This is a genomic window from Mycoplasma nasistruthionis (genome assembly GCF_006228185.1).
GTDB classification, from domain to species: domain Bacteria; phylum Bacillota_I; class Bacilli_A; order Mycoplasmatales; family Metamycoplasmataceae; genus Mycoplasmopsis; species Mycoplasmopsis nasistruthionis.
This window is the reverse complement of the sequence record NZ_CP040825.1, coordinates 403,699-461,369: the sequence shown is the minus strand read 5'-3', so window position 1 is coordinate 461,369 and position 57,671 is coordinate 403,699. Positions and strand designations below refer to the sequence as shown.

General features: G+C 29.0%; 44 protein-coding genes, 5 tRNA genes and 1 pseudogene (2 of these 50 only partly in view). 46 read left to right on the top strand and 4 right to left on the bottom strand.

All coding sequences use genetic code 4. The annotated features are described in order from the left end of the window. From FG904_RS01835 to mip, 20 genes are all read left to right on the top strand, one after another. A protein-coding gene (locus FG904_RS01835) for a putative immunoglobulin-blocking virulence protein (RefSeq protein ID WP_139592228.1) crosses the window boundary here: on the top strand, positions 1-3,229 show its 3' portion. 344 nt of this gene lie to the left of the window's left edge; only the last 3,229 of its 3,573 coding nucleotides appear in the window; its start codon lies off the left edge, out of view; the stop codon is at positions 3,227-3,229. Positions 3,230-3,247: 18 nt separating this feature from the next. Then, entirely contained in the window at positions 3,248-4,693 is a 1,446-nt protein-coding gene (locus tag FG904_RS01830; RefSeq protein ID WP_139592227.1) for an MSC_0624 family F1-like ATPase-associated membrane protein, read from the top strand. After that, entirely contained in the window at positions 4,672-5,244 is a 573-nt protein-coding gene (locus tag FG904_RS01825) for an MSC_0623 family F1-like ATPase-associated protein (RefSeq protein WP_139592226.1), read from the top strand. The genes FG904_RS01830 and FG904_RS01825 overlap by 22 nt, the downstream gene beginning before the upstream one ends. Further along, positions 5,225-6,136 carry an MSC_0622 family F1-like ATPase gamma subunit gene (locus FG904_RS01820; protein WP_139592225.1) on the top strand — a complete coding sequence of 304 codons (912 nt, stop codon included), beginning with the start codon at positions 5,225-5,227 and terminating at the stop codon, positions 6,134-6,136. The genes FG904_RS01825 and FG904_RS01820 overlap by 20 nt, the downstream gene beginning before the upstream one ends. A gap of 1 nt (position 6,137) precedes the next feature. Beyond that, entirely contained in the window at positions 6,138-6,617 is a 480-nt protein-coding gene (locus FG904_RS01815) for an MSC_0621 family F1-like ATPase epsilon subunit (protein WP_139592224.1), read from the top strand. Then, a complete protein-coding gene (locus tag FG904_RS01810) occupies positions 6,608-8,932 on the top strand; it encodes an MSC_0620 family F1-like ATPase-associated subunit (RefSeq protein WP_139592223.1) in 2,325 nt (774 codons plus the stop codon). The genes FG904_RS01815 and FG904_RS01810 overlap by 10 nt, the downstream gene beginning before the upstream one ends. Then, a complete protein-coding gene (locus FG904_RS01805) occupies positions 8,932-10,473 on the top strand; it encodes an MSC_0619 family F1-like ATPase alpha subunit (RefSeq protein ID WP_139592212.1) in 1,542 nt (513 codons plus the stop codon). Before FG904_RS01810 ends, FG904_RS01805 begins: the two co-directional genes overlap by 1 nt. Further along, the gene (locus tag FG904_RS01800) at positions 10,473-11,834 is read left to right on the top strand and encodes an MSC_0618 family F1-like ATPase beta subunit (RefSeq protein ID WP_139592222.1); all 1,362 of its coding nucleotides are present in this window, start codon (positions 10,473-10,475) and stop codon (positions 11,832-11,834) included. Before FG904_RS01805 ends, FG904_RS01800 begins: the two co-directional genes overlap by 1 nt. Positions 11,835-11,845: 11 nt before the next feature. Continuing rightward, positions 11,846-13,474 (top strand): MIP family Ig-specific serine endopeptidase, encoded by a 1,629-nt coding sequence (locus FG904_RS03425; protein ID WP_139592221.1) that lies wholly within the window; start codon positions 11,846-11,848, stop codon positions 13,472-13,474. Then, entirely contained in the window at positions 13,471-14,061 is a 591-nt protein-coding gene (locus tag FG904_RS03420; protein ID WP_139592220.1) for an MIP family Ig-specific serine endopeptidase, read from the top strand. Before FG904_RS03425 ends, FG904_RS03420 begins: the two co-directional genes overlap by 4 nt. Before the next feature lie 509 nt (positions 14,062-14,570). After that, positions 14,571-18,434, top strand: a complete 3,864-nt coding sequence (locus FG904_RS01785) for a putative immunoglobulin-blocking virulence protein (protein WP_139592219.1) — start codon at positions 14,571-14,573, stop codon at positions 18,432-18,434. A gap of 14 nt (positions 18,435-18,448) precedes the next feature. Further along, complete coding sequence (locus tag FG904_RS01780; RefSeq protein WP_139592218.1) at positions 18,449-19,927, top strand: MSC_0624 family F1-like ATPase-associated membrane protein; 1,479 nt, start codon at positions 18,449-18,451, stop codon at positions 19,925-19,927. After that, positions 19,914-20,480: an MSC_0623 family F1-like ATPase-associated protein gene (locus tag FG904_RS01775; RefSeq protein ID WP_139592217.1), complete on the top strand. Its 567-nt coding sequence runs from the start codon at positions 19,914-19,916 to the stop codon at positions 20,478-20,480. The genes FG904_RS01780 and FG904_RS01775 overlap by 14 nt, the downstream gene beginning before the upstream one ends. Continuing rightward, positions 20,461-21,099: an MSC_0622 family F1-like ATPase gamma subunit gene (locus FG904_RS01770; RefSeq protein ID WP_139592216.1), complete on the top strand. Its 639-nt coding sequence runs from the start codon at positions 20,461-20,463 to the stop codon at positions 21,097-21,099. Before FG904_RS01775 ends, FG904_RS01770 begins: the two co-directional genes overlap by 20 nt. A 59-nt stretch (positions 21,100-21,158) precedes the next feature. Beyond that, on the top strand, positions 21,159-21,371 hold the full coding sequence (locus tag FG904_RS01765) for a hypothetical protein (protein WP_139592215.1): 213 nt from the start codon (positions 21,159-21,161) through the stop codon (positions 21,369-21,371). A gap of 1 nt (position 21,372) precedes the next feature. Next, the gene (locus FG904_RS01760; protein WP_139592214.1) at positions 21,373-21,852 is read left to right on the top strand and encodes an MSC_0621 family F1-like ATPase epsilon subunit; all 480 of its coding nucleotides are present in this window, start codon (positions 21,373-21,375) and stop codon (positions 21,850-21,852) included. Further along, positions 21,843-24,020, top strand: coding sequence for an MSC_0620 family F1-like ATPase-associated subunit (locus FG904_RS01755; RefSeq protein ID WP_139592213.1), 2,178 nt, complete (start codon positions 21,843-21,845; stop codon positions 24,018-24,020). Before FG904_RS01760 ends, FG904_RS01755 begins: the two co-directional genes overlap by 10 nt. After that, positions 24,020-25,561, top strand: a complete 1,542-nt coding sequence (locus FG904_RS01750; protein ID WP_139592212.1) for an MSC_0619 family F1-like ATPase alpha subunit — start codon at positions 24,020-24,022, stop codon at positions 25,559-25,561. Before FG904_RS01755 ends, FG904_RS01750 begins: the two co-directional genes overlap by 1 nt. Next, positions 25,561-26,922, top strand: coding sequence for an MSC_0618 family F1-like ATPase beta subunit (locus FG904_RS01745; protein WP_139592211.1), 1,362 nt, complete (start codon positions 25,561-25,563; stop codon positions 26,920-26,922). Before FG904_RS01750 ends, FG904_RS01745 begins: the two co-directional genes overlap by 1 nt. An 11-nt stretch (positions 26,923-26,933) precedes the next feature. Further along, the gene (mip, locus tag FG904_RS01740; protein WP_139592210.1) at positions 26,934-29,213 is read left to right on the top strand and encodes an Ig-specific serine endopeptidase MIP; all 2,280 of its coding nucleotides are present in this window, start codon (positions 26,934-26,936) and stop codon (positions 29,211-29,213) included. Positions 29,214-29,256: 43 nt separating this feature from the next. Here the strand turns inward: mip and FG904_RS01735 are convergent, their stop codons facing one another. Next, a complete protein-coding gene (locus FG904_RS01735; RefSeq protein WP_139592209.1) occupies positions 29,257-31,281 on the bottom strand; it encodes a coiled-coil domain-containing protein in 2,025 nt (674 codons plus the stop codon). A 102-nt stretch (positions 31,282-31,383) separates the two neighbouring features. On the opposite strand from FG904_RS01735, the gene FG904_RS01730 reads away from it, so the two are divergent. The 3 genes from FG904_RS01730 (at position 31,384) to FG904_RS01720 (ending at position 35,502) form a co-directional block, all read left to right on the top strand. Beyond that, positions 31,384-33,483, top strand: coding sequence for an MIP family Ig-specific serine endopeptidase (locus FG904_RS01730; protein WP_139592208.1), 2,100 nt, complete (start codon positions 31,384-31,386; stop codon positions 33,481-33,483). A gap of 74 nt (positions 33,484-33,557) precedes the next feature. Further along, the gene (locus FG904_RS01725) at positions 33,558-34,310 is read left to right on the top strand and encodes a phosphotransferase (RefSeq protein ID WP_139592207.1); all 753 of its coding nucleotides are present in this window, start codon (positions 33,558-33,560) and stop codon (positions 34,308-34,310) included. A 127-nt stretch (positions 34,311-34,437) separates the two neighbouring features. Further along, entirely contained in the window at positions 34,438-35,502 is a 1,065-nt protein-coding gene (locus FG904_RS01720) for a hypothetical protein (RefSeq protein ID WP_139592206.1), read from the top strand. A gap of 35 nt (positions 35,503-35,537) precedes the next feature. Here the strand turns inward: FG904_RS01720 and FG904_RS01715 are convergent, their stop codons facing one another. Continuing rightward, positions 35,538-37,259, bottom strand: coding sequence for a hypothetical protein (locus FG904_RS01715; protein ID WP_139592205.1), 1,722 nt, complete (start codon positions 37,257-37,259; stop codon positions 35,538-35,540). 26 nt (positions 37,260-37,285) lie between these two features. Between FG904_RS01715 and FG904_RS01710 the strand changes: the two genes are divergently transcribed. Beyond that, the gene (locus FG904_RS01710; RefSeq protein ID WP_139592204.1) at positions 37,286-37,957 is read left to right on the top strand and encodes a hypothetical protein; all 672 of its coding nucleotides are present in this window, start codon (positions 37,286-37,288) and stop codon (positions 37,955-37,957) included. 37 nt (positions 37,958-37,994) lie between these two features. Here the strand turns inward: FG904_RS01710 and tyrS are convergent, their stop codons facing one another. Next, a complete protein-coding gene (gene tyrS / locus FG904_RS01705; protein WP_338044347.1) occupies positions 37,995-39,188 on the bottom strand; it encodes a tyrosine--tRNA ligase in 1,194 nt (397 codons plus the stop codon). 49 nt (positions 39,189-39,237) lie between these two features. Next, entirely contained in the window at positions 39,238-39,846 is a 609-nt protein-coding gene (tapR, locus tag FG904_RS01700) for a TyrS-associated PheT N-terminal domain-related protein TapR (RefSeq protein ID WP_139592202.1), read from the bottom strand. A gap of 25 nt (positions 39,847-39,871) precedes the next feature. On the opposite strand from tapR, the gene FG904_RS01695 reads away from it, so the two are divergent. From FG904_RS01695 to FG904_RS01595, 22 genes and pseudogenes are all read left to right on the top strand, one after another. Continuing rightward, the gene (locus tag FG904_RS01695) at positions 39,872-40,738 is read left to right on the top strand and encodes a DegV family protein (protein ID WP_139592201.1); all 867 of its coding nucleotides are present in this window, start codon (positions 39,872-39,874) and stop codon (positions 40,736-40,738) included. Beyond that, entirely contained in the window at positions 40,732-41,118 is a 387-nt protein-coding gene (tsaE, locus tag FG904_RS01690; protein WP_139592200.1) for a tRNA (adenosine(37)-N6)-threonylcarbamoyltransferase complex ATPase subunit type 1 TsaE, read from the top strand. Before FG904_RS01695 ends, tsaE begins: the two co-directional genes overlap by 7 nt. 9 nt (positions 41,119-41,127) lie before the next feature. Beyond that, positions 41,128-41,688 (top strand): tRNA (adenosine(37)-N6)-threonylcarbamoyltransferase complex dimerization subunit type 1 TsaB, encoded by a 561-nt coding sequence (gene tsaB, locus FG904_RS01685; RefSeq protein WP_139592199.1) that lies wholly within the window; start codon positions 41,128-41,130, stop codon positions 41,686-41,688. Then, positions 41,688-42,617 carry a tRNA (adenosine(37)-N6)-threonylcarbamoyltransferase complex transferase subunit TsaD gene (gene tsaD, locus FG904_RS01680; RefSeq protein ID WP_139592198.1) on the top strand — a complete coding sequence of 310 codons (930 nt, stop codon included), beginning with the start codon at positions 41,688-41,690 and terminating at the stop codon, positions 42,615-42,617. Before tsaB ends, tsaD begins: the two co-directional genes overlap by 1 nt. A gap of 238 nt (positions 42,618-42,855) precedes the next feature. Further along, positions 42,856-43,308: pseudogene (locus tag FG904_RS03415) on the top strand (restriction endonuclease subunit S); the annotation flags it as partial. A 75-nt stretch (positions 43,309-43,383) separates the two neighbouring features. Continuing rightward, positions 43,384-44,067, top strand: coding sequence for a restriction endonuclease subunit S (locus FG904_RS03410; RefSeq protein WP_276331005.1), 684 nt, complete (start codon positions 43,384-43,386; stop codon positions 44,065-44,067). After that, on the top strand, positions 44,015-44,722 hold the full coding sequence (locus FG904_RS01670) for a restriction endonuclease subunit S (protein WP_139592196.1): 708 nt from the start codon (positions 44,015-44,017) through the stop codon (positions 44,720-44,722). Before FG904_RS03410 ends, FG904_RS01670 begins: the two co-directional genes overlap by 53 nt. Positions 44,723-44,916: 194 nt before the next feature. Beyond that, the gene (locus FG904_RS01665) at positions 44,917-46,791 is read left to right on the top strand and encodes a DNA methyltransferase (RefSeq protein WP_139592195.1); all 1,875 of its coding nucleotides are present in this window, start codon (positions 44,917-44,919) and stop codon (positions 46,789-46,791) included. Between the two features lies 1 nt (position 46,792). Further along, positions 46,793-49,435, top strand: coding sequence for a DEAD/DEAH box helicase family protein (locus FG904_RS01660; RefSeq protein WP_139592194.1), 2,643 nt, complete (start codon positions 46,793-46,795; stop codon positions 49,433-49,435). Between the two features lie 268 nt (positions 49,436-49,703). Continuing rightward, positions 49,704-50,678 carry a LacI family DNA-binding transcriptional regulator gene (locus tag FG904_RS01655; RefSeq protein ID WP_139592193.1) on the top strand — a complete coding sequence of 325 codons (975 nt, stop codon included), beginning with the start codon at positions 49,704-49,706 and terminating at the stop codon, positions 50,676-50,678. A 64-nt stretch (positions 50,679-50,742) separates the two neighbouring features. Continuing rightward, positions 50,743-51,858, top strand: a complete 1,116-nt coding sequence (locus FG904_RS01650; protein ID WP_139592192.1) for a potassium channel family protein — start codon at positions 50,743-50,745, stop codon at positions 51,856-51,858. Further along, positions 51,851-52,678 carry a deoxyribonuclease IV gene (locus tag FG904_RS01645; RefSeq protein WP_139592191.1) on the top strand — a complete coding sequence of 276 codons (828 nt, stop codon included), beginning with the start codon at positions 51,851-51,853 and terminating at the stop codon, positions 52,676-52,678. The genes FG904_RS01650 and FG904_RS01645 overlap by 8 nt, the downstream gene beginning before the upstream one ends. An 82-nt stretch (positions 52,679-52,760) precedes the next feature. Continuing rightward, positions 52,761-52,913: a 50S ribosomal protein L33 gene (gene rpmG, locus FG904_RS01640; RefSeq protein WP_139592190.1), complete on the top strand. Its 153-nt coding sequence runs from the start codon at positions 52,761-52,763 to the stop codon at positions 52,911-52,913. Between the two features lie 60 nt (positions 52,914-52,973). After that, on the top strand, positions 52,974-54,035 hold the full coding sequence (locus tag FG904_RS01635; RefSeq protein ID WP_139592189.1) for a M24 family metallopeptidase: 1,062 nt from the start codon (positions 52,974-52,976) through the stop codon (positions 54,033-54,035). After that, positions 54,019-54,969 (top strand): prolyl aminopeptidase, encoded by a 951-nt coding sequence (gene pip, locus FG904_RS01630; protein WP_139592188.1) that lies wholly within the window; start codon positions 54,019-54,021, stop codon positions 54,967-54,969. Before FG904_RS01635 ends, pip begins: the two co-directional genes overlap by 17 nt. 185 nt (positions 54,970-55,154) lie before the next feature. Continuing rightward, positions 55,155-55,229: transfer RNA gene (locus FG904_RS01625), tRNA-Asn, on the top strand. Between the two features lie 6 nt (positions 55,230-55,235). Continuing rightward, positions 55,236-55,311, top strand: a tRNA-Glu gene (locus FG904_RS01620). 5 nt (positions 55,312-55,316) lie between these two features. Beyond that, positions 55,317-55,392 (top strand) — tRNA-Val (locus tag FG904_RS01615). A gap of 1 nt (position 55,393) precedes the next feature. Beyond that, positions 55,394-55,469 (top strand) — tRNA-Thr (locus FG904_RS01610). Positions 55,470-55,504: 35 nt separating this feature from the next. Then, positions 55,505-55,588, top strand: a tRNA-Leu gene (locus FG904_RS01605). A 234-nt stretch (positions 55,589-55,822) separates the two neighbouring features. Continuing rightward, positions 55,823-56,824 carry an ECF transporter S component gene (locus FG904_RS01600; RefSeq protein WP_139592187.1) on the top strand — a complete coding sequence of 334 codons (1,002 nt, stop codon included), beginning with the start codon at positions 55,823-55,825 and terminating at the stop codon, positions 56,822-56,824. 16 nt (positions 56,825-56,840) lie between these two features. Continuing rightward, a protein-coding gene (locus FG904_RS01595) for an MAG1360 family OppF-related protein (RefSeq protein ID WP_139592186.1) crosses the window boundary here: on the top strand, positions 56,841-57,671 show its beginning. 1,632 nt of this gene lie beyond the right edge of the window; 831 of the gene's 2,463 nt are visible here — the first part of the coding sequence; its start codon is at positions 56,841-56,843; its stop codon lies off the right edge, out of view.

Genomic DNA, 57,671 nt, shown 5'->3' with positions numbered 1-57,671 from the left:
AGGATATAGACTAGTTAATAACTCTCAAACTTCTTATGTAATAGGTGGAACAAATAGATATAATGTTGAGAAAATTGCCGTTCCAGTTACATTAACACTGAAATTTGTTAAGGGAGAACAACAAATTGGTGATTTAAAAGAAGTTAAAACAGAAGAAGGTAAGAAAGTTAATGTTTTACCTTATTTACCAGAGAATTATAAATTAGCACAAAACCAAGAAGCTGAAGTAGTAGCACAAAATGGAACTGTTGAAGTTAACGTTGTTGAAGTTGAAGTAAAAGTCAGAACAGTTTTAAATTTCTTAAAAAGAGTTTCTGATAATGGTTCAGTTTTAGTTAAATCACAAATTGTTATTTCTGAACAAAATCAACCAATCAATCTTGCAGATTATATTCCTGATAATTATGAACTTGCTAACCCGGATAATGAACCACAAATCCAACTGGGTCAGACAAACGAAATTTTCATTAAAGAAATTAAGAAAAAAATCACAACCATTATTAATATTAATAATGAAGCAGGAGAACCAGTTACAAGTGCTGTAACTGTTGAATCTTATGAAGGTGATGAAATTAAGTATGATCCTAAATGAATTCCACAAGGATACAAACTTAAAAATTCTACACAAACACCTTTAATTACTCCTGGACAACCGAACACTATTATAGTTGTACCTTTAGTAAATAAAGTACAAACACAAATTGTCTTTAAATGAAATGGAAGAGCAGTAGCTAATCCTACAACAATTACAGGTGAACAAGGTACTACAGTAGATATTAGAACTTACATACCTGATGGTTTTGAACTTGACAAGGCTAGAAACCAAAACACAGCAATTCAATTAGAAAATAAAACTTATGAATTTGATGTAGTCAGACTTTCAATTATTACTACATTTAAATTTGTTTTAGATAACGGACAACAAGTAGGACAAACAAAAACTATTAAAACAACAGCTGACGAAACGACAATCACAGCTGAAAGAGTAATAGCTTTAATTCCTACAGGATATGAATTAAAAGATAAAACAGGTTCAATTGCGATAAGACCTGGACAAGAAAATCAAATTGTTGTATCAAAAATACTTGAATTAGAAAAAACTACTATTGTTTTTGATTACAATGGAGCAACAATTAAAACTTATGAATATAGTGCTCCATTAGGTGATCCGGCGCCAGTTCCATGACAAAACGAAATGCCGCAAGGATACCATGTTGTAACACAGCCTACAATTGTTAGAGGTAGAAGTAATACAATTTCTATTGCTCCAAATAGACAAAGTTATACATTCACATTAATATTCAAATTTAATAATAATGAAGTTAAAAGAATTTCAGGAACTTATTATTCAGATGAAGAGAAAAATGTTAATGAATATGTGCCACAAGGTTATAAATTAGCAAACCCTTCTCAAGCAACAGAATTCCCAAGAAATGCGACAAAGGAATATCAAGTTGTTAAAGTAGTAAATTCAAATAATAATCCTGAAGTGACACCACCAAACAGAAGAAATGATGAACCAGTTGATGTAAATAAGGCACTATCAAAAGAAGGTCAAAGAGTTGATTTAAACAACTTAAATATACCAACTAAACCAGGATTGCCACAACCTAAAAAAACAGTTCTTACAGCGGCTGAGAAACAAAAAATTAGAGATCAAGTAAATGGTTTTGTAAGGCTACTTGATTCTAATGTGGAATTAACAGTTGAGAACTTAAGAGAATTTTTCCCTCATGATACTGAAGAGGATGAAATCAGACTTGAATCATATGTAAGATGAATAAATGGAAAAAGTACTTTACAAACATATGGTAGAAAACTAACTAAAGAAGAAATTAGACGTGACTTAAGAATTGGTTGAACTGATGCTTTAAACTATCTAGAAACAGCAGCAGCTACTGGACAAATTCTACATACAAACATAATGGCTAGCGAATGAGGATATAATACTCAACCTATTTGAGGTCCTCGTAGTGATGCAGAAAATGCTGTTGTGCAATGAGAAATCAAACAAAATGAATCTCTAACTTTAGGTAACTCATCTAAATGACAAAGAGATCCTCAAAAAATTATTGAAGGTCGTTTTGACGGATGAGGAAAATATGATGAAACTGAATCATATATAAATCAAGGTTTAACAGGTGCTAGAGTTACAGGATATGAGTATGTAGGTGGTAAAAGAGTACGTAAGAATGACGGTTTAAGAGTATTCACATATAAACCTGATCCAAATAATGCGATCGGTGTTAAAAAAGGGAATATGAAACTTCTTGAAGTTGATGCATCAAGTCCAAAAGGTTATGATAAATGATTAAACTTCTTGAAAAACAACACAGATATTAAAATGCTTAGAATTAAAAGCATTGGTGAAGCTGACAAAAACGAATCACTAAGAAGTCTATTAGAACAACTACCTTCACACGTAACATCTGTTGAATTATTCTTTGCTACAAAAGATACTAGTGCAATGTCAGGGTTAAAAAACAAAGTTCTTGACAACGTTGGACTATATACAACAATTCCTAATATTGACGAAGAAGATGATAGAACTGACTGAGGAATTGACCCAATTGCGCTATTAAATACAAAATTCGTTCCAGCAACTGGTAGAACATTAAGAAGCTTTACGCCTCAAGCAGCAGGTGATAGAGCTGAAAGTATTCAATTTAATACAATTAGACCTTCAAAAACTGATAGTTTTGAAGATGTCAGAAGAGGTTTTGAAATTGCTTTAAAAACCAAAGAAGATTGAAGAATCTTTAATGGTCGTTTTGGTTCAGGTTCATGACCTTCATATATCGATTTAAGTTTAAACCCACAATTAAGATCATTGAAAGGATTGCCTTTAAATCAAAGGGTATTCCAAAAATTAACACTTCACAATCAAGGTGAAATATATGAACTTCCATTTGGCGATTTAGCAGTAAGTCAATTTGGTTCATTAGTTGTAAGTGGCCCTGACAGACCAAGATTACAATTTAACGATGCTTCAACTCACATTTTATACATCTCAGGAAATCCTAATGATTTACAAGATGGTTGAGGTAAACAATTATACGGACTATTAGAAGCAGGTACATCAGCCGATGGCAGAAAACAATTGCCAAAAGCTTTTGATACATTATATGTTGATTCAGAAGATGCAGCGAGAGTTATTAGAAGCTCACAAGCTTGAGGTCTTTTTGGATCAAAATTTGAAAACGGCATAAAAGTTAAACCAGCACAATAGAATAGAAAGGAAATTATAGTGACTAATAAAAAAATCGTTTTATGAAAATCAGATGTTAAACAGATTTTAAACGTAATAACTTTAACTTTAGCGTTTGCTATAGGATTATTTAGTTTATTAAACATTAATAACATAATTAATCAAGATTTTTTAAGTTTTTCAAACTTGTTTAAAATTACTGATTCTCAATCTCAAAGCAGGAACTTTGTAGTAATTTATAATTTTGTTATTTTACTTTTTACAGCATTAGGTTCGTTGTTGTGAAATTATCGAAATATATCAAAACTACAAATCAAATTATCTAAATATTTAGCCTTTTACATAAGTTACGTAGGAATTTCAGCAGTATCTTTTGTTTTATTAAACTTCTTTCCATACACCGCTGAAAAAACACCTGTCAACTTGTTAATTGCATCAGCTCCATTTTTAGTTTTAATGCTTGTTAACACAATAGCAGAGTCTATAGCAACAAATATTTATAAAAAGGCTTATCCAAATTACAAACTTTATTTAACTAACTTTGTTTTAGCAACAGTGTTTAAATGAGTTTTAGTCGGAACATTATCATTTGCGCTATTTGCATTTATAAGCATAAATGATACAGATCTTCTATTTAGCAACCAAAATCCTTTCTATGTTTGAATGAAACAAAATGTTTTAACACATTCTCAAAGTTCTGTATTAATCACCGTTGCTTTTTCGTTTGTGCTAGTTGCATATGTCTTTACAAGTGCTGGTCAATTGCTAATTAGTAAACAAAGAAACAAATTATTAAATTTCAGTAAAAGCATTTTATCTTACATGCTAGTAGTATTAGCGTCATTTAGTGCATGAATGATTATTAACGCTTTTACAATGAATCAAAATGATGGAATTTTAGTAAATAGAGTTCCGGCTCATCTATTTTGAATGTTGGCTTTATTAATTGATGTTTTAGTTTTAGGTGCTTATACTTATGTAAGTACTTCTAAAATAATTCATTCATTTAATCAAACAACAAAAGGTTTTGTACTGGTGTTTACACTAGTGCTGACAACTTCGATTTTATTAACGTTTAAAATGTTTGACCGTGATAAGTTTAACAACTTTATTTTAGTGTTATTAGCTGCGCTTTCAGCACTATATACATTAGTTATTTGACAATTATTTGTTAAGCAAAATTCATCGGTTTCAAACATTATTGCTTATTTAATTTTAACCTGCTTAGCATTTGCTTCTGTTCTTGAAGGGTTAAATGCTAAACTATTAACTTCAGACCCACAAAATGACGTGTTAAACAATGGTTCGTTATTATTTAAAGTAGCTGATTTATTCATTATTTCAGCAGTATCATTTGGTACTTTAAGTCTACTACACAGGGCTTTATGTTGAACAAAAGCGATTGTGAGAATTTTTATCTACAAACGCAGAGAAAAAAAAACACCTAAAAGAAAGAGGGCAAAATGATTAAAATTCCTTTTCTAAGCAAACAATTACAAGAATTTAAAAAATTAGATCAAGAAGCAAAAAGAGTTTCAGATTATTCAGAATTAATTTTTAAAAGTTTTAATCAACAAAAAGAAGCTAATAACTTTATTTCATACTCAGTATTTATTAATCAATTTTTATTAAATAATAATTATGGAAAAAGCGCACTTCGTTGACAACAAGTAATTGAAAATCGTGATAAACACTTTGCTACACACAGTCAAATTAAATTTAGAAAATTTACTGTTACTTGAGTTAATGACCCTCGTTTCTCATTAAATAGTCCAGTACCAACTGTAACTACTAAGCAACCAGAAGCAATTTTAAATCCAGTTAATCATTTAATTTATGACTTTTCAGCATCATTAGATGAAAAATATAACGTATTATTTACAAAGTTTAACGAATTGCTAGAAACTAAACTAAAAGAAGGTTATGCAGTTGAAGTCATGCCTAATGTGATTGTTATCTTAAATCAAAACAAAAAAGATTTAACTTTATTATTTGGACCAGAAACACTAAAACAAAATGAATATCAAGAAAATTAAGTCTAGGTCAGAAAGTTTAGACAAAATTTTAAAAATTGTTGAATCAAAGAAAAACATTACTTTAATCAACATTTTAAAACTATCAAAACAAATTGCATTCTACAACGAAAGAGCTAATCAATCTTCACAATTAGTTCAAGATTTAGCTAAAGAATATGCAATTGATAATTCATTAATCCATGGTACAAATATAATTTCAACCAATAAATTTTTAAATTTATTTAAACAATCAAAACATAAAGCAGATAAAACAATTTGAGTTTATGTTACTGAAACTGAAGAGTATGACACTAACTCATATTCAAAACATGAAAAAAACATTTTAGCTAATGCTAACAAAACCGACTTATTTATTGCTATTGGTTCAAGCGCAATAAACTTTTGTAAACAAAACGAATTTGAAATCATTTTTGAAAAAGATCAAAATGATATTGAAGTTTTATCAAAACTTTTACCAAACTTCATTGAAAAATATTTATCAATTCATGGTTATTTCAATGTTAAATTCGTAATTAACTCATCAAAAATTAAAGATGCTTATATCAATGTTATTCCAATGAATAACCTTAATTTAAACTTAAATCTGAAAAAAGACAAAGAAGAAACAAAAATCAATCTAAAAGATTTCAAAATCTATCCAGATGTTGAATCATTCATCGAACCTGAAATTAGTTCTTATTTAACTTACATCACTTTAACTTTATTAAGTGAATCAGGACTAATTTACCAAAAGTACAAATTAGTATCAGAAAACCAAAAAATTCATGATTTAGAGAAAAAACAAAGACGTTTAACTTTAGAAGTTATTCGTGCTAAACGTGAATTAGAAGTTGAACAAATTTCAATTTTATCTAAGAAAAAAGTTCTATTACACTCACAAAAGGAAAAATAACATGAGCAACTCTATCACTCTCCGTTTAGTTTCTCAAAATTTGCACAAAGTTAAATTTCAAATCGAGAAATTAGAACTTAATGACCATCTTAAAGATAATTGAATCAACTTCAAACCAGGTTCATTAGCTAGTTTTAAAATAGCTTTTTTCAGAATTACAGATAGTGATAATAAACAAACTTACTTTATCTTAAGAAATGCTTTTTTCATCTATGAAAATGACTCAGATGATATTACTATAAGATACAACGACACTTTACAACCTTTATACCAAAAAGAAGAAATAACACCGTTTTTACAAGATAAAGAACAACAACTTGCAAAATTAGTTGAAGAACAAAAATATTTAACGGCTTTAGATGATCTAAATATTTCAACAATTAACAAAGTTAAAATTCAAGAATTAGAAGATCAAATTTGAGTATTAAAAGCTTATACATTATTTGCTTTAGATCCAACAGAGGAGGCACAATGAAACTAAAAAAACCTTTCTTATTACTTTCATCAGTTTCAGCTATTCCGGCAGTTGTTTTAACAGTATCTGCTGAAACTGAAACTAGTGCTTCAGCTAATAATGGCTCAGGTGGAGCTGATAGTACAACAAACAATACTACTTCTAACTCAAACAATAATATCCCTACAGAGGGAACTGGTGCAAACAGTGGTGAAAACACACCAGAAACAGAAAATGGTCCAAAAGAACTTTCTCCTGACTTTGATAAATTTGCAGCTTCTGCAGAAAAAATTCAAAAAGATGCATTAAAAGAAATAATCGAAACAAACATTAAAACCTTTCATGACCAAGCTAATGCATTATTATCAAACAGTTCAGCAAACCCTGAAGGTAGAGACGTTATTAAAGGTCTTTACTTAAAGAAATTAGCAATCTATTTAGAAGATAACAAAGACAAAATCTTAGCAAACCCAGAAGCAAATGGGTTTACCATTATTTATCCAAAAATTTTAGCAAACAGTAAAAGCTTAAAACCAATTCAACTTAACTACAATGGAAAAAACTATAAAGAAGTTTTAGTTAATGGAGCTAATGCTACAAACTTATATGAAAAAGTTCCTAACTTCTTGGAAGATGTTCCAATTGACATCGAACCAGAAGATAAAGAAACTGTAAAAAATTCATATCCGTTAGATAAGTTTAATGAAGTTGTATCAGGATACTTCGCTAAATTGACAACAGAATTTGACACTGTTTTTGCAAATCCAGATGACATTCCAAGCATTGGTTCAAATGGAAATACTGAAATTGTATACGGAAGTAACAGAGATGAGTTTGATTTAAAAGTTCCATTAGGATATGAAAGTTGACAAGAATATATCTTAAAAAGAACTTCTACTAGATTCTTAACTTTCGACTTAGATCAAAACTCGAAAGAAGAAAAAAAGGAAAAAGAAAAACCAAACCCACCTGTAACACCTACAGCAAAGCCTAAAATAGTTGACTTAGCAGTTAAAAATGACCAAATTACTTTCATTGATAACTTACTACCAGTTATTACATCAAATAAATTTGATGATTACCAAAATGCTTTAAAATCTGATGATTTAAAAAGCAGTTTTGTTCAAGCTTTTAATGGAGAAGTTGCACAAAATGCACCTACATCTAGTCCAGACACACAAAATTCACAACCAAGTGTATCAGAACAATATTTCTTCTTTAACAACTCAATTAATACACGTTATGAATACAGTGTTACAAGCTTAAAACTAAGTGAAGACAAAAAAATTATAGCTTCAGTTAAAATCCAAGACCGTGTTAAATCTGAGCTTTCAAGAACATATGAAAAAGAAGTTTCTGTTCATTCTTCAAAACAAGAAACAAAAGGTTATGAAGCTGCCAACATCACTCTTAGAGATTTATTTGTAAAACTATATGATGCTATTGGTATTGGTTCAGATTTAAATTATGAATTAGCTTTAAGCCAGTTTGTAGTTGATGAAATCTTTAACATGGTTTCAAGTGCTGTTAATGTTTTAAATTTCAGCAAACCTGAGTTTAAATCAGCTTATGACAGAATTGTTAAAGCAAATCAAAATCAAATAACTTCATTAAAATCTGAAGATGTATTTAAAACATCTTTAGCTAAAAAAATTGCTGATTTAGCAATTTATACATTAAGAAATACACAAGTTGGAAATATTTATTTCTTTACTTCTCTAGCAACAGGATACAGTAAATACTTTAATAACTTTAAAGAAAATGTTGCTATACCTTCAAAAGAAACCATTGCTAGAAACTTTGATTTAATTAATCAGACTTTACCAAGTTCTAAATTAAGTCTTTCAGGATTTGATAAATCATTAACTAATTTAAGTGCGGATATTTCATACTTAACAACATTATCAAACGTAAGTTCTACTTCAGCTACTTCACAATATGACACTTATGTTAATGTTGTAAAAATTATTTCAAATGCTTTCAAAAATGCCACAACAATAGCAACAGAAACAGATTTAACACCTGCAAATTCTAATTCAGAACAACCTGCAGAACCTAATGAGCAACAAAAAGCAAAAATGCAAGAGATTGTAAAAGCTTATAATCAATTGCCACAAAGTGCTTATGGACAAGTAGGATCTAACAAGAAATTATTAACTATTTTTGGTGCTATATTTTTAGTGCTAACAGTTCTATTAGGAGCAATTTCAGGATTCTTCTTATACATGAGAAACAAACTTCAAACTACTTCATCAAAAACAAAAGTTTTATCAACAGCGATTATGGCATCTGGTATGTTTATAATTGCCCTAATACTATTTATCGTTGGAGGAACATTATAATGACTAAATACCCTAAAATAACAGCTATATTCGATTATGTTGTTGAAATTACCGGTGCTTATGATTACTACCAAAATCAGTTGTTTAAAATTGAAGCAAAACAACCAGGACAGCAAGATTTACACTTAATTTTAATTTCAGCATCAGAAAACAAAGCATACTGCTTAACTGATGGTGGAATTGGTGAATTCTTAGTAGGTTCAGAAGTTAAACCACTAGATGCAACTGAAGAAATAAAAACTTCAACAAGCTATTTTGGAAAAATTATTGATATTAATGGAAAAGTTTTATTCCCATTACATCAACCAAGCGTTTTAAACTTCTTACCTCAAAAATCATATGCATTTAATAAACCAAACACTTTACTAGAATATCAACCTTTAAAAGAACAATTAACAACAGGTTATATTTCAATTGACTTACTAGTTCCAATCGGAAAAGGTCAACGTGAATTAATTATTGGTGACAGAAAAACAGGAAAAACACATATTGCCTTAAATACAATCATTAACCAAAAAGGTAAAAACGTTAAATGTATTTATGTAGCAATTGGACAACAACATTCACAAGTTTCAAACGTTTATGAAACTTTAAAACAAAATGATGCATTAGATTACACAATGATTGTTAATGCATCATCATCTAAACCATTTGACCAATTCTTAGCACCTTATGTAGCAATGGCACACGCTGAAAACTTATGTCATACAGACGATGTTTTAATCGTATTTGATGACTTATCAGCACATGCTAATATCTACCGTGAAGTAGCGCTTTTAACAAATAAACCAGTTGGTAAAGAAGCTTTCCCTGGAGATATGTTCTTTGCTCACGCTAGATTATTAGAACGTTCAGGAAAATTTGTAGGACGTAAATCAATTACAGCACTACCTATTTTACAAACAATTGAAAACGACATTACTTCATTAGTTTCATCAAACGTTATTTCTATTACTGATGGTCAAATTGTTACAAACTCAGACTTATTTGCATCAGGTAAATTACCAGCTGTAGATATTGACTTATCAGTTAGCCGTATTTCACGTGAAATTCAAAAACCATACATTGCTAAAGTTGGTTCAGAAATTGCAAAAATTTATAAAGCTTACAAACGTCAAATGAGACTAACATCATTAAAATACGACTTAAATGATGCTACAAACAAATTAATTACAGAAGGTATGATTGTTGAAAACATGTTTATTCAAAAAGGTATTTCAGTTTATACTGAAAATGCAATGTTTTTAACATCAAAACTAATTGCTTGAGGTATTTTAAAAGGAATTGATAACATCGCATTAGCACTAAGATACATTGACGTTTTAGTAGCACATAATCAAAATGCTAAAGATACATTCCAACGTTTAATTGAACAAACTCAAGCTGATGATAATTTAGCAAAACAATTCTTTGCATTTGCTTTAGATCAATATGCAAAATACAGTAATTTAGATTGAAAAATTGCTTATGAAGGTCAATTCTTACCATTTGATCAAGCTCAATTACAAAACTTAGATTATCTAGTTAAAGGAGAAAAATAATGAACGGAAAAATAACAAAAATCTGAACAGACGTTGTTGAAATTACATTTGAAAACAAAGTTTTACCAAAAATGAACAACGTTTTATATTCTGAAACAGAACAATCTAAGTTTTTAGTTAAGAAAATTGTTGACGAAAAAACAATTTACGCAATCATTATTGCTTCAACTGAAAAAATCGGAATTAATCAAAGAGTTTTTGATAGAGGACACTCATTCATGGTACCAGTTGGACCTGGTGCTAAAAACCATATTTTTGACGTTATGGGTGGTCAATTAGATAACAACCCAGCAGCTTCATATCACAAAGTTGAAATGGACTCAACTATTACTAAAAATATGGACTATGCAGTAAAACAAGAATTAATGGAAACAGGAATTAAAGCCATTGACTTCTTTATTCCAATCTTAAAAGGTTCAAAAATTGGTATCTTTGGTGGAGCCGGAGTTGGTAAAACAGTTTTAATGAAAGAAATGATTTTCAACCTTTCAACTAACCAAGAAAAAACTTCATCAATCTTCGTTGGTGCTGGAGAACGTTCACGTGAAGGAGTTGAGTTATATAATGACTTAACTTCATCAAACTTGATGAAAAACTCAATCATGTATATTTCAAAAATGAACGAATCTGCAGGAGCTAGAATGAGTATTGTTCCTGTTGGAATTACAGCGGCTGAATATCTAAGAGATAAAGAAAAAGAAAATGTTTTATTATTCATTGATAACATTTTCCGTTTCTTACAAGCTGGAAACGAAATTTCAGCTTCATTAGATAAAAAACCTTCACTTGGAGGATATCAAGCTACTTTAAACACTGAAATTTCAGCAGTTGAAAACAGATTATTCTCAAATGAAAATGGTTCAATTACTTCATTCCAAACAGTTTTCTTACCAATGGATGATTTATCTGACCCATCAGCAGTTGCTGTGTTTAACCACTTAAATGGTTCATTAGTTTTATCACGTGATGTTACAGCTAAAGGTATTTACCCAGCATTTGATCCGCTAGCTTCATCTTCATCAACAGTTGATCCTAAAGTTATTGGCGAAAAACACTACAATGCTATTTTAAATGCTAAAAAAATCTTACAAAGATACAAAGAACTTGAAGATGTTATTTTAATTTTAGGAATTGATGAATTAGATGACGAATCTAAAGCAACAGTTAAAAAAGCACTACAACTTCAAAACTTCTTCTCACAAAACTTTAGAACAACAGAAAACTTTACACAACGTAAAGGGGTATTTGTTTCACTAAAAGACACTGTTGAATCAGTAGAAAGAATTATTAGTGGTGAATTTTTAGAAGTTTCACCAGCAAACTTCTTATATATTGGTTCAATCGATGAACTGCAAAAATAAAGGGGTAACCCATGAAACTAAATAAATTATTATTGCTATCGCTTTTATCTTCTCCAATGGCTTTAGCAGCTTCGTGTCAGTTTGGACACTCGGAAAATATTTCAATTAAACCATCAGAAAGGCCTAGAGATACTGGTGGTTCTGATAAGAAAAAATCTGATCCAAGTGATCCATCAAGCAGAGAAGGTGAAAAAGTTGACACAGATGCACCACAAAAAGATCCGATTCAAAAACATGGTTTAGAACCAAGCAATGCAAATTCACCAGAATACATCAATGGTTCAATTCTTGATAAATATAATGCAGATGAAAGTGCTTATATTCAAGGTCTTTATAGATACATGTTTGGTGGTAATGAAGCCGAATATCAAAAAGATTTAAATAAGGCAGTTAATCCATCAGCTAATGTTCAAGAATTTAATAATTTAGCTAATCAAATTAATCAACCTGAATACAAAGATGCATTCTTAAAGAATTTCTCTGTAATCAACGGCGATAAGAAACTAGTGCTAAATCCTGTTGGATTTACACTAAGACAACAACATTGAGCAGATCCAACAGGTGATACTGGTACTGCTAGATATGTGCCAAATGAAATTTATAAAAAGGCACTTTTACAATCATTTTCAATCAAAATAACAACAGAAAATAAAAACCTAAAAGATTCAAAATATGCCGAAGGTAGATTGGACCAAGGTACAGCTTGAATTTTAGACTATGCTATTAAAGATGGCGAACAATACCCAACTAAATGATACATAGCCACAAACTTACACGTTATAGAAAAATTCACAAAACTACCAGAACAAGCTGCAAAAGATAATGCTGTTTATTCAAATATTATTACACAAGAAGAGATGAAAAAACGTGCTGATGAAGTATTTAAAACAGGTGAAGCATTAGACGCTGAATATCAGCCTACATTTGACTTAAATACAAAAGCAAGAGAAATCGCAGCTAAATATGGTGAAAAAAGTCCTGAATTCCAAGAAGCTTTACAAAAAGCAGAAGCTCAAGGTCAAAAATGAGAAAAAGCTAAAAAAGCACATGATCAAGCTTTAGAAGATATTACAGGATTAACAAAAGATATTCAATTAATTCACTACAATGGTGAAACTCAAGTAGGGGCTGAATTAGATGAAACAGATAAGGTTAAATCAGCAGATATTTTTAGGTTTGACCCTTCACAAGTGAAAATAGTTTACGCCGGAGTAAACTTCTTAAATTCATCACCTAAAGATTATTTAGCTTCAGATTCTCCGTATAAAGAATTAGAGGAAATGGCTGATATTGCTATTTTAGAGTTTGATTTTTCAAACTCTACAAACAAGTATGTTTATGAAAGACCAAACACAACAACAAATGGTGTTATAAGAGAAACTATTGATAATGTTTATGATTACGCAAGATATGCTACAGCAGATTTTGCAAATCCAGAAAGCGGTTTAACTTCAAAACCTGCACCATATGATTTATATAGCAAATTTGATGAGTTAAATTCACAAACATTATTAGCAGACGGTAAAAAAGTTCCTCTAATGAGATATAACTTCATTGCTGTTGGTTTCCCAGTTGCTTACACAGATAATTTCTTAAGAGAAAGTAAATATCAATATGATGAAGGTAAAAAGAAGCTTTAAAAATAACTTCATCATTATGAGTAAACAAACCTTCAAAACTTAGAAAAGACAAAACAAACAGCTCTTGATTAGGTGGTGGATTATCACCTAACGTGGCTGTTAGAACCTTTACAGATAAACCAGGTCTAACTGACTTACTAATTTCAAATCCGATTATTAATGATGAATTAAAACAAGGGTTTGAAGTTAGATACTTAAAAGAAAAAGATAGTACATACGAAAATAACAGATATATTACATATGGTCTAGGGTATGTGACCCAAGCATATCAACCAGGTCGTGGTGCATCAGGAACTGCGCTTCGTGATGTTAATGGAAACATATTTGGTGCAATGTTTTTATCAGGTGATGCAAAAAACGTCAGCTTAATATCAATCGTTCAAGGTCTGAGAAGTCCTGGTGTAGATTACCAAGGATTATATGGAAATTACAACCTAGAACAATATGATTTAATCTACGGTGGTGGCAAAAACCAAAGAACTTCATACCGTGAAGCAATGATTAAATTATATGGAAACGAATACAAAACTAAACTATTTCCAAATGGTTTAGCTACTGTTCCTGATGAATATAAATTCAAATCATAACAATAAATTAATCTGGCTAAATGCCGGATTTTTTAATTATTTTTGCTGAATATTAATGCCAGCATCAGTAACAAAACAGTTATAAAATCCAAAATAAACATCTAAAAACAAAATATTTAATCAGAAAAATATAAGAATGGTTAAATATTTAAAATAAAACAGCAAACAATCAACAAAGTACTAAAAATTAAAATTTTTGAAATAAAAACAATTATTTTTTTAATCAAATATGAATTATGATTGTTTTACAACTTTTATGCCTACACCATAGGGTTAAAAGTTTTCAACAATAATTTTGTTTTATGGTTTAATATGGTATTATATTAGTATATTTAAAATATACTAATATAAAAATATTTTTGCTTTTTAAAAAATAGTTTAAAAATAGTTCATTTATATAATATAATTATATAAATGAAAGTAATAAAGAAAATGTAAGATTTCAGTACTTAAATAAATATAATTTTTATAGATGTTTTAAATTTCAAAAACGTTTAAAAATTATTGAAATGAAAGGAAGTACTGATTTTATGATTAAAGCAAAAAAGAAAAAGTATGTTAAAAATGCTGTAATCGGATCTGGTGTTACAATATCAGCTTTAGCAGTGGCTGGTGTTGTTTATGCAAATACTGATCCACTAGGTACTGGAAAGAACGTTGAAAACAATGTAACATCAAGAGCTAATCTAGCAAAGGTTGAATTAAAAATAATTCCAAAAAACGCTTTCCTATCAAACACTGATACAAACATCAATAAGGAAAATCAAAAATCTGAAGATGAAAGAAAGAAAACAATTTTAGTATTTGTTAACAATAGCAAGACAAGCAAGAAAGAAATTGTTAAAAAAGTTGAGTTTTATTCTTCATCTGATGAAGAGCTTCAAATTCAAATTCAAAATTTAATCCCTAATGGATTTATTATTGATGAAGAAGCTTATCCAGCTAATCAACCAATTTTGGCAAAGTTAGGTGGTACTGAAGAAGATGAAGAAAACAGAATTAAAGTTGTGCCAGAAAGACAAAATGCAGTAGATACAACATTTATCTTTTACACAACTGGAGAAAAAGAAAGCGAACAAAATGAAGTTGGTAAATCTGTTGTAGCCAATGAAAAAGTTAAAAATAATTTTGACTTAGTATCCATTGTTCCTGAAGGATTTAAACTAGTTGATGCTCAGGACTTAAGTTTTTCTATTGGAGTAACCAACAGATTTAATGTTGTTAAAAAAGTAAGGCAAGTAACAACAGTTATTGTCTTTAAAGATGGTGATGAACAAGTTGAAAACGCAATTGAATTAAAAAATGAAGAGAACTCACCTATTAAACTCGCTAAACATTTACCAACAGGTTATAAATTAGCAAAAGACCAAGCGCCAGAAATAGCGGCTGTTGATGGACAAGTTGAAATTCAAGTAGTTCCTGTTGCACAAAAAATCACAACAGTTATTCGGTTCTTAAAAAAATCAAAAAATAATAACAGTTCTTCCGCAATAGTAGTTTCATCACACACAATCGTCACTGAAGATGGCGAAGATGTTGATTATCGTACTTATCTACCTGACAATTATGAATTAGATGATAATCAGCCAGAACCTGATATTCAATTAGGTGAAACTAATAACATTTACATTAAAGAAATTAAAAAGAAAATTACAACTCTTATCAGAATTGTAACAAGAGACGGACAGGACGTGACTACTCCTATCTCAGTCCAATCATTAGAAGGTGATCCAATTGCGTTTGATCAAACCTGAATTCCAAATGGCTTTAAGTTACAAAACGAAGGTAAACCAGTAATAAAACCTGGTGAAACAAACTCGATTATTGTAGTGCCTTTAGAAAATGAAGTTACCACAATAATTAAATTTAATTGAAACAACAGACCTGTGTCTAAACCGATTGAAATTGTGGGCGAAAAAGATTCACAGGTAGATATTAAAAGATATATACCAGAAGGCTTTGAAATTTCAAAAGATGAAACAAAACCTACATTGGTTACTTTAGCAAATGAAGAAATTACTTTTAATTTATCAAAATTAAGTGTTGTAACCACTTTTAAATTTGTTGATAATGCGACAAATCAACAAGTTGGAAAAATCAGACAACTATTGACAACAGTTGATGATTCCAGAATTTCTACAGAGAAAATTAATAATTTAATTCCAGCAGGATATGAACTTTTAAACAAAGGTCAAGCAATTGCGATAGCTGCTGGTCAAGAGAATGAAATAAGAATTCAAAAAATCCTAATTACCTTTACAACTACTGTTGAATTTTATGATTCACAAACCAATCAAACAATTGGGCAAAGATATAGTTTTGAAACTCAAGATGAGCGCCAATCAATCGATTGAGAATCTAAAATTCCTCAAGATTACCACATAGTTAATGTTAATCAAAAAATTACTATTGGTACTCACAACAGAATTCCGTTAGCTAAAAATAAAAGAGTTTTCACTTATTCAATTAGATTTTTAGAAGGCTCAAAATTAGTGTTTGCAAAAGATGGAGAATATTATGAAGATTCAACACCTTCAATTAGTGAATTCATTCCATCAGGATATAAATTAGCAGATGTATCCCTTACGACTTCATTCCCACAAAACGGTTCACAAGATTATCAAGTTGTTAAAATTGTTGATAAACCTAAACCGGTTGTAAATGAGCCAGATCCAGTAGATAATAGAGATTTACCTTCACCAAGCGAAATAATTAATGCTAGACAAGGTGCATATGTAAATATATATAACCTAAATATTCCTTCAAAACCTTCTTCAATTCCTTCAGTATCTAATTCACCAAGCGGTATTCCTGCTGAAGTAATTGCGGACAGAAGACGTAGAATTCAAGATTTAGTAAAATTTGCTAATTCTAATTTACCAATCACTGTTGAAAATTTAAAAGATATTTATCGTGAAAAATATGAAGAAAGTCCAATTCATGTTGAACAATTAGTTAGATATTTAACAGGTCAATGAAAACTAGGTCGTGAAATCTCAAAAGAAGAATTAAGAGAACATTTCAGAATGGCTGCAAATGCAGCGGCTGCAGCTTTTGAATCTGAACTAGCAGCTGGACGTATTCCGATTTTTGAAACAACATGTTCACCATGAGGATGTAATACAGGTCCGATTTATGGATATTTAAACAAAGAAGACAACCCTGTTTTATCAAGATATATTTCATACAATAAACAACATATCTTTGGTAATGATGAAGAATGAGAAAGAAATCCACAAGAGATTTTAGAAGGTCGTTACAGAGGTTGAGGAAAATATGATCAATCAGATCAATACCCTGAATTAGTTCCGTCAAGAGAAAGATACAAAGTTACATATACACCAGATGGTAGAAGGGTCACAAATGATGACGGATTAAGAGTTTGAGCATATAGACCTGACGAAAATAATAAATTTGCTCAAAAGAATAAAACTCCAAGGTCAATGCTAGAAGTTGATGCTTCAAACAAAAAAGGTTATGTCAAATTTTTAAAATTCTTACAAGATCACCCAGAAGTTACAACTGTAAGGGTTACAAACATTGGTAAGACAACTAAAAATGAAGATTTAAGAAACTTATTAGAACAACTTCCTTCAGGAATTGCTGCTGTTGAGTTATTTTTCTCAACTAGAGATACATCTGCTTCAGCTGGACTAAAGGATAAAGTTTTAGAAAGTGCAGGTTTATACACAACCTTGCCTAACAACGACGTATTTGGTGCAAAACGTTGAGGAATTGACCCTATTACATTTAAAAACACTAAATTCGTTCATGCTACAGGTCGTACATTATTAACCTTTGAAGGTAGATCAAATGAACCCGTAGCTGAGTCAATTATTTTTGACACTATTAGACCTTCAAAATATAGAACCTTCCAAGATATTGTTGATGGTTTTGACATTGTTTTACACAAAAAAGCAGACTTCAGAATCTTTAATGGTACTTGAGGAGATGGTTCATGACCTAGATATGTTGACTTTAGTTTAAACCCTGATATTAAATCATTTAAAGGTCTGAACTTATATGAAAGAGTTTTCAGAGGACTAACATTACACTCAGATGATGAAATTTGAGAATTGCCAATGAAAGAAATTGTTCCAGGACAATTCAAAGCACTTGTTGTTGATGGTCCTGAAAGAGCTCAATTAGATTTTGACAATGATTCAACTGACACATTATATTTATCAGGTGATCCGAATGAAATCGGAGACAACTTTGGAATTCATTTATATGGTTTATTTGAAGCAGGTGCCAACACCTTTAGGAGAGTCATTGTAGATTCGCAAAGAGCTAAAGAATTTATAGAAGGAACACAAGCTTGAGGTACTTTTGGAAACAGGCTAGGTGGCAGTGTTCAAATTAAAAACAGATAAAAGAAAGGAATACAGTGACAATAGAACAAAGAAAAAAACAGAAATATGAAAAATGAATTTTTAATGCAGTAAACTTTGCTGTTACAGGTATTTTATTAACTATCAGTTTATTTTTATTTGGTAAGTTAATTGGAAATGCCGATTCAGCTTTAGGTTATAAAAATTTATTTGATGTTTCTGAACCATCAAAACAAGGAAATAACTTTATTTTTATATATAGTTTCATCATCTTAATGTTAGCTGGATTGCTTTCATCATTTTGAAACCATAGGAATTTAAACACTAAAAACACCTCACCAAGGCAATATTTACCATTTTATGTAGCTTATTTATTAGTTTCAATTGTAAGCTTCATATTACTACTTGCTTTTAATGTTAATAAAGTCGGTTATGAAAACACCAAATGATTAATTTATCGTTCATTTCCATTTTTAATATTCCTGGCTATTAACTCAGTTTATTCAGCGGTTAATTTCTTTGAATATAAAAAAGCCAATCCTAATTACAAATCTTTACTAATTCACTTGATTTTTACAAATACAGTTAAATTTATTATTTTTGCAAGTTTATTTATTTTGGTAGCTCTATTTGCTACACAAATCAAGCCAACAAGGCCTTTACCAGAAGGATCAGTTTTCAATCTAAATGAAAACTTATTTACAAGCGCAAACAGCACTAGAAACTTCGTTAAACAATACTTACAAACTCAATCAAGTTTAGGTGCTTTAATTTGAATAGTATTTTCAATTTTATTAGTAAGTTATATTTATGCACAATTAGTAGTTGTAATAATTTCAAACAAAGACTACTTAGGGCTAAAAACATTTGCAAAATCATTATTTCAATACACAGTTTATGTTGCAAGTATCTTTGTATTTTGAATGTTAATTAATACGTTCTTAATTAATTCGAAATATTCACAATTAAACAACGAATCAGATATTACCATTAACGTTACATATTGAGTAATTAACTTAGTTCTTTCTTTACTAATGTTAGTAGTGTTTACATTAATTATTCATTACTACGGTAAAAAAATAAACTCTCAATATCAAAGATTTATTTTTGCAGGAGTTATTTTATTATTAAACGTTTTAGCACTAACTTTCAGATTTAGTTATGATGATAACTTCAGCGGATATGTGATTTTATTAACAAATTCTCTAGGAACTTTATGAGCATTAGTTGTTTGAAAAATCTACATTAATAAATTTAAATTTACAACAAACATTTATTATGTTTCTGTTTTAGTTTCATTAGCATTTGCAATCTTTTTTGAAGTAATTAATGCTAATTTAATTAAAGAAGGAAACTTCTCACTAAAAGCAATATTATTCTCATTTAAATTTGTTGATATTTTCCTAATTTGTTCAATTACATTTTCATCAATTGCTTTAGGATACCAAATTATCAAATGAATTTATTCAGCAAGCCAAATTATATTTATTGATTATAAAAAACAAAAAAGGAGTGTAAACAATGAAGTTCAGTAGTATTAAAACTTTCTTTGAAAAAAGACAAGAGTTAAACGAACTTTTACAAAGAAAAGAAAAAGAAAAAACTTATCAAAGTGATTTATTTAATGACTACTTTGATAATAAAAAAGAAGAAGATTTTATTCCTTATTATGTTTTAGAAAATCAATTTTTATTAGACAACAACATTTCAAAGAAAAGCTCAACATTAAATCAAATTATTAATGAAAGAGATTCATACTTTAGAAATTACAATCAAGTTAAATTTTCTAATTTTACTGTTGGATGAACAAGGGATCAAGAATTTTCTCTAACAAGATTAATTCCAGCAGTATATTCAACCGCAAATCAACCACACAATGTATTAACTTTTGATTTTAGCTATTCAGATAATCCAGAATTACAAGAATTATTAACAAAATACAATCAAAAAATCAATCAATACTTAGAAGATGGCTATTTAGTTGAAGTTTTACCAAATGTAGTTGTTTTATATGATGCTAGCTCAAAAGCTTATGAAATTTTCTTTGGACCAGAAACACTAAAACAAAATGAATATCAAGAAAATTAAGTCTAGGTCAGAAAGTTTAGACAAAATTTTAAAAATTGTTGAATCAAAGAAAAACATTACTTTAATCAACATTTTAAAACTATCAAAACAAATTGCATTCTACAATGAAAGAGCTAATCAATCTTCACAATTAGTTCAAGATTTAGCTAAAGAATATGCAATTGATAACTCATTAATCCATGGTACAAATATAATTTCAACCAATAAATTTTTAAATTTATTTAAACAATCAAAACATAAAGCAGATAAAACAATTTGAGTTTATGTTACTGAAACTGAAGAATATGACACTAACTCATATTCAAAACATGAAAAAAACATTTTAGCTAATGCTAACAAAAACGACTTATTTATTGCTATTGGTTCAAGTGCAATAAACTTTTGTAAACAAAACGAATTTGAAATCATTTTTGAAAAAGATCAAAATGATATTGAAGTTTTATCAAAACTTTTACCAAACTTCATTGAAAAATACTTATCAATTCATGGTTATTTCAATGTTAAATTCGTAATTAACTCATCAAAAATTAAAGATGCTTATATCAATGTTATTCCAATGAATAAGCTTAATTTAAACTTAAATCTGAAAAAGACAAAGAAGAAACAAAAATCAATCTAAAAGATTTCAAAATCTATCCAGATGTTGAATCATTCATTGAACCTGAAATTAGTTCTTATTTGACTTACATCACTTTAACTTTATTAAGTGAATCAGGACTAATTTACCAAAAATACAAATTAGTATCAGAAAACCAAAAAATTCATGATTTAGAGAAAAAACAAAGACGTTTAACTTTAGAAGTTATTCGTGCTAAACGTGAATTAGAAGTTGAACAAATTTCAATTTTATCTAAGAAAAAAGTTCTATTACACTCACAAAAGGAAAAATAACATGAGCAATTCTATCACTCTCCGTTTAGTTTCTCAAAATTTGCACAAAGTTAAATTTCAAATCGAGAAATTAGAACTTAATGACCATCTTAAAGATAATTGAATCAACTTCAAACCAGGTTCACTAGCTAGTTTTAAAATAGCTTTTTTCAGAATTACAGATAGTGATAATAAACAAACTTACTTTATCTTAAGAAATGCTTTTTTCATCTATGAAAATGACTCAGATGATATTACTATAAGATATAACGACACTTTACAACCTTTATACCAAAAAGAAGAAATAACACCGTTTTTACAAGATAAAGAACAACAACTTACAAAATTAGTTGAAGAACAAAAATATTTAACAGCTTTAGATGACTTAAATATTTCAACAATTAACAAAGTTAAAATTCAAGAATTAGAAGATCAAATTTGAGTATTAAAAGCTTATACATTATTTGCTTTAGATCCAACAGAGGAGGCACAATGAAACTAAAAAAACCTTTCTTATTACTTTCATCAGTTTCAGCTATTCCAGCAGTTGTTTTAACAGTATCTGCTGAAACTGAAGCTAGTGCTTCAACTAATGATTCAAATAATACAAATAATAATTTAACTGCGCCAAGAGATGCGTCTAACTTAAATTTACAATCAGCAGTTGCAACAGTAAGAAACATTCAAGTAGCAAAACTAACTGATTTATTTAATACTTATTTACCTGTTTTTGAACAACAAGCAAATGCCTTTTTAGGTTCAGCAAATTCACAAGGTAATGACTTAGTTAGGGGGTTTTATTTAAATAAAGTTGTTAAATATTTAAAAGCACATAAAGACCAAATTATCAATAACCCAGTTGAAAGTGGTTTTCTGTTCTATTATCCAAGAACAATTTCTTCTAACCAATCATTCCAAAAAGTTTTTATCAAATATTTACCAGATGATCCTGATTATTACTTCAAAAATGTAGTATCAGGCTCACAAACAGATGTTTATGCGCCTGATAATCTACCAGAGTTTTTAAAAATAAAACCTGCATCTGTTGAAACTTCTTCACAAGATGCAGATTCAAATTCAAATACATTCCCAAATGAATTTACTATATCTGATATTAGTGATATTGTCTCAAGATACTATTTAGCACTTTCAGAACAATTTGAAGAAATTCTTTTAAACTTTGAAGATATTCCTAAAATCGGTGAAGGTGGATCAACAAAGATCGTTAACAAAGCTACCGGAAGATTTGACTTAGAAGTGCCTGATGGTTATGATGATTGAGAACAATACATCAAAGACAGATTTGCTTTAAGAACACTATTATTTGACTTGAAATTTAACTCAACCAACGAACAAGTTGATGATAACCCAGCAATTAAAGATCCTGCTATAACTCAACAAGGAATTGATCATACAGCTGACTTAGTTCCTTATATTTCAACATTTCAATTTGAAAAATTCCAATCATTAAAAAGCGCTGACGAAATTGCTACTTACATCAATGCCTACAATGCTGATGCAAAAGTAAATAGTGATACATATTTTTATTTCAATAATTTATTTAATACACGTTATCAATACAGTGTAAGCAGATTATCAATTACAGAACAAAACGAATTTATTGCTGATGTTGTTGTTAAAGACAAATTATCAGAATCAGTTAATAGACAATATCGTTCAGTTGTTAAAATCAAGGATAGCAAGCAATTAACTACAGCATGACAAGCCACAACAAACACTTTAAATGGAGTAATTAAACAACTTTATGAATCAGCTGGGGTTGGAGCTAATTTAAATTACAAAAAAGCCTCAAACCAACAATTTGCAGATGCTTTTTACGATTTTGTTAACAAATTAACAGTAGCAGCTCAAACGGAAGATTTTAACACTAAAGTTTCACAAATAGTTCAAGAAAATAGCCTAGTTGCTTCATCTATATCAGGTTTAAGTAATTTATCTAACACATTAGGTCAACAGCTAATAGATTATTTACTTGATATTGTTTCAAATATTGAAGTATCTAAACAAATCAATGTTTATCAACTACTTGTTAATTTAGAAACTGCCCTAACAACTCATTTAATTTCTGAATTTAAAAAGCCTGAAAATATCAGCAAAGTTCAGGCAAATATTGACGTTGTTAGAGAGTTGTATGAAGAATCATCTTACCCAGCATTTTTACTAATTGAAAGAACTTTAAGATTTGTTTTAAAAGATACTGAAGAAATCAATAAATTAGTAAATGCAGAAATTTTAAACTATGACCAATATCGTGAATTCCAATTGATTTTAAAAAGAATTAAATTCATGAACCAAAGCTTAAATTCAATTTTAACTACACCAACTTTAACTTATACAAAAGATACAGAAGATGCTGAAGTTAAAAAACAACAAAGACAAGAAATATCAAAATTATTAGATTTATATTGAGGTTTACCTGAATTTCAATACAACCCACAAAAAACTTCTAAAGCAGTATTAACTATTTTATCAACTGTTTTAATGGTGATTAGTGCATTAGCTTTTGTTTTACTAGGAGCATTTGCATTATTAAGAAAACGTTGAAACATTGCTAACACTAAACAAAAAGTTATTATTGGATCAGTATTCACAACTGTTACATTTGTTATTGCTTTAATTTTATTAATCTTAGGAAAAGGACTACTATAATGACTAAATACCCTAAAATAACAGCTATATTCGATTATGTTGTTGAAATTACCGGTGCTTATGATTACTACCAAAATCAGTTGTTTAAAATTGAAGCAAAACAACCAGGACAGCAAGATTTACACTTAATTTTAATTTCAGCATCAGAAAACAAAGCATACTGCTTAACTGATGGTGGAATTGGTGAATTCTTAGTAGGTTCAGAAGTTAAACCACTAGATGCAACTGAAGAAATCAAAACTTCAACAAGCTACTTTGGAAAAATTATTGATATTAATGGAAAAGTTTTATTCCCATTACATCAACCAAGCGTTTTAAACTTCTTACCTCAAAAATCATATGCATTTAATAAACCAAACACTTTACTAGAATATCAACCTTTAAAAGAACAATTAACAACAGGTTATATTTCAATTGACTTACTAGTTCCAATCGGAAAAGGTCAGCGTGAATTAATTATTGGTGACAGAAAAACAGGAAAAACACATATTGCTTTAAATACCATCATTAACCAAAAAGGTAAAAACGTTAAATGTATTTATGTAGCAATTGGACAACAACATTCACAAGTTTCAAACGTTTATGAAACTTTAAAACAAAATGATGCATTAGATTACACAATGATTGTTAATGCATCATCATCTAAACCATTTGACCAATTCTTAGCACCTTATGTAGCAATGGCTCACGCTGAAAACTTATGTCATACAGACGATGTTTTAATTGTATTTGATGACTTATCAGCACATGCAAACATTTACCGTGAAGTTGCTTTATTAACCAATAAACCAGTTGGTAAAGAAGCTTTCCCTGGAGATATGTTCTTTGCTCATGCTAGATTATTAGAACGTTCAGGTAAATTTGTCGGACGTAAATCAATTACAGCTTTACCTATTTTACAAACAATTGAAAACGATATTACTTCATTAGTATCATCAAACGTTATTTCTATTACTGATGGTCAAATTGTTACAAACTCAGACTTATTTGCATCAGGAAAACTACCAGCTGTTGATATTGACTTATCAGTTAGCCGTATTTCACGTGAAATTCAAAAACCATACATTGCTAAAGTTGGTTCAGAAATTGCAAAAATTTATAAAGCTTACAAACGTCAAATGAGACTAACTTCATTAAAATATGACTTAAACGATGCTACAAACAAATTAATTACAGAAGGTATGATTGTTGAAAACATGTTTATTCAAAAAGGTATTTCAGTTTATACTGAAAACGCAATGTTTTTAACATCAAAACTAATTGCTTGAGGTATTTTAAAAGGAATTGATAACATCGCATTAGCACTAAGATACATTGATGTTTTAGTAGCGCATAATCAAAATGCTAAAGACACATTCCAACGTTTAATTGAACAAACTCAAGCTGATGATAATTTAGCAAAACAATTTTTTGCATTTGCTTTAGACCAATATGCAAAATACAGTAATTTAGATTGAAAAATTGCCTATGAAGGTCAATTCTTACCATTTGATCAAGCTCAATTACAAAACTTAGATTATCTAGTTAAAGGAGAAAAATAATGAACGGAAAAATAACAAAAATCTGAACAGACGTTGTTGAAATTACATTTGAAAACAAAGTTTTACCAAAAATGAACAACGTTTTATATTCCGAAACAGAACAATCTAAGTTTTTAGTTAAGAAAATTGTTGACGAAAAAACAATTTACGCAATCATTATTGCTTCAACTGAAAAAATCGGAATTAATCAAAGAGTTTTTGATAGAGGGCACTCATTCATGGTACCGGTTGGACCTGGTGCTAAAAACCATATTTTTGACGTTATGGGTGGTCAATTAGATAACAACCCAGCAGCTTCATATCACAAAGTTGAAATGGATTCAACTATTACTAAAAATATGGATTATGCTGTAAAACAAGAATTAATGGAAACAGGAATTAAAGCCATTGACTTCTTTATCCCTATCTTAAAAGGTTCAAAAATTGGTATCTTTGGTGGAGCCGGAGTTGGTAAAACAGTTTTAATGAAAGAGATGATTTTCAACCTTTCAACTAACCAAGAAAAAACTTCATCAATTTTCGTTGGTGCTGGAGAACGTTCACGTGAAGGGGTTGAGTTATACAATGACTTAACTTCATCAAACTTGATGAAAAACTCAATCATGTATATTTCAAAAATGAACGAATCAGCAGGAGCTAGAATGAGTATTGTTCCTGTTGGAATTACAGCAGCTGAATATCTAAGAGATAAAGAAAAGGAAAATGTTTTATTATTCATCGATAACATTTTCCGTTTCTTACAAGCTGGAAACGAAATTTCAGCTTCATTAGATAAAAAACCTTCACTTGGAGGATATCAAGCCACTTTAAACACTGAAATTTCAGCAGTTGAAAACAGATTATTCTCAAACGAAAATGGTTCAATTACTTCATTCCAAACAGTTTTCTTACCAATGGATGATTTATCTGACCCATCAGCAGTTGCTGTGTTTAACCACTTAAATGGTTCATTAGTTTTATCACGTGATGTTACAGCTAAAGGTATTTACCCAGCATTTGATCCGCTAGCTTCATCTTCATCAACAGTTGATCCTAAAGTTATTGGTGAAAAACACTACAATGCTATTTTAAATGCTAAAAAAATCTTACAAAGATACAAAGAACTTGAAGATGTTATTTTAATTCTAGGGATTGATGAATTAGATGACGAATCTAAAGCAACAGTTAAAAAAGCACTACAACTTCAAAACTTCTTTTCACAAAACTTCAGAACAACAGAGAACTTTACACAACGTAAAGGAGTATTTGTTCCGCTAAAAGACACTGTTGAATCAGTAGAAAGAATTATTAGTGGTGAATTTTTAGAAGTTTCACCAGCAAACTTCTTATACATTGGTTCAATTGATGAACTGCAAAAATAAAGGGGTAACCCATGAAACTAAATAAATTATTATTGCTATCGCTTTTATCTTCTCCAATGGCTTTAGCAGCTTCGTGTCAGTTCGGACACTCGGAAGCAACAATTGGTAAGCCGTCAGCAAAACCTGGAACAGTTAATAAAACAGAACCTGGCAAATCTAATCCAGACAATCCTGGTGATCCAACAAATCCAAGTAATAGAGAAGGAGCGCCTGTTGTAACAGATGCGCCTCAAGATCCACCAAGAGATACACATAAAGAAAACTTCAAACCGGCAGAAGCTGATACAGATGCTTATAAAAAAGGTACAAACTGAGATAAGTTTAACATCGATGAAAAATACTATTTAGATCGTTTATATAGACAATTTGCTGAAAACAAAGAAGAGATAGTTGCTGAAATTAACAAAACTTATGGTGAAGATCATGTTAGAAAATTTGATGAAAAAGCAAAAGAGCAACATATGACTTCTTTCTTTGGCTCATATCTTAAAAACTTTTCAGTACCTAACTCAAGCAATAAACTAGTTTTAGATCCGATTAAAACAATTTTAAGAACATACCACTGAGAAGATGTTTTAGGTGACAGAGGACTTCCGAGAGAAGTTCCTAACCAATTGTATAAAAATACATTACTTCAATCATATTCAATTAGAATTGTTAATGAAAATCAATATCTAAAAGAATCTAGAAGCATTCCTTCAACTTTCGCTCCATTTGGTACAGCATGAATTTTAGACTATAAACTAGATGACACAGGAACATATCCAACAAAATTCTATTTAGCTACAAACTTACACGTTGCTGAATTATTAATTAAATCAACACCTGATGATTCACCATATCAAAACGTTTTATCAGATGCACAAATGAAAACTAATGCTGATAGAGCAATAGAAGCTCAAAAAGCTGTTGATGCAGTCTTTGAACCTACTAAAGAAGCTAACTTAAAATATCGTGCCTTATTAGGTAAATACAACATGGATGATATCCAGTTTGAAAAGAAATACAAAGATAGCAGAGATTCATTGCCACAAGAATTAATTGAAGCATATGAAACAGTTAAACCATTATTAGCAGATTGAGAGAAAAAAGAATTAGCAGCTAGAGCAGCTAAATCAGTGATAACAGGTGTAACTAAGAGAATTGATTTAATTCACTACAATCCAGATACGCCAATCGCTAATCAGTTTAATGATGCAACAGATAGGTTACCATTTGCTGATGTGTTTAGATTTGCACCAAAACAAGTTAAATTAGTTTATGCTGGTTCAAACTTCTTAAATTCATCACCTAGAGATTATCTAGATTCAGATTCTCCATATTTCACTTGAGAAGAAATGGCTGACTTTGCAGTATTAGAATTTGATTTTGCTTCAGAAAGCACAAATCCTGATTATTCATATAACTACTACGACACTTCAACAGGTAGTTTAATGAAAGCAACACTGCCAAATGTTTCAACTTTTGCTTCATATATTACTTCAGGTTTTGCGGACCCAACAGTAGGATTAAATTCTAAACCAGCTAACTTTGACTTGTTAGAAAAATATGATGAATTCCAAAATCAAAAATTAACAGCAAATGGTATTGAAGTACCTAAATTAAAATATAACTTTATCGCTTTAGGTTTTCCAAATGCCAAAGATGACATTGATTTAATTAAGCAAATACCATACGATGAAGGTAGAAAAATTAGTTTAGGTTACACATCAACTTTATGAGTTAACAAACCTTTCAAACCTAGAAAAGATGTTATTGATGCAAGTTTCTTAGGTTATGGACTTTCTCCAAACGTTGCCTTAAGAACATTCCCAGACAAACCAGGGCTAACCGACATTCTTTTAGCCAGTCCTTTAATTGATGAAAATAATACAAAAGGATTCTCAGTAAGTCACTTACTAGAAACTGGCTCACCATATCAAGGAAAACACTTTATTAACTATGGTTTAGGATATGTTTTACAATCATGAGAACCTGGTAAAGGTGCTTCTGGTTCATCAGTAAGAGATGTGGATAACAATATTATCGGAATTAACTATGCTGCGGCTGATGGTTCATTATTGTCAAACATTTCAATTACACAAGCTCTAAGAAGTGTTGGTTATAACTATAATGGGTTATACGGTGATTACAACCTTGAACAATATGATTTAATTTATGGTGGTGGTAAAAACCAAAGAACTTCATATCGTCAAGCGCTGCAAAAAATTTACGGTGATAATTACAAAACAAAACTATTCCCACAAGGAACAGCAACAATTCCTGAAGAATACAGATTTAAAGAGTCATAAAAATCATAGAAAAATAACCAACTTAAGCAATTGGTTATTTTTATTATTCTTCTGTAATTTTTGAATATTTAAGATGCTTGTCAATTTCATATGGCTTTTCTTCTGGATCTTTAAAGTTTTCCAATTCTTTTTGCATCTTTTGAATTTCTTTACCTAACTCAGCAATTTTAATTTTATTAACTGCTAAAGTATTGTAAGTATTTTTTCTGTTTCTTTCAATATTTAAATATTTATTTTCAACAGTAATCACTTCTTGTTGTGAAACTTTTAAATCGTAGTTTGCTCTCTTTAGTTTTTTATCAATCTCAGCAATTTTAGATTGAACTTTGTCATATTCTGAACTTTCAGCTAATTTTTCTCTAGCTTTTGTTATTTTGGCTTTTAAACTTTCTAGAGCATTAATTCTAGTAACTTCTTCTTCTTTTGGAGTAGCAATGTTTTTTAAAGCTTTTGTTTTTTCTTGTTCAGCTTCAGTTTTAGCTTGATTTAGTTTTTCAATTTGAGCCAATAACTTAGTTTTTAACGAATTACCAGCAGAAACAAAAGCATTTAAAGCATTAATTTGGTTATTCAATCTGGTTTCGTTTTGTGATTTAACATAGTGAGTTAATGAATTATCAATTACTTCAGGTCTGTTAAAATCCAGATTTACAGCTTCTGCTTGTGTTGAAATAGAACTTAGAATATTTTGATAATCTGATTTTAAAGTTACTTCAAATTGTTTGAATTTGTCAAACTCTAAAACTTTGTTAGTTGCTTCATCAACTATTTTTGTATTTTCACCAATTTGAGTTAAGCAGTCATTCATTCATTTAGGAACTAATGATTCTAAGTTAATGATTGTAACATTGTCATTTGTAAATTGATCTGTGTTATGTTTTTCTTTTAAACTTTCAAAATATTCTTTAGCATCATTAATTTTTTTAATTAATTCATCCATTTGTGTTTGGAAAGTTTGTTTAAATTCTTTCACTTTTGTAACAAAGTCTTCATTAGATGAATATTTCTCATCAACCACAACTGAATCGATATAATCATTTACTTGCGTTTTCAATTCATTAATTTTTGCAATTGATTGTGGCAGAGTTAATGAATAAATAGGAACTAAAGAAGATTTGATTTTAATTCCTAATTCAACTTCAACAGTGGCAAAAGCACTTAAAGTTTTTAAACCTTCATTAACATTATTAGAGACTTCGCTTTGAGCTCTAATGATTTGTTTCATGTAATGGTCGATTAAAAATAAATCAGTTTTTAAGTTTTTTGCTTTTTGTAAAAGAGCATTAGCTTCAGTTTTTTCGGCTTCTAATGCTTGTCTTTTATCATTGAAGGTGTTTTCTAATTCTGTAATTGCATTCTGTTTTTGATCAAAAAAGGCTTTTTGAGTTTTTAAATTTGCTATAACATCTTCTAATTGCTTTCTTGTCAAATTCACATTTTCTTGATGATTTGTTATTCTAACTAAATCTTCACCGTATTGAGACTTTTTAGAGTTTGCTTCAGAAATATCTTCAACAATTTTATTAACAAGACTGTTTAATTCAGTTTTTTGTCTTTCAATTTCAGTTATCTTACTTTCAATAGCTTTTAATTTACCAGTTCTAGTCAAAACTGTATCGCTGTAACTGAATAATTCAGATTCAATTCTTGTTTTGTCAGCAAGTAAATCATCTAACTCACTAGAGTCACTTACTTGAGCTGTTCTTAATTCGTTAAAAAGATTTTCTTTATCAGATGTAAGTTGCTTAATGGTTTCTTGAAATTCAGCAACTTTAGTCTTAGTTGCTTCGATTTCGGTTTGCTTTTCATTATCAAGTTGATTAGTCAATTCTTCAACTTTTGCCTTTACTTCTGCATCTGAATTTAAAATTTTCTGAATCTCACTTTTGGCTTTTTCAATTTTTTGTTCTAAATCACGAACTTTAACTTCAGTAGTAGTCAATACTTTTAAGTCTTTTGAAACAGTGTTTGTTTCTTGTGTTTCAGTCTGGACACAAGCTGCTGATAGAGCAACAGGCAACACTGATGTAGATAAAAGTGGTAGTCATAATTTAATGTTTTTTCTCATATATACATCCTTAATAATTAAATTATATAACAATCTTTTTATATAAAATAAATTTTATATAAAAGTTGGTGCAAGTTGCACTGAAAATAATATAATTAAAATATGAAAAATAACTTAAGACGAATCAAATCAATAATGTTGTTAACTCCAGCAATGGGATTGCCTATTTTAGCAATGACAAGCTGTGAGTTTGGAGTTAAAAAATCAGACAATCAAATGTCAGATTCTTTAATTAAAGCAAAAGCAGAATTGAAAACAGAAATAACAAAAGCTGAACTTGAAAAAAATGCTTCTGCAACTTTATCAGAGAATGCAAATTATATTTCAGCTCAAAAAAGACTTGAAGTAATAATTGAAAAAGCTAAATCATACGATTCAAAAAATACTGTGTCATTGAATGATATAACTCACGTGACTAATGAGTTAAAACTGATTTTAGCGCAATTTAAAAACCAAGTTGAAGTAATCAAAAAAGAATCAAAAGTACCCGGAGTTCCAAAAAGCCCTGACTGAGCAGGTGGAAAAGTTGAGGTAGATGATCAACCCGAAAGACCTACACCTAAACCTAATCCAACACCAGGAGAGCAAGATGATCAACCGGCTGAACCTGGAAATAATGACACTGCAGGAGATTTACAAGAACCTGATCCAGTTCCGTTACCACCATTTAATCCATTTGACCCTAACTCAGCAAATAATTTTGTCCTAGCAAGAAACACATCGCCTGATTACGTATCAAAATATGAATCTGCTAAACTAACAGCTGATCAAATTTATGATGAAATTTGAAAAAGAACATTTATGATTATGCCAGGAACTGATTTGAATGGTGGGAAAGAAAACACGACACCAAGCTATTTAGTTGATCAAGGAACAGGATGAGTTTTAGACTACTATAAAAAAGATGAAAATCACTACAAAATTTTTATGGCAACAAACATGCACGTTATTGCTCAGTATTCAAATACGCTTGAAAACAAGGCACTAAGTGATAAATGAAACTATACAGATCCTACAGGACGAAAAGGAACGGTGTTTGCATTTGGTAAGACATCAACAAAACCAAGTTTTGCACCATTAGCAAATAATTCAAATTACAGAACACCAATATCTGTATACGCAAATAACGCTGTGTATCAACAATATTCACAAAACAATTTAAGCGGAAATACAACAGTAACACAGGCATTTACAGCACCAAAAATCGTTTTTGCTGGAGTTGATTTTGTTTCTGATAAAGCCTTTAATCAATTTAAAGGCAGTTTGGATCAAAAATGACAAGAATATAAAAATTATCAAAATGGTGAAATAGAAAGAACTAAAAATTCATCTAGTGAAGAAGCATTGCAAGAAAAAAGAGATTTCTTAAACCAAACAGGTAAAATACCATTCTACATAGATTTTGGTGTGTTTGAATTTGATGTCGATTTAACACAAGCAGATCAAACGTTTGCACAGTGAATAAGGGATGCGGTTTCAGCAGTAGATTCTTATGTTCAAAGAATGCAAGATTCTAAATTAAAACCAAATTACACAAAAACAACAAATAACAATATTATGACACTTGACTATTACACAAGAGGGCAAGGTCTTGATAAAACTAATCCTGCTTATGAATTTGGTTTATATAATGCTAAAAATCTTTATATCGCCGGATATCCTAAGCCTGATACAACCACTTGAAAAACAAACAACCCAAGTGAAAGAACACAAAACATTGTTGAGCCAAAATATAACACTAGAGGAACAACAGTACCTAATGATAAACTATTTAGTTATGCGACAAATGACGTAACAGGTAGAATGGACTCTAATAACCACTGAATTTATGACAAACTTTATAATAGACCATATGGTGATTATTATGGATTTAACTACAATGTTAAATTCTCTTCACTATACTATGGAGCTAGTGGTTCAGTAGTTTACAATGAATACGGTGAAATTGTAGGAATTTACAATGGAGTTCAATCTAACATCGACAAAGACAATTTACTAGGAGTCGGAACATTTGCTCCATTATTACAAAAAGCTAATATTAAAACAAATGATAATAAAGTAATTTATGGATTCAATTTAATTGACGGAACAGGATTTGCTGAACAAACACGTTCATATCGTCAAAACCTTCAAGAAATTTATCCAAACGGATTCGATGGCAACGGAAATAAAAGAACCGCACTATTCCCTGAAGGATACTAATATGAAAAAACCTCTTTTTAAAGAGGTTTTTAATATATATAATTTTAAAAACAAAAACTTTAAAGAGGTTAAATATGGAAGTAAAACAAAAATTAACATCAGGACATACTAATATTTCTTATAAACTAAATGATCAAGTTGTTCAAGAAAAAATTAAAAACCCATTTAATCATAAATTAGATAACACAATGTTAGCGCAATTTGATTTCGTACCAGAATTGCTTGAAGACAATGAGTTTGAAAGTAAATGAAAATGAATTGAACACAAAGAAACAGTTTTTACAGATGAAGTTTTAAAACAAGTTGCTGACAATATTAAAATACTTCATGATTCAGAACTTAAATTTCCCAAATCAAACGTTGCTGCTAGAGTTAAAGAGTACCGTAAAATTTTAAAAGAAAAAAACGTTCAAGTACCTATTTTAGACAAATATTACAAAAAAATTAACTTAATTTTAAAACACAGCGAGAATAACCGTCCATTACATAATGACTTAAGATTAGCTAACATTTTAGTTGATATGAAAGATAAAGTTTATTTTATTGATTGAGAATATGCTTCAATGGGTGATAAACATTTTGATTTAGCTTATTTTATTTGTCATTCATATTTAACCAAACACCAAGAACAAGTGTTTTTAGATCAATATGATTCATATTGAGAAGAATACTTAATTCAACAAAAAATCCTAGTTCATTATTTAACAATTTTATGAATTAATGCACAACCAGTTAAACCATTTAGTGACGAGCATTTTATCAATGAATTAGAAAAAAATGTTCAAGAATTTAATCATAAAAAACAAACACAAAGCTTTAGAGATTAATCACAACCAGAAACAATGTTTCTGGTTATTTTCATTATTCAGCAGTAATATATTGCAATTTTGTGAAAAAGCCGAAGAATGAATGGCAAAATATTAAAACATATTATTTAAGTTTTAGAATTAAGATATGAAAACAAAAAAGAACTTTTTAATGTCAATGTCATCCATTATTGGTTTGGTGTTGATAGGAATAATTTTGATTCTAATTTGAAATTTATCAGATTTGGCTTATAAATCAGATATATGAAAAGTTACAACTGTAAAATACAATACGCAAGAAATGATAAAACTACCATATAAAACAACGCTCAATCTTTATTTATCGCCATTTTTAGTCATTTTAACAATTTTGGCTGTTTGAATAACTGTTGAATATACAGTTGTTTATAAAAATAAAATCAATGATTTATTTAAAAAACAAGAAAACCAAATTACAAAAATCAGTATTAATGATGCTTGAAAATCATTTAGCTTATTAAGTACTTTAAACGTTTTTAGTTTTGCGATTTACTTAATGTCGGTTCTTTTATTATCAACTCAATATTCAACTGGGGCATATGCTAATATTTGATTAATGTCACTTTTAAACATATTAATGCAAATAGCCTTATATGTTAATCTTTATAAACACATAAAAACCACTTCAACTGATACTGCAAAACAACAAGTAGCCAAATTTAAAAAGCATTTACCACAAACTTTTAGTATTATTATTTCAATAAGTTTATTAGCTACAATAACGTTATGTTTTCTAACTTCATTTACTAACCTAAAAGTAGCATATTATCCTATTAGATTTAATATGTATGTTTATTTAAATGATATGATTATTACTATCGGTTTAGTAGCTTATACTGTTATTTTGTTAATTATTATAATTACTATTTGAATGTATTTAGCATTGGCTAAAAACAAATGTAAACAAATATTTTTATCATTTGTATATTCAAATAATGTTAATTTAAAAGTGCAAGTAAAAAGATGATATTTCTGAATTTGATATGTTTTTGCTAGTTTATTAGCCCTAGCATTGCTAATAGCTAATTTTGCTTTTAGTTGATGAGCGTTTTCGATTACAGCAAGTTATATCAATATTCTATTTGTTATTACATCAGTGATTTACTTAACTTTCTATATTACTATTTCATATTTAAATTTCAAACAATACAAAGTACAACCACAAGAAATTTAATAGTAAAAGCAGAATCATATGATTCTGCTTTATGTTTATTCAAAAGTTTTATGTATAGTAATAGTTTCAGCATATTGTTGATTATTTACTTGATTTAAAACAACTTGTAGTTTAAATGTAAATTGGTTTTCTGAGTTAGATATTTCAACAATCTTAACTGAAGATAAAATTCCTTTTGGGTCGATAATTGCTAAATTAGCATTTCATTGCTCTAAATTGCTTGTATCTTGAGGTTTAGTGATTTGAACATTGTTAATTACAAAATTAACTAAGGTCTCTTGAATATAGTCATTTCAAACAGTTTCATTAATCCTATCTGTAGCTATTTTAGATTCATTTTTTAAGAATAATACTGCAAAATCTTGTGGTGTATTAATCTTGTTAAAAATTCCTTTAGCAGCTGAAGTTGAAGGATCAGCCAATGCTCATTTTTCAAAATATAATCCATTTTCTTCAACAGCATGATCGCTTGTTAATTCTTCTGAAGGAATTTGACTTTCTAAAATGTCAGCAATATTGTTTTCAGGTAAGACATATTTTTCAGTTTTGTTAGTTAAATAGTTGTAAAAACTAAACTCTTGATGTGATGATATTTTTTTAACAATATCATCGCTTGTTGAATTATGTCCTGGATGTCCTTTGTAGTAAATGTTGTATTGATCTGAATATAACTTAACAACAGTAGCATAAAAGTCAAAATCATTATTTTCAGCAGTACCCAAAACAATTAAGCCCGGCTTATTGTTTAATGCTTTATTAGAAGCTACTTTATCTCGATCTTGTTTTCAATCTAATCCTGTTATTTTAGATCAATGTGTTGATAAACGCTTATTGTTTTTATCCCTTGTGGCAAACAGTTTGTCTTTGATAGTTAAAGTTGGATCAGACTTAAAGAAAGGATAAATATGCAACAATCCTTCTTTATTTAATAAATCAACATGGTAATTATCAGAAAAGAAAAGATTATATCTATGGATGTTATAATCCGTAGCTAAATCAGTTGGTAAAATGTATTGACTAACTCTGTTGTATATGCTTGATGAACTGTTGCTTCATTTTTTGGTTTGTTCATCATACAACACACTTTTAGCTTGTGGTAGTCAGTAGTTATACAAGTGAAATGCTATAACATTAGAGTCTTCTAATCCATTTAAAACAACATTAGGATATTGCAATAACTCAGTAATTACAGAAATATCTTCTTTAATAATTTCTGAATTAAATCAAACATTAATTTTCTTGTCAGGATTTTGTTTAATTATTCTTTCAAATTCATATTTATAGTCATAACCATCAAGATTTTTTTCAACATCAATTACCTTAGATCTTGAATAGTTTCTGATGTTCTCTTCTTGAGATTTATTAGGATCAAAAGCTTTTTTATTAATCAAAAAATTTTGTAATTCTTCTTTGTTTAACTTAGATTGAAACACTATGTCAGATGAATAAATAAAATGTGTTTCAGTCTGAGCCAACATTGCCATTCTAATCATGTTATAGAAGTTTTGAATACCGTATCTTGAATAATAAATATTGATGTCAGCACTGTTTTGAAAATCTAGCAAATTGTCATAAGCATTTAGTTGATTATAACTTGCATCCAAATTCAAATTCATGCTGTTTTCAATTAATTTTTGTTTGTCTAAGAACTTTGTTTTATATAAACCATTTTTATTAAAAAAAGCATAAGAAACCGCTGCGACAGATGCGGTTGTTACACTTAAAAGTATTAAAAAGTGTTTAGTGATCTTTTTCATTTATCTATTATAATTAAATTATTCTTATGCAAAAACATTTACATAACAAAAAAACATTACTAATATCAACCTTTAAAGCCAATGTTCACCTATCTTGAATCAGTGCATTATTGTCAATAGCGTTTATTACTTTATTTGTCATAGCTTCATTTATGCAAAGTATTCAAACACATACTACAAGCGAACAAGAAACAATTCAATTGTTAATTAAATTAGCTTGAGCTTCTTTCGGTGTAATGCTTGTTTTAAAGGCATTAGAGATTGGAATATTGGCTTTGTTTTATTTAAAATTTCAACAACTATATAAACACATAATGATAATTGGTGTTTTATTGCCTGTCTGATATCAAATGCAAATTTATAAACTAATTACCTTGCAACAAACAGAACAAGCTAAACCTTACTACTTAAAATCATTTTTAAACAGTTATTTAGTAGTTATTATTGCATTTTACAGCTGAGTGTTTTTAGTTGTTATTTCAATTTGATTTGCTTGATTAATTCATCCGTTCCAAAGTGTGACGATAGGGTTGATAATTTCCGGAGTAGCAACTGCTGTGCTTGGTTATGTTATAGCAATTAATTCAATTCAACTAATTAAAGCTAACAAAGCCCTAAAACAACAATTTAACACTGACAAATCTTTTTATTTTAGATTTTTAAATAAAACATACCGTAAAGACTTTTTAAGCATTTAAAAAAGATATAGAAAAAAGTGAAATTGAATTTCACTTTTTATTTGCTGATTTTTGCTAGATAGATTTTCTTTTTACCAACATGAATTAATGCATATTGGTTTTGTCAAACCTGTGAGTTTACTACAAAGTCAATATTGTCAACATTTTCTAAATTAAATTTAATAGCATTAGCTTGAATAAATTCTCTTGCTTCTCTTTTTGATTGAATTACTTTTAATTCAATTAGTTGATCAATTAATGGCGAGTTTGCTTTTAATTCAATATTAGGAACATCATCAAAAATGTCAGAAATATCAGCTGTTGGAATAGCTTGTAAATCAATATCCTTGTTAAATAATAATGCTGAAATTAAACCAGCTTTTCGAGCAGCGTCTTTACCGTGTATATCATTTACAACAGCAAAAGCTAATGCTCTTTGACCTAATCTGATTTGTGGAACTGCTTGGTGTTGTTGAATTATTTGTTCGATATTTTCAACAGATAAATGACTTAATCATTTTAATAATTTTTCAACTTCTGAATCGGGTTGATTTAATAAGAATTGATATAACTGATATGGTTTAGTCATTTCAGGGTCTAGTCATAAACTTCCACCACCTGTAGATTTACCAAACTTATTACCATTTATATCAGTTAATAAATTAGCTGTAATAGCAACTGCTTTATGATCATTTCCAAACACAGTATTAATCATGTCTAAACCAGTAGTAATATTACCCCACTGGTCTGAACCACCAAATTGGACTTTAACATTTTTTTCTTTATATAGTGTTAAAAAGTCTCATCCCTGGATTAGTTGATATGAAAACTCAGTAAAACTTAAGCCGTTTTGAATTCTAGCAGTAACTGAATCTTTAGTCAGCATATAAGCAACATTAACTAATTTTCCTGCATCTCTTAGAAATTCTAAGAAATTCATGTTTTTATAAAAGTCATAATTATCAATAACTTCAATACCAAATTTTTCTAATTGTGCTTTAATCTTTGACTTATTTAATTCCAATGTTTTTGAATCAAGCAATTGTCTTTCGGCATCTTTAAATGACGGATCTCCGATCATTCCGGTTGCTCCACCAACTAAGGCATAAACTTTATAACCTGCATATTTTAAACGCAATAAATTAATGATTTGTATGTAATTACCTAAGTGTAAACTTTTAGCAGTTGGATCAAAACCACAGTAAATAGCATCGTTTGGTCCGATGTTGTTTAGTTTTTGTTCATTACTAATTGCTTTTAATATTCCACGTTCTTCAAATATTTTTTAATACTTTCCATTTTTACCTACTTGCTTCAACAAAAAACTCGTAATCAGTCCCTATTTTGTCATCTGTTGCAAAAATTAAATCTGAACTAACTGGTTCTAGTTCAAATGAACCTAAAGACACCAACATTCCAGGGCTAAATACTCCCATTATTTCACCTTCTAAAATTTCTAAACCAGAAAGCAAAGTAGTTCCAGGCATTGCCATAACTAAAACATCGCCTACTTTAACATCTTGTCTGTTAGTCACTAACTGACGTGTTTGATTAGAAACCACATTTTCTAAAAGTGTTAAAACAAACAACTTTTCACTCTTAGGATGATTTTGTTTATCTAATACTTTAACATATTTAAATTTAGGCTTATTTAGTACTTTTAATCCTTTGTCACTAGCTTCTTTTACAAACAATTGCACTTGATTTTGATTTAATGGAGCATATTTGGTGTTGCTACGTATGTTTAAATAACTATTATCTAATAAATTGGCTGAAATAACTTGTTTTTCAGCATCTACAAAAAACACAAATTTATCACTGTAAACAGTTGAATCATACTTTAGCGATGCATCAACTAAGATTACAGATGTGTTTGAAAATGATTTATCTAAATTATTAAGTAATATCATTTTTTAATTATACTATAATTAATGCATGAAAAAGACCGCGATAATAGTAGATTCCTCAACAGGCTTAACTAAACAACAAGCTTCAGCTTTCGGGTGATATTTTTTACCTCTAAAAGTTGAATTGGATGGTGTTAATTATCAAGACGGAGTTGATTTAACTCAAGATGATTTATTCAAATTATTTTCACTAAAAACCAAGTCTTATAAAACAGCTTGTACACCAATTGGTTATGCTGAAAAATTAGTTGAAGAATTAAGTTCACAATATGATGAGATTATTATTTTTCCAATTTCAAAACACTTATCAAGCCAATATGCTAATTTAAAACCACTAGAAGCTTCATATCCTAAATTAAAAGTTTTCGAATCAGAATATATAGCAGTTTTATTAACTGTTAAAGTCTCAAAATTCCAAAAATTAATTGAATCTGGAATTGAAACAGATCAAGCTTTACAACAAATTGCAACCTGACCTGAAAATCTAAAAGTTTCACTATTTCCAAAGTACAATGATTATTTAGTTAAGGGTGGTCGTTTATCACCAGCAGCAGCTACTTTAGCTAAATTATTTAGAATCGTTCCAATTATTAGATTTTATAAAGGTGTATTAGAAAAAGAAGGTAAAGGAAGAGTTTTTGTTAAAACTATTCAAAATAATATTGTTGAAAAATTAGCTGATTTAAAATCAAACAAACTTCTGATCTTAAATAATGATTGTTCAGATTATCCAACTATCTTAAACTTTATTAAAACTAATTATCCACAGTTAGAAGTTTACAAATACACTTTACCTAATGCAATTAGCATTCATACAGGTCCAGAAGCTTTAGTCGTAATTTCAATTCCTGAAGACTGAAGTGATCAAGAATTGTCGATTTTAGAAAAATGTTAAAACAAGTTATTTGTAATTCAATTGCTGATTTAGATGCTTTTATAACTCAAAATCTTGACTTTTTTAAACAAAAACAGATTTTATTATTAAATGGAGACTTAGGAGCTGGTAAAACCACTTTTGTAAAACGTTTAGCTCTAGCATTAGGTATTCACGAACCAATAACTTCCCCTAGTTTTAACTATGTTAAGACATATGAAGGCTTAGTTCATATTGATCTATATAACTATGGTGGTGATATAGAAGAATTTGAAGATTATTTTGAAAACAACATAGTAGCAATTGAATGAGCTTCTAAAACTAGTTTTGATTTTGGTGATTTTTTAGAAATAAAAGCTTGAATCAATTTAGAAAATCAACACTGTTTTGAAATTGTATAGAAAGGAATTATGAATTTATTTTTAGACACAACAAGTTTAGATTTTGTTTTAATTTTATTCAACAATTCCTTTGAAGTAATTGATTATACCCACCTAAAAGGTTATAAGAAAAAAGTTGACTTAATTCCACAATTAACTCAACAACTTTTGACTCAAAATAATTTAAGTTTTAAAGATATTAATAACTATTACACTAATATTGGTCCTGGCTTTTTTACAGGAGTTAGATCGTCTTTAGTTTATTTTAGAACTTTAGCCCTTATTTCTAAGGCTAAAATATATACAATTAGCACTTGAGATATTTTAAAGATCCAAAATAAATATTTAAATTATGCTTACATTGACGCTCAAGGTAAAAAAGTTTATCAATTTGATCTAAAAGCACCAGAAAACCAAGACATAGAACAAAAAGTTACAGTTATTGATTTCATTAACCAACCGTTAACTAATGTTAATTACTTATTGTTTATTAAAAACTTTTGAGCCTACAGCAATAGTTTTATGGAAACAAACTTAATGGAGATTAAACCACACTATATTAAAAAACCACAAATTGGAGCAAAGCAATAATGAAGATTTTAGGTATTGAAACTTCACATGACGATACATCAATTGCAGTTTTACAAGACGGTAAAATTATTGATATGTGATCAATTTCTCAAATTGATTTATTCAAACAATATGGTGGGACAATTCCAGAATTAGCATCAAGACAACACGTGCACAATATTGCACTAATTCAACAAGAGCTTTTAAGTAAACATGAAGCTGAATCTTTTGATTTAATTGCTTATACAAAAGAACCGGGCTTAATCGGTACATTACAAATTGGTTTCTTATTTGCTAGTGCCTTTGCTTCTATTATCAACAAACCTTTATATCCAGTAAATCATTTAATCGGGCACTTTTTATCAGCTACTATTGAAAACGACATCACTTTTCCAGCATTATGTTTATTAGTTTCTGGTGGACACACTCAATTAATGTATGCCGAATCTTTAACTGATATTGAAATAATCGGACAAACGTTAGATGATGCTGTAGGTGAAGCGTTTGATAAAATATCAGCTCGATTAGGTCTAGGTTTTCCGGGCGGACCGTTAATTGACAGACTGTATCAAAATTATTCAGGTGATTTTATAAGCTTATCAAAACCAAAAACAGAAAAACCATTAGATTTTTCATTTAGTGGTTTAAAAACACAAGTTTTAAACAAAGTAAACCAAGCTAAAATGCTAAATCAACAAATTGATCCAGTTCAACTGGCTGTTTCTTTTCAAAAAACAGCAGTTGAATATTTAATTGAAAAAACAAAACTAGCTTTAAGTCAATTAAGTGATGTTAAAACTTTGGTATTAGGTGGCGGAGTTAGTGCAAACACCTTGCTTAGAAATGAATTTTTAAAACTACATTCTAATGTCTTAATACCAAATTTAAAATATGCTACTGATAATGGAGCTATGATTGCTCAAGTAGCCTATTTACATAACAAGAAATAAGTTTTAAATTATAAAAGACGCTTTTTATCATAAAGCGTCTTTTTAATTGTCAATAAACTTGATATATCAATCAACTTTGATAGAATTTAAATAGTTTTATGAAATGTAGAAATACAATATTATTTAGGTTATTTATTAACTTTATAACAAGACAGAGAATTTGGTAAATTATGGAAAATAAAATTTTTACTTTTGAGAAATTTTTTAATATAGAAAACTTTATAACAAAAAAGTATCTGAAATTTTTGAAATAAAAAGAGGAAGAGTTATTTCTCAAAAATATATTGAAGAAAATCCTGGAACTTTTCCGGTCTATTCTTCAAAAACTATCAACAACGGTTGTATAGGAAGCATTAATTCATACGACTATGATGGTGAATATATCACATGAACAACAGACGGTGCTCATGCTGGAAGTGTGTTTTATAGGAATGAAAAATTTTCAGCAACAAATGTGTGTGGTGTTTTAGTAAACAAAGATCAACAAAATGTTAATACAAAATTCGCATATCATTACCTGAAATTTATTGCAAAACAATATGTGAACCGAAGTATTGGTAATGCCAAATTAATGAGCAATGTTTTTGCTGAAATAGAGATAACACTGCCCCCGATCGATAAACAAATAAAAATTAGTCAAACCTTGGACAAAATGACTGAGCTTGAGGAAGCTCTTGAGGAAGCTCTTGAGGAAGCTCTTGAGGAAGCTAATATTCAGTATGAGGAATATAGAAATAAATTATTATCATATGATTCATTAGTTAAATTGACTTCTCAAACAAAAAACTTAATAAAAGAAGTCAAGCTGGCAGATGTCATTGACATTAATTCATCTGGTCTCGATAAAAAAATTTTTGAAGATGAACAAGAAGTTTATTTAGCAAATTACATGGATGTTTATAAAAACAAATACATTGATAAAGATTTTATTTTTTCAATAACAAGCGGAAAAGAACAACAAATTAAAAAAGCCAATTTATTAAAAGGCGATATTCTGCTAACTACATCATCAGAAACATCTGAAGATATCTGTCGTACTTCAGTTATTTTAAATGATTTGGAAAACACTGTATTTTCATACCATCTAACAAGATTGAGATTAAAAACACCAAATTTAATTACATCTAGCTATTTAAGTTACTTATTTGATTCAGAAGGATTTAGAAGACAACAAATATATACCAAAGTTTATGGTTCAACAAGACAAACTATAAACAAATCAGAGATAGAAAAATTAACTTTAACAATTCCATCTATTCAAATTCAAAAACAAATAGTCCAAATATTAGACAAATTATCTAAAATGGTTGAAGATTCTTCAGGACCACTACTGGAAGAAATCAAATTAAGACAACAACAATATGAATACTACAGGGACAAACTGTTAAACTTCAAGGTTGTGAATAAAGTTTCAGAAAACCAAGAGAGAGAGAGAGAGAGAGCTAGATAGCCTGTATCTTGAATTTCTGGAAAAAGCATATATTAAGTTTGCTTTACCAAAATTACATCAATTAGGAGATTTTTACTCAGGTTTAAAAAATAAAAATAAAAATGATTTTAGTGATAAATTCAATTCTAACTATGTAAGTTATTTAGATGTTTTTAATAATTTATTTATTACAGACATTGATTTCAAGAAAGTAAATGTTCAAAATGGAGAAAATCAAAATAGAGTAGATTACGGCGATTTGTTTTTTACAGTTTCTTCAGAAACATTTGATGAAACAGGAATGACTTCTGTTTATAAAAGACAAACAAAAGATCCTGTTTATTTAAACAGTTTTTGTTTCGGTTTTAGATTTAAAGATTTAAATAAGATAAACCTGAGCTTTATTTCTCATTATTTTAGAAGTAATGAAGTTAGAAATAAAATTCTTAAATGTGTTTCAGGAACAACAAGATTTAATTTATCAAAGAATGAATTAAAGAACATAGAAATTTTTATGCCATCAATTGAAGTTCAAAATTATCTTGCCAATATTCTTGATAAAATGTATTTCATGATTAATCAAACACTAGAAACTTTACCATTAGAAATCAAACTCAGAAAACAACAATATGAATATTACAGAGATAAACTTTTAACTTTTAAAAACAACAATTAAATTATCAAATTTATTAACCAATGCATTTTTATGCATTGGTTTTAATTTTTCTAAAGTACAAAACATTAATATAACTCCGAAATTGTTAAGTTTATAAATACTTGAATGAGCTTTACCAATTAATTTAATATAATAAAAATACAATAAGCTTGTATACAGCAAAATTAAAAACTAATTAAAACAAAAGGATAAAAATGAAGCAAAATATTTTTGAAACAGTTTCAAATTTACTAAAAACATCAAATAAATACATCTCAGAAAATGAGGGGGGGGAAAAATTATTAAAAGCCTCTGTTTATAGTGACGTAATGAAAATGGATGAAGAATTGATTTCATTGCTTTTAAGTGATGAATCAGTTAAACAAACATTTTTTAAAAACGTCAATAAAACATTAGTTTTTGATAAACAAAAATTCGCTTGATTCATTGAATCAAAAGAATTTTTACCAGACTCTTATACAGCATATACAAATAAAATCGGTTTAGCAAAAAACGGCAATTTTATCAATAAGTTGAATGATGTAGTTCTTGATTTTCCATTCAAGGATTGTATACTGCAAGGCGGACAAGACAAGGATGATCAAAAAAGAGATGAAATTTTCTATCATGAGATCATTGCTAATGATCAAATTAGCAATATGCTAGCACCAAAAGTTTTATCAAATGCAAAAAGATATAAAACTGATGGTGTTGAAGAAGATATCATTTTTAATGAAAATGACAACTTAATAATCAAAGGTAATAATTTAATAGCTCTAGCAACATTGCTAACAAAATATGAAAATAAAATCAAATGTATTTATATAGATCCACCATATAACACCGGTAAAGATAGTTTTAATTACAATGATAGATTTAATCATTCAACATGATTAACTTTCATGAAAAATAGACTTGAATTAGCCAAAAAACTTTTAAAAGACGATGGTGTTATTTTTGTAAGTTTAAGTGACAGTGAAGCGCATTACTGCAAAGTATTAATGGATGACATATTTGGTGTTGAAAATTTTTTAAATGATATTATTTGAAATTCTACTAAATCAGTTACTAACACAGCACTTGTTTCAGTTTCTCATACTCATACCTTAGTGTATTTTCAAAACAAAGATTATTACATTAAAAATAGAACAGAGTTTCGCTTGAAAGAAGACGGTGAAGGTTTTTCTAATCCTGATAATGATCCAAGAGGTCCTTGAAAAGCAGATCCTTTTCAAGTTGGCGGTTGAGGACCTAATCAACAATATGAAATTATTAATCCAAAAACAGGTGTGAAATATCTACCAAATGAAGGGTGCAGCTGAAAAAATGACTACAACAAGTTTCAAGAATTACTACAAGACAATAGAATAGTTTTTGGCGTTAATGGAGAAGCTGGACCACAAAGAAAAAGATTCCTATATGAAGCTCAAGAAAGAGGAAGAGTAGCAAAAACCATTTGAGATGACGTAGGAACTACAACAAACGGTACAATGCATTTAAAGAAATTGTTTGGCAAAAATATATTTAGTAATCCAAAACCAGAACAATTAATTGAAAGAATTTTAGAGTTATCCACAAATGAAAATGACGTAGTTCTAGATTTTTGCTTAGGTTCAGGAACAACTGCAGCTGTTGCTCATAAAATGGGTCGTAAATACATTGGAATTGAGCAAATGGACTACATTCAAAATATAACTGTTGAAAGACTTAAAAAAGTTATTGAAGGAGAACAAGGTGGAATTTCTAAATCAGTAAATTGACAAGGTGGTGGCAGTTTTGTCTACTGTGAATTGTTAGATGATGCAAATGCTAGAATTAAACAAATTCAACAAGCAACAGAAGAAAATATTCAACAAATTAAAGAAAATATTTTTTCTGATGAAAGAATAGTCCCTTATGTTATTCAAGATGAATTAGAAGCAACAGAATTAGAATTTGATAATTTATCACTTCAAGATAAGAAAAATGTACTTATTAAATTAATTGACAAAAATAAACTTTATGTAAATTATTCTGATATCAATGATCAAAATTATCAAATAAGTGAAAGTGATAAAAAGTTCACTGATTCATTTTATAAAGGAAGATAAAATGGAACAACGTTTTTTATATCAAGATTTAGAAGTTTTACACAATGTTGATAAAACTGAACAATTACCAGAAATTATCAAACAAGGAGTTTCTAATAAATTAGTTTTAAGAGAATATCAAATTCAAGCTTTTAGACATTTTGTTACTTATTTCGAGTCAGAACATTTAAGAAAAAACAAGAAAATAGAAAATCTGTTCCATATGGCTACAGGTAGTGGTAAAACTGTCATAATGGCTGGTTTGATTTTGTATTTATACACCAAAGGTTATAGAAAGTTTTTATTCTTTGTCAATCAGACAAATGTCTTAGAGAAAACAATTGATAACTTTACAAACTCATTGTCACAAAAATACTTATTTAATGAAAACATTGAATATTTAGGTGAAAAAATCAAAATTGATAAAGTTGAAAATTTTAGTAATAATTTAGAAAAAAACACAATCGAAATTGTTTTTACAACAACTCAAAAGCTGCACTTAAATCTATTAGAAAGTAAAGAAAATACAATAACTTGAAATGATTTTGAAGACAATCAAATAGTCTTTATATCAGATGAAAGTCACCACGTAAATTCATCAACTAAAAAAGGAAAAATCGATCCTGATGAAGCTAGTTGAGAAAATTCAGTTAAAGCTGCATTTGATAGAAATAAGGATAACATCCTGTTAGAATTTACAGCAACTTGTGATCTAAAGAATGCAAATGTATTGCAGAAATACAGAGACAAAATCATTTTTGATTATCCTTTATATAAATTCAGAGAATGTGGATATACAAAGGATTTCCAAAACTTTGCAACAGACACAGATTTATGAACTAGAGCCTTAATGGCGCTTGTTATGAGTGAATATCGAAGGTTTTTATTTAGTGACTTAAAATTAAATAAAAAACCTGTTGTAATGCTTAAGTCACAAAAAATCAGCGAATCAGAAACTTTTTACGAACATTTTTTTAAAAAAATTAAAGAATTAACTACAGATGAACTATTAGAACTAGAAAACAGTGAAATTCCTACTTTAAAATCAGCTATTCAATATTTCAAAGCAAAAGATGAAACATTAGAGACGCTTAAACACTCAATTCAAGATTCATTTACAACTAATAATTCAATAATTATTAATGGATCAACAGATAACAACAAAGAAAAACAACTTCTCGTGAATTCTTTAGAAGATTTAGATAATCCAATTCGTTTAGTGTTTTCGGTTGATATGCTAAATGAAGGGTGAGATGTTCTAAACTTATATGACATCGTTCGTTTATATGATACTAGACAAGGTGGAAAGAGTACAGTTGCTCCATATACAATAAAAGAAGCTCAGTTAATTGGTAGAGGAGCTAGATATTATCCTTTCATAATTGAAGATGATAGTGAAGAAGAAAATATTTTCAAAAGAAAATTTGATTACGATATCACAAATCAATACAGAATTTTAGAAACAATGTACTTTCACAGTAAAAATGACTCTAGTTATATTTCTGAACTAAAAAGAGCTCTAATAGAGACAGGGCTTCAGTCATCTGACACTGTTGAATTAGAATACAAACTAAAAGATAACTTTAAAGAAACGCCGCTATATAATCATGGTGTAATTTTTAGAAATAAAAGAGTTCCGAAAACAAGGGATGAAATTCAAGGCATTGAAGGTTCATTTAAAACAAAAACATATTATTATAAAGTTGAAAATAATATCAGCGGTCAAACAATTGGCTTGTTTGATGATAATGAAACTAAAAACTCATCACTTAAAGAAAAAACACAAATTTTTAGATTTCATATCAAAGATAAAACATTGCCAACAGATCATATGGAAATAGGATTAAATACTCTATTAGGAACAAGTGAATATTTTGAGGCTTTAAAATTTAGTTTCTTAAAGCAAAAATATCCTAACCTAAAATCAAAAGTAGAATTTTTTACTTCAGATAATTATTTAGGTCAATGTTCAATTCATATAACTCACTTTGACAAGATTACTGGAAGAGATTTATTTAAAGCTGTTAAAAAAGCTTTTACAGATATTGCCAATCATGTAGGTTCTATTAAACAAAAATATATTGGTACTTCTGAATTTACACCAATTGAATTGAAGAAAGTTATTAAAGATAAAAAGATACGACTAAAAGAAATTAGAGCAAATGATGGGCAAGGGGTTTCACAAAGTCAAAGTAAAAATATTGAATACTACTTAAATCTAAGTGAAGAAGATTGATATGTTTACAACGACAACTATGGAACAGTTGAAGAAAAAGCTTTTATCAAACACTTTAAAGACTATTTAGAACCAAAATTAAAAGATAAAGATTTAAAATACTATGTTGTTAGAAATGAAAGAATAGCAGAACTATCTATTTATTCATTTGAAGATGGTGAAAGATTTGAACCAGACTATTTATTATTAATAACTAAAAAGGATTACAAAGGATCAAAACTGCTACAAACTTATATTGAACCTAAAGGTGAACATTTAATTGAAAAAGATAAATGGAAAGAAGACTTTTTAGGCAAAATAGAATTCAACGCATCTGTTGATGAAGGGTATAAAGAAAATACAAAAATCTTTGGTTTACCTTTCTTTAATAAAGAAACAACAATACCTGAATTTGATAAAGCATTTGATGCAATGATTAAAAATATTTAATAATAATTTTTAACTTTCAAAAACAACAATTAAACAAAAAATAAAAGAATTATTAAAAAACTTCTTGACTTTTAAAATCTTGGTGCTATAATTTATTCAGTGCTTTAGGAAACTAAAGAATGAGAAGCCTATAAGACTTCACTGCTTGCGAATATAACTCGCCGTTCACATTATGATACAACTCGCTAAGGCGAGTTTTTTGTTTCACATTTATGAAAAAATCCCATAATAATGAAAAACGAAAAAAAGTGTACTATAATTAAAATATATGAAGAAAACCATTTCGTATAAGGAAATCTCAAAAGTAGCAGGGGTCTCTGTTTCCACAATTAGTCGCTACTATAATAACGGTTATGTTTCAGCTAAGGCTTCTAAAAGAATAGAAGAAGTAATTAAAACATTAGATGATTATGTACCACCATCAGGAAGACAACTAAGAGAATTATCTAAAGAAGGTTCAGTTTTTGTTGTAACTCCTGCTTTTGGTTCAAGAGTTTATCAGCACATTGTAGACGGAATTATCGTTCAATGTTTCAAAAACAAACGTAGAGTAGCTTCAGTATACACAGGAACAACAACAGAAGATTATACTGACACAATTAGATATCTAATAACTTGAAAACCTAGTGCTATCGTAGTTTTTATTAGTGAATATGACCAAAAGCTATTTAATTTCTTACGTTCAATTGAAGACGTTAAAATAATTGTTTATGGACACAAAGTTCCAGGTGTTTCATGAGTAGCAGTAGATGAACACCGTGGATTTTATGAATTGACAAAATATTTTAAATCAATTCTACCTAAAGACAATCAAAGACTAATTTTCCTAGAAGATTTAACATTGAATAAAACTCAATGTGACATCAGATATTCAGGATTTAAAGAAGCATGTCGTGAAGTTGGAGTTGAACCATTTAAATATGCAATTCATTCAATTCGTAGAGCAGTTGAATTAAAAGAATTTATTAGTTTTGCTGTTAAAAACAAATTCACTAACATCATTTGTTCTTCACACAATGTTTATTCAGCACTTCTTTTAAAAGGGAAAGAATATTTTAAATTAACAGACATCGGATACACTTCAGTTAATGACCAATTAAATTCATACTATGGAAAAATCTTTATTGATTATCCAGGAATTGGATTTGAAATTGAAAAATTAATTACAGAAATGTCTCCTGATGATGAAGAACCTGCGACAAGATTAGTGATGCCAAAAATTATCGAAAGCCTAAAACTTTAATGCACAGTAAAATGTGCATTTTTGTTTTATTTTGCTTATAAAGTAATTACTTTATAATTAATTTATGAAAATATTTGATTTGCTAAAGACTGACAAAAAAGCTTTTTTAAAGATTTTGAGTATCATTACTTGATCTCAAAATTCTATCCCAATATCTTTAGAAAAAGAAAGTAAAAAAATTAGGTTTTTAACCTACTTATATGCCTCAATCATTAGTGTTATTTGCTTTTTTTCATTTTTATCTTTAATAACAATTTCAAATTCAAACTCGAGTGCAAAAGAACATTGACAAAGGTTTTTATCAACTGTTCAAGTAATAACTTTTTTTGTATTTTTATTTGATTATGTTATGCATTTTTTAACTTATCGAACAAAAAACAATTTAACCACACCACACTGAAAATCGACCTTAAATTACTTGTTTTCATTTAAGGCAATTATTATAATGCTTTGTGTTTTTGCTTCATTTAATGCGATTGAATTTCTACTACCAGCAAGTGAAAACAATTCTTATCAACTATCTGGAGCTGCAAGGTTTTTCAGTCATTTTAAATCGCTGAATATTTTTAAAATTATTAGATTTTTATTTATCTTACAATTATTTGCACCATTTAAAATCATTACTTCAGTCTTTCAAGATCAAAAAAGTGTTTTAACTTATGTTTTTATCTTAATTATGATTTTAATTGTTATTTTTGCCTTATTAATTTGAAATAACGAATTAAACTATTTAGAAAACATTCAAAAACAATGATTGCTTGATAATCAAAATTCAATTCCAGAACTGTCTAATAAGCAATATACTGTAAATGATTACTATCAACATTTATTAAATGGCAAAATTGCTTTACCAAGTTCTTTAGTGGCTTCTTTTCAAACTTTATCAAATGGATATGTCACAGATATTTGAGATGCTTTATACTTCACAACAATTACCCTAACAACAATCGGATATGGTGATTTTGTACCACATGCGCCAATTAGTAAGGGTATTGTAATGTTTATTTCACTAGTATCAATTGCTATTATAGCTATACCTTCAGGGATTATTGCTGGTTCATTTTTAAGTGAAATGCAAAACCATATTAAAAAGACTAAAAAGTCTAAAAATCAGGAACAAACAATTGATTTAGATCAAGCTGCAAAGCTAGAAAGTCAAAAAGGAGATAAAAATGATTAAACTAGGTTCACACATATCATTCAAAGCACCAAATTATTTAACAGATTCATGCCAAAATGCCTTAAACAATGGTGCAAACACTTTAATGATTTACTTGGGCGCACCACAAAACACAGCTCGGGTAGCTGTTGAAAAATATAACTTAGATTTATATAAAGAAAAATATGAAGCATTAATTCCGGCACATGATATTGTGGTTCATGCACCATATATCATTAACCCTTCAAACCCATCAAAAAACAGGTTTGCAATTGATTTCTTAATCGACGAAATCAAAAGAATGGAACAAGCTGGATTTAAATATTTAGTCCTTCACCCAGGAGCTTCAGTTGAATATGATGTTGAAGAAGCTTTAGATACTTTAATTGACTCATTAAATGAAGTCATTGAAAACACTAATGATGTAGTAATTTGTTTAGAAAGCATGTCAGGTAAAGGTACGGAAGTAGGACGTGACTTAGAACAACTAGCACACGTAATCAAGTGAGTTAATCATGATCGTTTAAAAATATGTTTAGACACTTGCCATTTATGAGATGCTGGATATGACTTACAAGACTATGAAGGTTTTAAAAAGGAACTTGTTAAATGAGATTTATTAAAAGAAGTGGCAGTTATTCACTTAAACGACTCTAAGAATGATGTACGTAGTCACAAAGATCGCCATGCCAACATCGGTAAAGGTTATATTGGTTTAGAAACTTTGAAAAAATTTGTCTTTGACAAAGATTTTGACAATATTCCAATTATTTTAGAAACACCAATTCCAGAAGATAATCCAAACATTTATGCAGATGAAATAAAAATGCTATTATCATAGTTAAAAACACTTATCTTTTTGTTATAATTGTTAAAGCTTAATATCACTTAAATTTATAACTTAATTTGTAAAGGAGTTGCTTATGGCAAGAGAAGGTTTTACATTAGTATGTGTAGAGTGTAAAATGGAAAACTACATTTCTAAGAAAAACAAGAAAAATCACCCAGAAAAAGTTGAAGTGAAAAAATATTGTTCAAAATGTAATGCACACGTAAACCACAAAGAGAAAAAATAATTCAATCATAATATATCTAGCGCTAGCTAGATTTTTTAAAATCACACAGAAGGATACTATATGGACAGAACTAGATTAGACTTAATGTTTGCTAATAAAGATGTAGAAGTTTTAATTTCTGAAGCACCTCAAACAAGAATTTGATATGCTAACGTGCAAACAACTGATGGATTTATTGCAATTGAAAAAGACAAAGCAACTTTATTTGTTGATGGTAGATATATTGAATATGCTAGAAATAATGCTAAAAATGTTGACATTGTTTTAATTGAAGGAAATTCATTAAAAGAATGATTTACCAAAAGAAACTATAAAAAAATAGCACTAGAAAAAAATTATCTAACCAAAGAAGTTCAAGACAGAATATTAGACTTAGTTCAACCTGAAAAAATTGAATGAGTAGATGCACAAGAACTTAGAATTGTTAAATCAAAAGACGAATTAAAACTAATGCAAAAAGTTATTGATATTTCACTATCAGCATTAGAAGAATTTAAGTCATGAGTTAAACCTGGCATTACTGAAAAACAAGCAGGTGCTTATTTAAACTTCTTGCTTAAAAAACACGGCGGAGACAAAGAAGGGTTTGATGAAATTATTGCCACAGCTGCTTCGTCAGCTGAACCACACCACCACACCACTGATGTTGAGTTAGTTGAAGGAGCGCTGTTAAAAGTTGACTTTGGTGCTAAATACAAAGGTTATACAGCTGACATTACAAGAACTTTTATTTTAGGTGGAGAAGACAAATGCATCGATCCTAAAATGTTAGAAATCTTAAACATTGTTAAAGAATCAGCAGCAGCTGGTAGAAAAGCTGTTAGACCAGGAATTAAAGCTTCAGAAGTTGACAAAGTTTGTCGTGATTATATTAAAGCAAAAGGTTATGGACAATACTTTGTACACTCAACAGGACATGGTTTAGGAATTGACGTTCATGAATTGCCTAGAATTTCACCAATGTCTGATATTGTTCTAGAACCAGGGATGATTTTAACAGTTGAACCTGGAATTTATATTGAAGGTCTAGGTGGAGCTAGAATTGAAGATGATGTTTTAGTAACAGAAAACGGACACTACGTGTTTTCAAGACCAGAAGAAAACAATGAAACTATTTTCTAAAGTTAAAAATTATCAATCACACTTTTTAAAAGTTGATTCAATTCACAAAATTCATTATCAAACAGCGGGTAATCCAAACGGTATGCCCGTTTTCTTTATTCACGGCGGACCTGGCGGACAAACTTCTCCAAAACATTTCAGATTCTTTGATCCAAACTTTTATCACATTGTTTTAATTGATCAACGTGGATGCGGTTTATCAACACCACGTTATGAATTGCGAAATAATACAACTCAAAATTTAGTCCAAGACATAGAAAAAATTCGCCAAGCCTTAAAACTTGACAAAATTTTATTATTTGGTGGTAGTTGAGGAACTGCATTGAGTTTATATTATGCAATAGCTTATCCTAATAATGTTGCAGGCTTAATTTTACGTGGTGTATTTTTAAATCGACAAGCTGATATTGATTATTTATATGAAAATGGAGCAAGTTGATTTTATCCTCAAGAATTTGAAACCTATTATAATTATGCACAGCAATTTGAAGGTTCAACCTTATTGCAAAAATATTACAATGGTTTAACCAATCCTACTTATAAACATTTGCTTAATGAAACTGCTTATCAATTTTCAAAATGAGAATCAACTTTGGTAAGTTTGAATTCTAAACCAATAAATCCTGATTTTGAAACAGACTATCAAGTGGCCTTGTTTGAAAGCCATTATTTTGTCAACAAATCTTTCTTAAATGATGACAATTATATACTTAATAATTTAGATGCAATTAAGAACATTAAGACAATTATAGTTCATGGGCGTTTTGATTTAGACACTCGCCCTGAAGGGGCTTATATATTAGCCAAACATTTAAACAATGTTAAGCTTTACTTTACAAAAGCTGGTCATACTCAAAATGATTTAGCAAATGCACATAAGCTAGTTGATACAACTGAAGAGTTTAAACAATATTTCATTAATCAAAATAAATAAATAATTCGCTTCTTTATATATAGAAGCGAATTTTTAAATATTTTATAAAAATTATTTGGGTTTATAAAAATCGGTGTTATAATATTTTAGCACTAAGACAAACAGCAAATAAATTTAAAAAATATTTAAAAATTTATTTTCTAAAATTAATTTTAGTGTTATAATATTTAAGCAAATAAACAGACGCCGATTTAGCTCAGCGGTAGAGCAGCTGGCTGTTAACCAGTTGGTCATTGGTTCAATCCCAATAATCGGCGCCATTAAATGGTCTGTTGGTGAAGCGGTTAACACACATGGTTTTCATCCATGCATACACGGGTTCGATCCCCGTACAGACTGCCATTTATGGAAGATTAGCTCAGTTGGGAGAGCGTCGCCCTTACAAGGCGAATGTCATGGGTTCGAGTCCCTTATCTTCCACCATGCCGTCTTAGCTCAGTTGGTAGAGCAACTGACTTGTAATCAGTAGGTCGTAGGTTCGAGTCCTATAGACGGCACCAAGTCTTAATTAGGCTTTTTTTTATTTAAAATAAGTGCGCGAGTGGTGAAATTGGCAGACACGCTAGATTTAGGCTCTAGTGCCTCCGGCATGAGGGTTCGAGTCCCTCCTCGCGCACCATTTTTAATCAAGTTTTTTAAATTTAGTTTAATAAAAACACCAGATTTTATACCTTGTTAAATAGATATAAAATCTGGTGTTTTTCTAATTCAATTTATCCATAAATATGGTTTAAAAATTTCACATTTTCAGTTTTATGAACTAATTTAAAACTATTAGTTAATTAGTTCGCTGTTAAGCTTATTTTTCCAATATTTTTTTGACTATTTATAGCAATATTATAAAATTTAATATATGAAAAAGACAGCAACAGAAAAAACATTTAGTAAATTTTTTAACTTTGGAATTTTTCCAAAGTGAACGATCAAAAATATGGTTTTTGTAGCCATTTTAATAGCTCTTTCAGTCAGTTTCACAGTTGTTGCTGCACAAATTTTACCTATTGTAAATATACCTTCATATAAGTTTTCATTTATAGGTTTACCAGTTAAAATTACAGGGTTTATTTTTGGCCCAGTAATTGGTGTTTTTGTGGGTATTGTTAGTGATTTGCTGTCTTTAATCTTCGTTCCACCAGCAGGATATAATCCAGTATATACTGTTGCTACAGCTATGAACGGGTTAGTGGCAGGACTTTTTGGAATGTACTTTTTATCATTTTTAAATTATGCTTTTTCAAAGAAATATAGACTTGAAAAATTATCGATTAAAATCACGCTTTTATCATATAAATATAAGCAATTAAGCACAGCTAATAAGCGAGCGGCTGCTACTTCTGTAGCTAACAAAATAATTGCTTTAAATTCAAAAAGAAAATTCATTAATGAAAATGACTCTAAACACGAACTGAAGTTAATTTACTTATTTTCAGGTTCAGCCTTTATGCTTTTATGTATAGCGATCACAGTGGCTTTAATTGGTTTTGTAATTAGTGATACAGTTATTGAAAAAAGCTTTATTCCAAACAGATTTATTATTTTAGGTCTAACAGTTTCAGGTATGGCTGCATTATGTATTTTTATAATTGTTGGTTATTTCTTCATAGATACTGAAAAATACTTAGTTTTAGTACCGATAATTGTTTTTTCAGCCTTTCTGTCATTAATTAATATTCCTATTTTATCTTATGCAGATTTATACAGCTTAGGTAACGGAACTCTTCAAGATATTTTTATTTGAATAACGCAACATATTTTAACTACACCAATTAAAATTTGATTTAATGTTTTTGTTATTTATTATGCTTACACAGTAATTTCAAAATTAATTTACAAAAACAATAAACTAAGTTATTAAGAGGTAAAAAATGTTAATGAATGAATTATTAATCATCGAAAATATTTTTGTACCCAAAAAGAAAAAAAGTATTTTTAATTGAAACAAATCAAACTGACCACAATGGAATCTATCTGTTCCAAAATTAATTATTTACAACAATGAAAACACTGCTTTTTACATACCTTATGACAATAAAAATTTAACATTCCCACACATTGAGAAACAATCAATGCTTGATGACAATGTCATTCTGACTTATTTTGAAAAAAGTCAAAACGCCAACAATTACCATAATTCATATGAGTTTACAAACCGTAAAAAAGATATTTTACATAAAATTGATTATTTTGATATTCAAGAAATTGTTGAGCAAAATGATTTATCAAAAGCTTGATATTGATTATGAAAAGATTGTTTGAAAGCAACTAAACAACAGATTAAAAAAACCAATATCGAAGTATTTATAAATCATTTTGAATTCTTGTTTAAAAATTCTATTTACAATTTACTAAAGCACAGCGGTACTGAAATAATAGATTTAAACAATCAATTTGTTAAAGATTTTTTAAATGCCAAAAAATCATTGTTAGAATATTTTCAACAAAATTACACTAACAACTCAGAAATATCAAACAAAATTTCAGATTTACAAGAAATCATTTTAACTTACAAAGAAGATTTAATCGAAATCTATTTTAACTTCTTCAAATCCTTCAAAGACATTTATTTAAGCGTAACTGCAAGCGATAAGCCAAATATGACTTTACAACTTGAAAGAAAAATTCGAGATTTAAATGTTCAGCTTAAATACATGAAAAAAATAAATGATACTAGTATCACTAAAGTTGAAAATGACTTAAAAATT